General features: G+C 47.6%; 44 protein-coding genes and 1 pseudogene (1 of these 45 only partly in view). 11 read left to right on the top strand and 34 right to left on the bottom strand.

What is annotated here, in order from left to right; all coding sequences use genetic code 11:
* Nucleotides 1–1,915 carry the 5' portion of a DNA topoisomerase IV subunit B gene (gene parE, locus ACRYI5_RS02545; RefSeq protein ID WP_448224165.1) on the bottom strand. The gene continues 161 nt to the left of window position 1, outside the view, so only the first 1,915 of its 2,076 coding nucleotides appear in the window; it begins with the start codon at nucleotides 1,913–1,915; its stop codon lies beyond the left edge, outside the window.
* Between the two features lie 296 nt (nucleotides 1,916–2,211).
* Here parE and plsY point away from each other — a divergent pair.
* Nucleotides 2,212–2,814: pseudogene (gene plsY, locus ACRYI5_RS02550) on the top strand (glycerol-3-phosphate 1-O-acyltransferase PlsY); the annotation flags it as partial.
* 269 nt (nucleotides 2,815–3,083) lie between these two features.
* Here plsY and ACRYI5_RS02555 read toward each other — a convergent pair.
* The 7 genes from ACRYI5_RS02555 to ylqF all read right to left on the bottom strand — a co-directional run bounded on the left by ACRYI5_RS02555 (nucleotide 3,084) and on the right by ylqF (nucleotide 11,471).
* The gene (locus ACRYI5_RS02555) at nucleotides 3,084–3,962 is read right to left on the bottom strand and encodes an aldose 1-epimerase family protein (RefSeq protein ID WP_407880448.1); all 879 of its coding nucleotides are present in this window, start codon (nucleotides 3,960–3,962) and stop codon (nucleotides 3,084–3,086) included.
* Between the two features lie 20 nt (nucleotides 3,963–3,982).
* The gene (gene xerC / locus ACRYI5_RS02560; protein WP_448224166.1) at nucleotides 3,983–4,960 is read right to left on the bottom strand and encodes a tyrosine recombinase XerC; all 978 of its coding nucleotides are present in this window, start codon (nucleotides 4,958–4,960) and stop codon (nucleotides 3,983–3,985) included.
* A gap of 87 nt (nucleotides 4,961–5,047) precedes the next feature.
* Entirely contained in the window at nucleotides 5,048–6,409 is a 1,362-nt protein-coding gene (gene trmFO, locus ACRYI5_RS02565) for a methylenetetrahydrofolate--tRNA-(uracil(54)-C(5))-methyltransferase (FADH(2)-oxidizing) TrmFO (protein WP_448224167.1), read from the bottom strand.
* 147 nt (nucleotides 6,410–6,556) lie between these two features.
* Nucleotides 6,557–8,647, bottom strand: a complete 2,091-nt coding sequence (gene topA / locus ACRYI5_RS02570) for a type I DNA topoisomerase (RefSeq protein WP_448224168.1) — start codon at nucleotides 8,645–8,647, stop codon at nucleotides 6,557–6,559.
* A 171-nt stretch (nucleotides 8,648–8,818) separates the two neighbouring features.
* A complete protein-coding gene (gene dprA, locus ACRYI5_RS02575; protein ID WP_448224169.1) occupies nucleotides 8,819–9,712 on the bottom strand; it encodes a DNA-processing protein DprA in 894 nt (297 codons plus the stop codon).
* Between the two features lie 108 nt (nucleotides 9,713–9,820).
* A complete protein-coding gene (locus ACRYI5_RS02580; protein ID WP_448224170.1) occupies nucleotides 9,821–10,612 on the bottom strand; it encodes a ribonuclease HII in 792 nt (263 codons plus the stop codon).
* Nucleotides 10,605–11,471, bottom strand: a complete 867-nt coding sequence (gene ylqF, locus ACRYI5_RS02585; protein WP_448224171.1) for a ribosome biogenesis GTPase YlqF — start codon at nucleotides 11,469–11,471, stop codon at nucleotides 10,605–10,607. Before ylqF ends, ACRYI5_RS02580 begins: the two co-directional genes overlap by 8 nt.
* Nucleotides 11,472–11,934: 463 nt before the next feature.
* Between ylqF and ACRYI5_RS02590 the strand changes: the two genes are divergently transcribed.
* Nucleotides 11,935–12,276 (top strand): iron chaperone, encoded by a 342-nt coding sequence (locus ACRYI5_RS02590; RefSeq protein WP_407880435.1) that lies wholly within the window; start codon nucleotides 11,935–11,937, stop codon nucleotides 12,274–12,276.
* Between the two features lie 166 nt (nucleotides 12,277–12,442).
* Here ACRYI5_RS02590 and ACRYI5_RS02595 read toward each other — a convergent pair whose 3' ends face one another.
* From ACRYI5_RS02595 to ACRYI5_RS02605, 3 genes are read right to left on the bottom strand one after another with little or no spacing between them, the layout of a single operon-like run.
* Nucleotides 12,443–12,784 carry a hypothetical protein gene (locus tag ACRYI5_RS02595; RefSeq protein WP_448224172.1) on the bottom strand — a complete coding sequence of 114 codons (342 nt, stop codon included), beginning with the start codon at nucleotides 12,782–12,784 and terminating at the stop codon, nucleotides 12,443–12,445.
* A 36-nt stretch (nucleotides 12,785–12,820) separates the two neighbouring features.
* Entirely contained in the window at nucleotides 12,821–13,027 is a 207-nt protein-coding gene (locus tag ACRYI5_RS02600; protein ID WP_448224173.1) for a TMEM175 family protein, read from the bottom strand.
* 30 nt (nucleotides 13,028–13,057) lie between these two features.
* Nucleotides 13,058–13,702, bottom strand: coding sequence for a TetR/AcrR family transcriptional regulator (locus ACRYI5_RS02605; protein WP_448224174.1), 645 nt, complete (start codon nucleotides 13,700–13,702; stop codon nucleotides 13,058–13,060).
* A gap of 101 nt (nucleotides 13,703–13,803) precedes the next feature.
* Here ACRYI5_RS02605 and ACRYI5_RS02610 point away from each other — a divergent pair, with 101 nt between their 5' ends.
* Together ACRYI5_RS02610 and ACRYI5_RS02615 are read left to right on the top strand one after the other, a co-directional pair.
* A complete protein-coding gene (locus tag ACRYI5_RS02610; protein ID WP_407880429.1) occupies nucleotides 13,804–14,808 on the top strand; it encodes an NAD-dependent epimerase/dehydratase family protein in 1,005 nt (334 codons plus the stop codon).
* A gap of 17 nt (nucleotides 14,809–14,825) precedes the next feature.
* Entirely contained in the window at nucleotides 14,826–15,446 is a 621-nt protein-coding gene (locus ACRYI5_RS02615; RefSeq protein ID WP_407880427.1) for an NAD(P)-dependent oxidoreductase, read from the top strand.
* 222 nt (nucleotides 15,447–15,668) lie between these two features.
* Here ACRYI5_RS02615 and ACRYI5_RS02620 read toward each other — a convergent pair whose 3' ends face one another.
* Nucleotides 15,669–16,532: an NAD(P)-dependent oxidoreductase gene (locus tag ACRYI5_RS02620; RefSeq protein WP_448224175.1), complete on the bottom strand. Its 864-nt coding sequence runs from the start codon at nucleotides 16,530–16,532 to the stop codon at nucleotides 15,669–15,671.
* A 253-nt stretch (nucleotides 16,533–16,785) separates the two neighbouring features.
* On the opposite strand from ACRYI5_RS02620, the gene ACRYI5_RS02625 reads away from it, so the two are divergent.
* A complete protein-coding gene (locus ACRYI5_RS02625; protein WP_448224176.1) occupies nucleotides 16,786–17,403 on the top strand; it encodes an isochorismatase family protein in 618 nt (205 codons plus the stop codon).
* Between the two features lie 102 nt (nucleotides 17,404–17,505).
* Here ACRYI5_RS02625 and ACRYI5_RS02630 read toward each other — a convergent pair whose 3' ends face one another.
* From ACRYI5_RS02630 to ACRYI5_RS02655, 6 genes are all read right to left on the bottom strand, one after another.
* Nucleotides 17,506–18,327 carry an SDR family NAD(P)-dependent oxidoreductase gene (locus ACRYI5_RS02630; RefSeq protein ID WP_448224303.1) on the bottom strand — a complete coding sequence of 274 codons (822 nt, stop codon included), beginning with the start codon at nucleotides 18,325–18,327 and terminating at the stop codon, nucleotides 17,506–17,508.
* Between the two features lie 26 nt (nucleotides 18,328–18,353).
* A complete protein-coding gene (locus ACRYI5_RS02635; protein ID WP_448224177.1) occupies nucleotides 18,354–18,761 on the bottom strand; it encodes an ester cyclase in 408 nt (135 codons plus the stop codon).
* 12 nt (nucleotides 18,762–18,773) lie between these two features.
* A complete protein-coding gene (locus ACRYI5_RS02640; protein WP_448224178.1) occupies nucleotides 18,774–19,379 on the bottom strand; it encodes an NAD(P)-dependent oxidoreductase in 606 nt (201 codons plus the stop codon).
* A 61-nt stretch (nucleotides 19,380–19,440) separates the two neighbouring features.
* Nucleotides 19,441–20,019, bottom strand: a complete 579-nt coding sequence (locus ACRYI5_RS02645; RefSeq protein WP_448224179.1) for a TetR/AcrR family transcriptional regulator — start codon at nucleotides 20,017–20,019, stop codon at nucleotides 19,441–19,443.
* Between the two features lie 170 nt (nucleotides 20,020–20,189).
* Nucleotides 20,190–20,792 (bottom strand): NADPH-dependent FMN reductase, encoded by a 603-nt coding sequence (locus ACRYI5_RS02650; protein ID WP_448224180.1) that lies wholly within the window; start codon nucleotides 20,790–20,792, stop codon nucleotides 20,190–20,192.
* 3 nt (nucleotides 20,793–20,795) lie between these two features.
* On the bottom strand, nucleotides 20,796–22,208 hold the full coding sequence (locus ACRYI5_RS02655) for an MFS transporter (protein WP_448224181.1): 1,413 nt from the start codon (nucleotides 22,206–22,208) through the stop codon (nucleotides 20,796–20,798).
* Nucleotides 22,209–22,311: 103 nt separating this feature from the next.
* Here ACRYI5_RS02655 and ACRYI5_RS02660 point away from each other — a divergent pair, with 103 nt between their 5' ends.
* Nucleotides 22,312–22,830: a MarR family winged helix-turn-helix transcriptional regulator gene (locus tag ACRYI5_RS02660; RefSeq protein WP_448224182.1), complete on the top strand. Its 519-nt coding sequence runs from the start codon at nucleotides 22,312–22,314 to the stop codon at nucleotides 22,828–22,830.
* A gap of 28 nt (nucleotides 22,831–22,858) precedes the next feature.
* Here the strand turns inward: ACRYI5_RS02660 and ACRYI5_RS02665 are convergent, their stop codons facing one another.
* The 4 genes from ACRYI5_RS02665 to ACRYI5_RS02680 form a co-directional block, all read right to left on the bottom strand.
* Nucleotides 22,859–23,080, bottom strand: a complete 222-nt coding sequence (locus tag ACRYI5_RS02665) for a YozE family protein (protein ID WP_407880414.1) — start codon at nucleotides 23,078–23,080, stop codon at nucleotides 22,859–22,861.
* A gap of 21 nt (nucleotides 23,081–23,101) precedes the next feature.
* Nucleotides 23,102–23,737: a YpmS family protein gene (locus ACRYI5_RS02670; RefSeq protein WP_407880413.1), complete on the bottom strand. Its 636-nt coding sequence runs from the start codon at nucleotides 23,735–23,737 to the stop codon at nucleotides 23,102–23,104.
* A gap of 24 nt (nucleotides 23,738–23,761) precedes the next feature.
* Entirely contained in the window at nucleotides 23,762–24,718 is a 957-nt protein-coding gene (locus ACRYI5_RS02675; protein ID WP_448224183.1) for an SGNH/GDSL hydrolase family protein, read from the bottom strand.
* A gap of 144 nt (nucleotides 24,719–24,862) precedes the next feature.
* Complete coding sequence (locus ACRYI5_RS02680) at nucleotides 24,863–25,705, bottom strand: DegV family protein (protein WP_407880411.1); 843 nt, start codon at nucleotides 25,703–25,705, stop codon at nucleotides 24,863–24,865.
* Nucleotides 25,706–25,886: 181 nt separating this feature from the next.
* Here ACRYI5_RS02680 and trhA point away from each other — a divergent pair, with 181 nt between their 5' ends.
* Nucleotides 25,887–26,528, top strand: coding sequence for a PAQR family membrane homeostasis protein TrhA (gene trhA, locus ACRYI5_RS02685; protein ID WP_448224184.1), 642 nt, complete (start codon nucleotides 25,887–25,889; stop codon nucleotides 26,526–26,528).
* Nucleotides 26,529–26,594: 66 nt separating this feature from the next.
* Here the strand turns inward: trhA and ACRYI5_RS02690 are convergent, their stop codons facing one another.
* The 4 genes from ACRYI5_RS02690 to ACRYI5_RS02705 are packed head-to-tail and all read right to left on the bottom strand — an operon-like array spanning nucleotide 26,595 to nucleotide 31,220.
* On the bottom strand, nucleotides 26,595–27,083 hold the full coding sequence (locus tag ACRYI5_RS02690; protein WP_448224185.1) for a dihydrofolate reductase: 489 nt from the start codon (nucleotides 27,081–27,083) through the stop codon (nucleotides 26,595–26,597).
* 14 nt (nucleotides 27,084–27,097) lie between these two features.
* Nucleotides 27,098–28,048, bottom strand: a complete 951-nt coding sequence (locus tag ACRYI5_RS02695) for a thymidylate synthase (RefSeq protein ID WP_448224186.1) — start codon at nucleotides 28,046–28,048, stop codon at nucleotides 27,098–27,100.
* A gap of 28 nt (nucleotides 28,049–28,076) precedes the next feature.
* A complete protein-coding gene (locus tag ACRYI5_RS02700; protein ID WP_448224187.1) occupies nucleotides 28,077–29,963 on the bottom strand; it encodes an ABC-F family ATP-binding cassette domain-containing protein in 1,887 nt (628 codons plus the stop codon).
* A gap of 27 nt (nucleotides 29,964–29,990) precedes the next feature.
* Nucleotides 29,991–31,220 (bottom strand): CCA tRNA nucleotidyltransferase, encoded by a 1,230-nt coding sequence (locus ACRYI5_RS02705; protein ID WP_448224188.1) that lies wholly within the window; start codon nucleotides 31,218–31,220, stop codon nucleotides 29,991–29,993.
* Nucleotides 31,221–31,358: 138 nt separating this feature from the next.
* On the opposite strand from ACRYI5_RS02705, the gene ACRYI5_RS02710 reads away from it, so the two are divergent.
* The 4 genes from ACRYI5_RS02710 to ACRYI5_RS02725 all read left to right on the top strand — a co-directional run bounded on the left by ACRYI5_RS02710 (nucleotide 31,359) and on the right by ACRYI5_RS02725 (nucleotide 35,065).
* Entirely contained in the window at nucleotides 31,359–32,234 is an 876-nt protein-coding gene (locus ACRYI5_RS02710; RefSeq protein WP_407880404.1) for a YitT family protein, read from the top strand.
* Nucleotides 32,235–32,261: 27 nt separating this feature from the next.
* A complete protein-coding gene (locus ACRYI5_RS02715; protein ID WP_407880402.1) occupies nucleotides 32,262–32,645 on the top strand; it encodes a hypothetical protein in 384 nt (127 codons plus the stop codon).
* A 325-nt stretch (nucleotides 32,646–32,970) separates the two neighbouring features.
* The gene (locus tag ACRYI5_RS02720; RefSeq protein ID WP_448224189.1) at nucleotides 32,971–33,885 is read left to right on the top strand and encodes an amidohydrolase family protein; all 915 of its coding nucleotides are present in this window, start codon (nucleotides 32,971–32,973) and stop codon (nucleotides 33,883–33,885) included.
* A gap of 16 nt (nucleotides 33,886–33,901) precedes the next feature.
* Entirely contained in the window at nucleotides 33,902–35,065 is a 1,164-nt protein-coding gene (locus ACRYI5_RS02725; protein WP_448224190.1) for a low temperature requirement protein A, read from the top strand.
* A gap of 103 nt (nucleotides 35,066–35,168) precedes the next feature.
* On the opposite strand, the gene ACRYI5_RS02730 is transcribed toward ACRYI5_RS02725, so the two are convergent.
* The 8 genes from ACRYI5_RS02730 to ACRYI5_RS02765 all read right to left on the bottom strand — a co-directional run.
* On the bottom strand, nucleotides 35,169–36,476 hold the full coding sequence (locus ACRYI5_RS02730) for a tetratricopeptide repeat protein (RefSeq protein WP_407880396.1): 1,308 nt from the start codon (nucleotides 36,474–36,476) through the stop codon (nucleotides 35,169–35,171).
* Between the two features lie 109 nt (nucleotides 36,477–36,585).
* Nucleotides 36,586–36,861: an HU family DNA-binding protein gene (locus ACRYI5_RS02735; RefSeq protein ID WP_407880394.1), complete on the bottom strand. Its 276-nt coding sequence runs from the start codon at nucleotides 36,859–36,861 to the stop codon at nucleotides 36,586–36,588.
* A gap of 235 nt (nucleotides 36,862–37,096) precedes the next feature.
* On the bottom strand, nucleotides 37,097–38,407 hold the full coding sequence (gene der, locus ACRYI5_RS02740; protein WP_407880393.1) for a ribosome biogenesis GTPase Der: 1,311 nt from the start codon (nucleotides 38,405–38,407) through the stop codon (nucleotides 37,097–37,099).
* A gap of 162 nt (nucleotides 38,408–38,569) precedes the next feature.
* Nucleotides 38,570–39,766: a 30S ribosomal protein S1 gene (rpsA, locus tag ACRYI5_RS02745; protein WP_407880391.1), complete on the bottom strand. Its 1,197-nt coding sequence runs from the start codon at nucleotides 39,764–39,766 to the stop codon at nucleotides 38,570–38,572.
* 74 nt (nucleotides 39,767–39,840) lie between these two features.
* On the bottom strand, nucleotides 39,841–40,536 hold the full coding sequence (cmk, locus tag ACRYI5_RS02750) for a (d)CMP kinase (protein WP_448224191.1): 696 nt from the start codon (nucleotides 40,534–40,536) through the stop codon (nucleotides 39,841–39,843).
* Between the two features lie 258 nt (nucleotides 40,537–40,794).
* Nucleotides 40,795–43,707 (bottom strand): type III restriction-modification system endonuclease, encoded by a 2,913-nt coding sequence (locus ACRYI5_RS02755; RefSeq protein WP_448224192.1) that lies wholly within the window; start codon nucleotides 43,705–43,707, stop codon nucleotides 40,795–40,797.
* 1 nt (nucleotide 43,708) lies between these two features.
* Nucleotides 43,709–45,637, bottom strand: a complete 1,929-nt coding sequence (locus ACRYI5_RS02760; protein ID WP_448224193.1) for a DNA methyltransferase — start codon at nucleotides 45,635–45,637, stop codon at nucleotides 43,709–43,711.
* Nucleotides 45,638–45,830 (bottom strand): hypothetical protein (locus ACRYI5_RS02765; protein WP_448224194.1); only part of this gene is annotated, 193 nt, incomplete at its 5' end.

Consider the following 45,830-nt stretch of genomic DNA (forward strand, 5'->3'; position numbering starts at 1 on the left):
AGTTAAAGGCGACGTTTTCTTCAATCCACTTACGTCGTGGTTCAACTTTATCGCCCATTAAGGTCGTCACCCGCCGTTCAGCTAAGGCCGCGTCATCGATCCGCACCCGGATCAATGTTCTTGTGTGTGGGTCCATGGTCGTTTCCCATAGTTGGTCCGCGTTCATTTCCCCGAGCCCTTTAAACCGTTGGAGTGAGTAGCCACGGCCAATCTTCTTTTCCTTGGTTCCAAGCTCGGCGTCCGTCCAGGCGTATTCAATCTGCGTCTTTTTCCCAACTCCACGCTGAAGCTTATACAGCGGTGGTAAGGCAATGTACACCCGGCCAGCGTCGATCATTGGCCGCATGTACTTGTAAAAGAACGTTAACAAGAGGATCTGGATGTGGGCACCATCATCATCGGCATCCGTCATGATGATGATTTTGTCGTAGTTGGCGTCCTTGATGTTAAAGTCAGCCCCAACACCGGCACCAATCGTGTAAATCATGGTGTTGATTTCTTCATTTTTGACGATGTCTTGTAACTTAGCCTTTTCGGTATTCAAGACCTTCCCCCGTAGTGGCAGAATGGCTTGGAACTTCCGATCACGCCCTTGTTTGGCTGAACCACCGGCAGAATCACCCTCGACTAAGAATAATTCATTGCGTGATGAGTTCTTCGACTGTGCGGGTGTTAGCTTTCCAGAGAGGAGTCGTTCTTGACGACCCTTCTTCTTCCCGTTACGGCTTTCGTCCCGGGCCTTTCTAGCAGCTTCGCGCGCTTGGCGTGCTTGCAAGGACTTTCTGATGAGCATTTGGGCAAACTCCCCGTTCTCCATCAGGTAAAAGCCCAGTTGCTCGTTAATTACGTTATCGACGATTGTCCGCGCTTCGTTAGTTCCGAGCTTGTCCTTCGTCTGACCTTCAAATTCCAAAATTGCTTCTGGAATCCGCATAGAGATAACCACGGACAGCCCTTCCCGAACGTCGGAACCCTCAAGGTTTTTATCCTTGTCCTTTAACAGACCAACCTTGCGCGCGTACTCATTGAACGCCTTGGTCCAGGCTGAGCGTAACCCAGCTTCATGGGTCCCACCACCAGGTGTCCGCACGTTATTAACAAACGAAAGGGTCGTTTCCGAGTACCCATCGTTATACTGAGCGGCCACTTCAACTTCGACACCCTCTTTGTTTCCGTCAAAGTACATGACGTCACCCAGGGTGTCCTTGTCTTCGTTTAAGTAAGCGACAAATTCCTTGATGCCATCAGGGAAGAGGAACGTCTCCGTCCGCTCTTGATCAGCCCGTTCGTCTGTTAACGTTATCTTGACGTTTGTCAGCAAAAATGCTGATTCACGGAGCCGTTCTTCTAACGTATTAAAGTTATAAACGGTGGTTGTAAAGACGCTTGGGTCTGGTTTGAAGGAAACCGTTGTTCCGTTAGCCTCTTTGGTCTTGCCTAACTTCACAAGGGTTCCCACTGGTTGGCCACCGTTTTTAAAGTCTTCCTGGTATTTTTGACCGTCTTTCACGATGGTCACCGTTAACCATTCAGATAATGCGTTAACAACGGAAGAACCAACCCCGTGAAGACCACCAGAGGTCTTGTAGCTCCCCTCGTTAAATTTACCACCGGCATGGAGCACGGTGAAAATAACTTCGGGCGTTGGGATACCAGATTCGTGCATTCCCACTGGCATCCCCCGGCCATGATCGCGAACCGTGATCGAGTTGTCTGCATGAATGGTCACGTTGATCTCTTGACCAAATCCTGCTAAAGCCTCGTCAACCGCGTTATCCACGATTTCATAAACCAAGTGATGAAGGCCCCGGCCGTCGGTTGATCCGATGTACATCCCCGGACGCTTCCGAACGGCTTCGAGACCGTGTAAAATTTGAATGCTTGATGCGTTGTAATCCTCGGCTGATGAAGCCATGTCAACATCCTCTCTCAATTAGACTATCTAAATTAAAATAACACACAAACCGCGTTGGGGCACACTTAATTTTGTTAACCATCATTATTTCGCCATTAATGCGCCAATCATTAACCGCATTAGCGTGATTCATTTTAGCATAATACGAACAAACGTTCTACAACAAAAAAGACCGCATTCCCCCCAATCTGTTCGCATCATGAGCAATTCAACCATGATTTGCGGTGGATTTGGCAGCGGAGTGGCTTCATGATAAAATGAAGGGCATTAACTACGCTAACGTAAGGAAGTTGCTCATGCTTAAACTACTCATCATGCTCGTGGTTGCCTATTTACTGGGGGCCATTCCGACCGGCGTTTGGATCGGTAAACTATTCTTTCATAAGGACATTCGTGAGGAAGGTTCTGGAAATATCGGCACCACCAATACCTACCGGGTCCTTGGTAAAACGGCTGGAACGACGGTGATGGTCATTGATATCTGTAAAGGCGCACTGTCCACGCTGCAACCAGTGATCTTTGGGGCACCAGTCGTCCATGGAATTGTCATCAATGGGTTACTCATCGGCTTAGCGGCCATTCTTGGGAACACGTTCTCCATTTTTGACGGGTTCAAAGGTGGTAAGGCCGTGGCAACCAGTGCCGGGATTCTTGCTGGTTATAATTTCCCCTTTTTCCTCATCGCCTGTGTCATCTTTGCATCACTGGTTTACATCACCAGCATGGTTTCCGTTGCTTCGATGGCCGCATTAACAATCATTACATTCATATCCCTGTTATATCAAGACGGGATTTTAACCACTGTCGCCTTTGTGCTCACGTTGTTTATTATTTACCGTCACCGAAGTAATTTGGACCGCATTAAAACTGGGACGGAGCGGATGGTGCCGTTTGGCTTATACCGGCGCTACCGCCTCACCCATCCCATTAAGGTGCACGAGAAAGACGCACCCGCTGATTCTGATAAAAACGCTGCACCATCTGCGGCGTCTGAAAACCAAGTACCCACAGATAAGGCTACTGATGAGTCGTCCTCAGCGGCTAATCAATCATGATTGATGGAACTCGTCTGGATTGCCCGGACGAGTTTTTTTGATGCCTTAATTTGCACCAGAATAACGCCCATCGACATGTGTCGGTAGGCGTTATTTTTGCTCCAAATGTTTAGTTAAAAGAACTCTAATGCGTAATCTGCATTAAAGGTGGCTTGTGACGCAAGGTGATGGATTCCCGCCTTTGTGGCTAAATCGCCAGTGGCATCAATGGCATCCGCGATCCCCCACCATGGTTCAATGCAAACAAACGGCGCTTTTTGTGGAAACGGTGACCAGATGCCGACGTAATCGGCGTTAGCAAGTGTCATGGCAACCCCGTGTTCATTCACATCGGACGTCAACGTCAGCGTTGTTTCACGTTGATCGAGCTTTAGGATCTTAGCGTCATGTTCAAACAATGCGTGATCGAGCGTCACTGGGTGCGTAAAATCGAGGGTTGTTGGATGATTTTGGTCACTAAACGGCCCCACCAACTGGACCGACGGATATGTTTGCGCTGGACTTGCAGCAATCGTATAATCCTCAAATTCGCCAGTCTTTTGACCCAACGGAACGTTAAAGCCCGGATGCCCCCCAATGGAGAAATACAGCGGTTCCTGCCCGGGGTTAGCAACCCGGTATTCGACGCTAAGGTGGCGGTCTAACAGACTAAACAAGATGTCTAGTTTGAAGGCAAACGGATACTGTTCACGACTGGTCGCATCGTCCATTAACGTAAACGTCACACTCGTTGCTGTTTGGGCGGTAACCGTAAAATCACGATCCCGGGCAAACCCGTGTTGGGTCATTGAATAGGCTGTTCCTGCTACTTTGTACGTATCATCATGGAGCCGCCCAACAATTGGGAATAAGACGGGTGCGTGCCGTCCCCAAATGGTCTTATCTGCTTGCCACATGTATTCGGTTGCTGTCGCTTGATCGACAACACTAGTCAATTCTGCCCCATGCTCATTAATAAGAACCGTTAAAACATCATTTTTAAGCGTAATCATGAAAAAAGTTCCTCCCAAAATTAACTGTCTGAATCGGTGGGTCCTTGGTGGCCATGATCCACTGCTCGTGGAAAGAAATCGCGGTAGCTTTCCTGGAGTTTTTCCTTTGTAACGTGCGTGTAAATCTGAGTGGTGGAGAGACTACTGTGCCCCAACAGTTCTTGAACCGTCCGCAAATCCGCACCACCATTCAATAGTTGTGTCGCAAACGAATGACGGAGCATGTGCGGATGAATTGAGCCGGTGAGTGAACTTTTCTTCATCACTTGATTTAGCGCATACTCGATCCCTGCACTGGTCAGTGGTGCCCCCATGCGGTTTATAAACACTGAATCATGGTTCTGATGGTACTTGGCCATTAGGGGCGTTCGGCACTGCTCCTCGTAGGCAAGCAGTGCGTCAGCAGCGTAGTGTCCATAAGGGACGTAACGTTCTTTATCACCCTTCCCATGGACGAGAATCATGTGGGTTTCGCGATCAATATCGTGATAGGTCAACCCGGCGCATTCAGATACCCGCATCCCGGTTGCATACAGCATCTCCAGCAGCGCACGATCACGATACTGAAGTGGTTTATGTCCATCGCCACTAGCCGTTGTTAAGAGTTCATCAATTTCCTTGTCATAAAAAAACCGTGGCAAGCGTTCCGCGTGTCGTTTTAAATTCACGTACACAAACGGATTATCAGTCACTAAATCATTTTTGACCAGGAAGTTATAAAACGACCGCAATGAGGACACCTTTCGGGCAGTGGAGGCCCGGGCATAGTGTGCGTCATACAAGTGACTGAGGTACACGCGCACATCTAAGTGATCAATGGCTTTAAACGACGTGAAGCCGCCATTCGCCACTAAAAATGCCACAAATTCTGCGAGATCTTCACGATACGCCGTAATGGTTTTATCGGAGTACCGCCGTTCAACCTGGAGATATTCCAAAAATAAACGGACCCATTTATCAGCATCTGGTGACGCGGTTAACTGTGGTTGTTCTGACATCATAAAAACCCCCGTTAACTGCTACGTTAGCAAATTAGCGGAGGCTTGACAAGCGTTGTTCAATTTTATTGAAACCGGTTGCCGGATTTATTCAGCTGGTGTTGGTGTCAGTACCGTGTCAGTTGCAACGGGCGTGATCGCTAACGTTGGCAAAAATTCATCCAGTGCCCCCAGTGCGCGAAGTGCAACGGCAGTATTACGTTCACGTTTATCACGAATCCGGTGGTCTAAACCAGGAACAATCCCAAAGTTTGCATTCATTGGTTGGAAATGGTCTGGATCAGCCGTCGTAATGTAATTTGCCATGGCACCAACCATGGTCGTCTTTGGAAAGACCGCTGGCTGTTCATTTAGCGCCACGCGGGCCGCATTGATCCCGGCAAGAATCCCGGAAGCGGCACTTTCAATGTACCCTTCGACCCCTGTCATCTGGCCAGCAAAGAACAAGGTTTTCCGGCTCTTTGTCTGGTACGTTGCGTCCAGTAACTTCGGTGATTTCAGGAATGAATTCCGGTGCATCACCCCGTAACGAACAAACGTCGCCTTTTCTAATCCGGGAATCATGCGGAACACGCGCTTTTGTTCGCCCCATTTTAAATGCGTTTGGAAACCAACGATGTTATACAGGTTCCCGGCCGCATTGTCCTGCCGTAACTGAACAACCGCAAATGGCCGTTTGCCAGTCCGGGGGTCATCTAAACCGACTGGCTTCAGTGGCCCGTATAAAAGTGTTTGTCGGCCCCGTTTGGCCATCACTTCCACTGGCATACACCCTTCAAAGACATCGCTATCTTCAAAATCGTGCACGTCCGCCGTTTCAGCATGAATTAAGGCGTCATAAAACGCGTTGTATTCGGTTTCGTTCATTGGTGCGTTGAGGTAGGAGGCCTCACCCTTGTCGTAACGTGACTTCAGGTAAACCTTCTCCATGTCCAGTGAATCCTTATTTAAAATTGGCGCAGCGGCGTCGAAGAAATGTAAATCATCTTCTGCGGTAAAGGCCTTAACAGCGTCAGCTAACGGTCCCGCGGTCAAGGGCCCCGTGGCGACCACCGTGATGCCATCAGGAATGGCAGTCACTTCACCTGAAATCACTTCAACGTTTGGCAAGGCGGTCAATTCAGCCGTGATTTGTTCGGCAAATGGTGTCCGATCAACGGCTAAGGCGCCGCCAGCTGGAACCGCGTTTGCGTCAGCGGAACGAATCACGATACTGTCCATGCGCCGCATTTCTTCCTTTAGCAAACCAGCAGCGTTGCTGATCTGATTGGCACGCAGTGAGTTTGTGCAGACAAGTTCTGCAAAATTACCGGTTTCATGAGCTGGTGTTAGTTTTGTGGGCCGCATTTCGTATAAACGAACGTTGACCCCCATTTTGGCGATGTGATAAGCCGCTTCACTCCCGGCTAACCCGGCGCCAATCACATTAACAGTGGGCGTAGATTCCATGCTGAATAACCTCGTTTTCTTTTGACTAAAAGTTTAATGATCATGTCTCATTGTAGGCCATCACAGGCAGGCTGTCAGCCTTATTTAAAGAAAACAGCCACCAATTCTGGTGTGCTCCCAGAAATGGTGACTGTATTTAAAGATAACTTACTTTTGAACGGCTTCTTCGTAATCACCGTTTGGACAAACGACCTGTTTGCCACCCTTGACCTTCTTTTCAACCAAGAAGTGACCATCCTTAGGACAATCACGGCCAATTGGCTTATCCCATGACACAAAGTCACAGTCAGGGAACCGGGAACAACCGTAGAATAACCGGTTGCGTTTTGACTTCCGTTCAATGATCTGCCCTTTATGACACTTCGGACAAACAACGCCAATTTCCTTCACGATGGCCTTCGTGTTCCGACAATCAGGGAACCGGGAACAAGCAAAGAACTTACCGTAGCGGCCCATTTTAACCACCATGGGTGCCCCACAGATATCACAATCAAAACCAGCTGGTTCGTCCTTGATCTTGATTTTCTCCATGTTCTCTTCGGCTTTTTTAACTTCCGTTGAGAAGGGCTTAAAGAACTCATCAACAACCTTTACCCAGGCTTCAGAGCCCTTTTCGATCCCGTCCAACCGTTTTTCTAAGTCAGCCGTGAACTCCACGTCTTCAATGTCTGGGAAAAAGTCGACGATAACGTTATTCACGATCTCACCGAGTTCCGTCGGGACAAACCGCCGGGCGTCTAACTTCACGTAGTTCCGTCGTTGAATGGTGTCTAACGTTGGCGCATACGTGGATGGACGACCGACACCATTTTCTTCCAGTGCATGAATCAAATTAGCTTCTGAATAACGTGCCGGTGGCTGTGTAAAGTGCTGTTGTGGGTCATTTTTGGTCATCTTAACCGCATCATCGACTGCTAAATCAGGCAACACGTTGTCCTTTTCAGCAGCCCCTTTATAAACCTTGGTGAATCCAGCAAACTTTGTTTTTGAACCATTTGCACGGAACTGAACATCATTTTGATCAATGGTCACCGTCATCGTATCAGACACTTCAGCCGTCATTTGTGAGGCCACAAACCGGTTCCAAATCAGCTGGTAGAGCCGGAATTGATCATTTGTCAAAAATTCCTTCATGTCAGCAGGCGTTCGGTTCACACTGGTTGGCCGAACTGCTTCATGGGCATCCTGGGCCCCTTCTGGTAGCTTGCCCTTAACCGGTTTAACCGCAGCGTATTCAGCCCCGTACTTTTCATGAATGAAGGCGGAGGCTTCTTGCTTAGCTACGTGGGCGATCCGGGTGGAGTCAGTCCGCATATAAGTAATCAGCCCAACACTACCACCCTTACCAATGTTGATTCCTTCATACAACTGTTGAGCAGCCATCATCGTCTTCCGTGTCCGGTAATTCAGCTGCCGGTTGGCAACCTGTTGCATCGTGGACGTTGTAAACGGTGGTTGCGGCATCCGCCGCCGTTCTTTCCGAACAACATCGGTAATCGTAAACGGCTTTTTTTGATCAATCTGCTTTAACACATCTTGAACTTCATCGACGTTTGCAAGGCCCATCTTTTTACCATGGGTGCCGTAGAAGCTCGCAGCAAATTTACTCCGTCCCTTGCTAAATTCTGAATCGATCGACCAGTATTCAACGGGTTTAAAGTCTTTAATTTCCTGCTCCCGCTTGATGATCAAGGCAAGCGCGATACTCTGAACCCGTCCGGCAGACAGGCCCTTTTTAACTTTCTTCCACAGGATCGGTGAGATAGAATACCCCACCAACCGGTCTAAAATTCGGCGGGCTTGTTGAGCATCCACCAGGTCCATGTCAATGTCCCGTGGTTGTTTAAACGCATTTTTAACCGTGTCCTTCGTGATTTCGTTAAAAACCACCCGGTTCTTTTCATCTGGATCGAGCTTTAATAAGTGGGATAAATGCCATGCAATGGCTTCCCCTTCACGATCCGGGTCAGATGCAAGGTACACGCGCTTAGCGTTTTTTGCATCCTTGCGAAGTTCTTTAATGGTATCCCCTTTACCACGAATGGAAATGTAGTGGGGTTCATAATTATTTTCAACGTCGACACCCATTTGTGACTTCGGTAAGTCACGAATATGTCCCTTGCTGGCAACCACTTTGTAGTTCCGGCCAAGGTACTTTTCAATGGTTTTCGCCTTTGATGGTGATTCGACAATGACCAAATTTTTTTTGATCTTTGATTTGGTTTTAGACGTCGCCATGAGGCCACTCCCTTGTTTCAAATGATTTAATGTTACGGAAACTTGATTACATTCAACTACCCATTATTAGCAGTTAAATCTAAATCACCATACTGCACGGGGCGGGGACCTGTCAACTAATTTGAAAGTTTTCTACTATATTATGTTAAAACGACCGGCTTTGACCGCTTGTTAAGGTTCATTTTGTAACGTCAAAAGAACGTCCGCTGCACACGTTACCGGAACTGCGCCGGCAGCGATAAGGGCGTTACACCCAGCAGACATTGGATCCGTGATTCGTCCCGGAACCGCAAGAATGGTTCGATTTTCTTGGAGGCCAATGTTGGCAGTAATGAGACTCCCTGACCGAGCGGCGGCCTCCACCACAAGAATTGCCTGCGAAAGCCCGGCAATGATGCGGTTTCGCTCAGGAAAGCGAAATCGTGCGGGTGGCGTCTTGAGCGGATATTCACTGATCACTAACTGTTCACGGGTCAACCGTTGTTGAAGTGACCGGTTGGCCGCCGGATATGCCACATCAAGGCCAGTCCCAATCACCGCAACTGTTGCACCATGGTTCATGAGCGCCTGTTGGTGGCTAAGCGCGTCAACACCAGCGGCCAGGCCGGAAATAATCGGCAATTGGCGGTTCACTAACGTTGGTAGCCACTGATTAAGCACCGTGTAGGCATACGGGCTGGCCTTCCGTGAACCAACAATCGCTAACCCGGGTGTTTGGGCCAACCGCCAGTTCCCCCGGCTAAACAACACCAGTGGTGCCGCGTAGAGTTCCCGTAAATAACGCGGGTAATCGTCATCCAGAATCGTGGTTACCTTGCAGGTTTGCAAATGGTGCTGAACCCGGTCTGCTAACGCCCGCCCCTGCCACTGATTCATAATTTGATCCTGTTGTTCCGCCGAGCTGGTTACGATCTCACACAAGCTTTGAAGCGTCAAGCACTCCTCATGGTGGGTCTGTAAATAGGCCCACACTTGTCGGCGGCCTGCCAGGCCAATGCCACTCTGCACCAGTAAACATAGCCGAATCAAGAACTGCCGGTTTTGTTCAATAACCGGTTCCCCCAAGGTAACACCCCCTGTTTCTTAGATTCTTACCTAAACCTACGGAAAACGGCGCTAAAATGTTTGTCATCATCAAAAAAAGCCGTCAAAAATTGACGACTTTTGGTTAATTTATGATTGAGCTAAGCGATTGGCCACCGGGCTAAACGACCGCCGATGAATCGGGGTCACGCCCTGGTCATCTAACGCCGTTAAATGAACCTTGGTGCCGTAACCGTCGTTTTGTTGGAATCCATACCCAGGATAAATCTGATCGTACATCGTCATCAAATGATCCCGGTACACTTTAGCGACGATACTAGCCGCCCCAATACTGATGGAGCGAGCGTCCCCTTTGATCAACTTTTGCTGGTCAATTGGTACATCAATTTGCATGGCATCGATCAATAGCAAGTCGGGTTGTTGTGGTAACGCCAACACCGCATCCCGCATGGCAACCCGGGTCGCTTGGTAAATATTGAGGGTATCAATCTGCTTTGGTGACGCGATCCCAATCCCCACGCCCACACACGCTGCCAGAATCTGTGGGTATAACCTTTCGCGATCCTGCGCTGTTAGTTGCTTCGAGTCATTGACTCCCAGCACATGGAAATCATGTGGTAATTCAATTGCACAGGTCACCACGGGACCAGCCAGCGGCCCACGGCCCACTTCATCAATCCCAACGACGTGCTCCTGTCCGCGCGCCCACGCGGCCTGTTCCAGTTGTAACCGTTCTGCAAAGGCCGCTTCACGCGCCGCCTCGTGTTCAAACGTACGTTTTGTACGTTCTAAGAGTGTCACGACCCCTTTTCGTGGATCATCTGCCAACGCCGTTAGCAATGGGTCATTGGCCTCTGTTACCGCCGCTAACTGGGCTTTGATCGCCGCAATCGTCGGCCGCTTTACCGTGGGTTCAGTCATCTTGATCACTTACTTCTAAGTCACTTGGTGAGTCAAACGTTAGCCGCCCAAGTTTGCCCTTTCGAAGGTCCAGCAGTAACCGTTCGCTCCCGCGTTCGTAGTCGTCCTTAAAGCCCAGTCGCTTGGTCAGCGCTAGCAATAAATCAACATCGCTGCCAGCTAGTTCATCTGCCGTTAAATGATACCGCTCCGCGAGATCACTTAACTGGTCGTGCTCACGTAAAAAGGTGATGGCAAAGAGGGCCACGTCATCTTTTGCAAACAAAGAATCCTTAATGGCTCCTGTAAGGGCCAACTTTTTACCAACCAGTGGGTCTTCAAACTTCGGCCATAGAACCCCAGGAGTGTCCAACAGTTGCAGGTCATTTCCGGCCTTTAACCACTGTTGCTTTTTTGTGACCCCAGGGCGATCGCCAGTCACCGCCACCTTCTTGTTCACCAAGCGGTTTAACAGCGTTGACTTCCCAACGTTTGGAATCCCAGCCACAACAGCGCGAATCGTTTGGGACTGAATGCCTTTATCTGCTGCCCGGGCCTGTTGTTCTTTTAAAACCTCACGGGCCGCTTTAGTAAGGTTCGGAATTAATTTCCGGTCGTTAACATCCACCGCAATGGCGGCCTGACCGTGTTCTCTGTAATACCGTAACCAGGCAGCCGTCATTTTTGGGTCAGCCAAATCGCTCTTTTCAAGAATCAGCAACTTGGGCTTTTGGGCCACGACGTCAGCTAATTCCGGATTCCGTGAGGCTTCTGGAATTCGGGCGTCAACCAGTTCAAACACAATGTCGATCACCTTTAAATTTTCGCGCAGTTGCCGGAGGGCTTTCGCCATGTGTCCGGGGAACCATTGAATTGTCATTTATAAACTCCTTTATTATCATTTAACTTGTGACTAACTTTTTTCAAAACTAGCTCTTTCTAGTGCTTAATGAAGACCTCACTATATAAAATAACATAATTAACTAACAGTTCTTTTTGATTCGAGGCGATTCTTTTAGCAACAGCGGCTTTTTAATGGTTCAACATGCGGATGGTGAACCTAAACTTCAGTAACCATACTGATCATAAAATTGCGTCTCACTACTCACTTTGCTATGATGCTGTCATCAAGGTGAATGCCATTTTTAGTTAAGTGTGATTTAACCGTCACGTCAGTAATCATTATTTTATGACACTACCTGGCCATACTAAGCACTCACACCGTAAAATTAACCAGCACTGGAACAAAGTCCCTTGGTCATTTTAAACGGGCCTACAGCATTATGCAAATGGGATTGTGCTCAATTTACCAAACCGCGTAATCAAGAATTGGAGGCGCTCAAATGACTGTTATTGACGACTATATCCGTGCTGCTGAACCGGATAAGCAACCACGTTTGCAAGCAATTAACGAAACCATCAAAACGGTGCTACCTGACGCGACGGAAAAAATAAGTTGGAACATGCCAACCTATTGGCAGGGGCATAACTTAATTCACTTCGCCGCGTTCAAACACCATATCGGCATTTACCCAACACCTGCCGCGCTAAACGCATTCTCAGACGCAGTCGCGGCTTATCCGCATACCAAAGGTGCCATGCAGATTCCAGATGGCACGCCGTTGCCATTAGCGTTAATCCGCCAATTAGCACATTTTCAACTCGAACAAGAATTAACCAAATAGAGGAACCGCAATTAGGTGAAGTCAACCAACCTAATTGCGGTTTTTATTCTGGAAAGCCCCCCTCGTTTAACCAACTGGTTTGGGCTGACACCTTTGCCATAACGCAACCCATCGAGTCGTGACATTTGTTAAGGAGATTTATATTTTCATCAGAAATCCTTTGGCGCTAAACCATGTTTCGGCGATTAGCAAGCTTGTTTGACACCACCTGAACCAACACCGTTACGATGGGGGTCAACACCCCAATTTCAGGAACCACGGTGAGCGCTGTGATGGCAATAACACACCAGCAAACGTTGGCAATCACCATGAAAGGCCCTGCCTGCCGTTCCTGAAAGCCAGCCACATCTGTTTCCGCCGGATTATCGCGCCGAATGAGATAAGACATTAGTTGGGCCGCCAACAACCACAATAAATTTTCGGCAATGTAAACAAGTTCTGCGCCCCAGTATTCTGGAAACCGGCCAACAAAGGACGTTGTTACTGGTAAAAATGACAGAACGAACAACCAAATCGAAATGCCGATAAAGCCCCCCAGCTTAATTTATTTGATTGAAATAAACATTTGGTGCTGAATGTACCAGCTAAACATAACTAAGATAAACGTCATTAAATACGAAAAGGCCATCCGCCATTCACTGAAAAGCAGTGTCAAACTCGCCTCTTCTGGCACCTTAATTTCTAAAATCAAAACGGTCAAAACGATGGCAATAATCGCGTCAATAAAGGCTTCCACCCGACTTTTATTCATAAGAATTCTCCTTGATCCACAACAATTGGTTTAAGAAATCAACGCATAGGTTGCTCGAAATTCAGCCAAGATCACGGCTTTAAACGGCTTAATGGTTGCAACATCCACTTGTGCTTGCGCCTCAGGCGTTAACAGCCCCTGTAACTGAAGTGATAACCCGTCTTCAAGATATCGTTCAGCCTGATCTAGTGATAGTTGGTGCAGTCTTACCTGCTGTAAAATTGTTTTAACCAATGCATCCGCCTGAAAAATAACAAAACCAGGGGAATACGTGGGCACAACAGCTCCTACCGTTTGACCTCGGGTAACGTAGGCCGCCAATTGTTCAAAGTAATCGCGGTAGGCCGCATTGAGTTGCTGCGCCAGCTCTGGATACCCCCGTTGCAGATCGGTCATAAACGAGTCGGTGGTTGAACCCATCAACAGGATCGAATTAAGCCAAACGGATAAAAAGGAGGCCGTTGTGAACTGCTTCGGCACCGGATTTTCCGTTAAAAACTGAAAATGGCGTGCCACGACGGCCTGAACGATGTCATCCTTGTTCTTAAAGTATAGATATAACGTGGCCCGGCTAACGTCCACAGCGGCCGCTAAACGGCTCATCGACAATTTTTGAAAGCCTTCAATCAAAATTACGTGATTCAATTTAATGGTTAGTTCTCGTTGATCAATCACTATTTTCCACCTCATCTTCAAAATAAATTTTACCATGGCTTTACATTTTAGACAATAAATTGTATTATCTGTCTAATTTAAAAAATCGAGGCTATTTAATCATGAAAAAAATTGTTGTTTCTGGCGGTTCAGGATTCGTTGCCACCTGGGTCGTTGCTGAATTACTGAATCATCACTACGCGGTGGCGGCCAGCCTGCGATCATTAACAAAGGCAGACGCCATCAAAACTGCAATCGGTCACTACGTTCAACCAGAAGATCTGACCCATTTGACCTTCTTTAAAGCTGACTTAACCAGCCCAGATGGGTGGCAGGCCGCGATGACTGGGGCCGACGGCGTTATCCATGTTGCGTCACCACTGGGAAACGGAACTGAATCAACGGAAGAACTCGTTCATGTTGCGACCAGTGGCGTTTTAAACGTTCTTCAGGCGGCCAATGATGCAGGCGTTAAGCGGGTTGTGATGACGAGTTCACAAGCCGCCGCTACACCAGATAGTCACGCGACGGGAACGTTTGATGAAACTTTTTGGACGGATTTGAATAATCCAGAACTTGACCCCTACCGAATTTCTAAGGTTAAGGCCGAACAAGCAGCATGGGCGTTTGCTGAGCAACACGGCTTGGCGTTAACAACCATTCTCCCCGGAGCCATTTTTGGTCCGGTCATCACAACTAATTTAAGTTCAAATCGCATCTTGCTCCAATTTCTCAAGGGTCAGCGGACACTGCCAAAAGTGCCTCTGGAAATCAGTGATGTTCGCGATTTAGCTCAGTTACACCGGCTGGCATTTGAAAATCCGCGAGCCGTTGGGAAACGTTACATCGCATCCTCGCAGACGTTGACGATGCTAGAAGTGGCCCGCCTCTACCAGGATGCCTTCCCTACCCGGCACCTTCATCCCCACCAGTTACCTAACTGGACAACCCGGTTACTGGCCCGCTTCATCCCAAGCCTCCGCTCCCTCGTTCCGATGTTGAATCGGCAGTATCACCACACAACCGCCGCAGCAGAAGCTGACCTTGACTGGTACCAGCACACCCCTGAGACAACGGTCCTTGATGCAGCTAATCGATTGATCGAGCTGGGTCTTGTAAAAAAATAAAGAGAAGGTTAATGAATATGAAAATTGGCATTATTGGCGCCACCGGCAAGACTGGTCAAGCCCTTTTAAAAGTTGCCCATGACCGCCAGCTGGCGGTCACGGCCATTATCCGCGACCCCACAAAACTTGCTGACAAGACCGTCCCCGTCATTGTTCGCGACGTCTTTGCGTTAACGTCGAGCGACGTTTCCGATTTTGATGTTTTGATTTGTGCGTTCGCGTCTGGGAAAAAATCATTGTATGCCCGCGTCAATCAACACTTAGCAACGCTTTTAGAAAACCGTTCGACAAGACTCATCGTGGTTGGTTCTGGGGCAACACTATTTACTGACAATCTCCGAACAAAAACGGTTGCCGATCAGCTTCCGTTACTCATGAAACCGGCTAGTGCAGCCCACTTCAAAGCGCTCACTGTTTTGAAGACTGCCCCAGGGCTTAACTGGACGTACGTCGCGCCCCCAATGAACTACTTACCAGCCGGCCCCGCTACTGGGCAATATCAGGTTGGTACCGATGTGTTATTGTATGACCACCAGCATAAATCACAAATTAGCTACGCCGATATGGCGGTTGCCCTCTTAGATGAGGCGGTCACGAATGCCCATCCAAATTCTGTTATGACCGTTGCCTGGCGCTAGGTGCACGCCATCAGTTTAAATCGTAAAAACAAACAGGGCCTCATGCTTTCAAGGTTCCCAGTTTTAAGTTTTCTGCATCAAACAGCGTGTTGATCGAATTTCCTACAAAAAATATCGTTGATTCCTACCGACAATTAAATCGGCAGGAATCAACGATATTTTTGTTCTGATAATGCTGTCGTCAATTCTTAAACGACCAGCATGGTCATGGCAACCCAAGCCCTAAAGTTCAGTTCTAAACTGTGGGAGCTTTGTTGCCTTTGTTGTGATATCAATAAAGCGCGCTTGCTGTGGATCATCGTTAACAGCGGCCCATAGCCGTTTTTGTGCTGCCTGTGTGATGTCAAGTGGCACGAGCGGTTCGCCAGCAGCCAATAATTCGTCCACATCGTGAACAGAGTCTTTCAACGGTCGTGGATCATCCACGTTTAACGCCCGGTTGACCACTGCGGCCATTGGCCCAACCTTTAATAGATCAATGACGGTTTGGTAATCGATCTCATAGGCATCGGCTAAATCTAGCGATTCACGAATCCCCGCTTCCGCAGCCATAATTAAAACATTGCTAACCAATTTTAACTTCGCACCAGTCCCTAGAGGGCCTTCAAACCGCGTTTTACCCATTCGGTTTAAGATAGGTGTAATTAATTTAATTGTACTAGCGTCACCGCCGGCCATAAACGTCAGCGTGCCGTCACGTGCGTAGCTAACGCCCCCGTTCATCGGTGCGTCAATAAGATATGTTTCGGCAGGCATTGCGGCGTTAATCGCCGTGATTTTATCCGGATTCAGCGTCGATGTAATCACCAAAATGCTGTTTGGTTGAAGAAACTTCACAATGCCAGGGTGAAGGTCATCACCGACATGCAGCGGTAGAACGTCATAAAACATAACGGCAGTAATAACGAGTTCAGCTTCACTGACGGCATCTTGCAAAGATGATGCAACGGTGACCCCGGACTGGTTGAGAAATGGGGTTCGTTTTGCCGGCTCCTTATCCCAAACGACCACGGTGTTATCATCACTGATCAAATGAGGCACCATTTGTGAACCCATATCGCCAAGACCAATAAATGCAATTTTCATGATAAAACCCCCTTGGTATTCTAGAAGTAAACATTTTAATTGTTCACACTTATTGTAAGAGGAATTCTTTCTAAAGAGAAGGATTCGTACTTTTGACACAAAAGCTCGTAAACACCCATATCCCAGTAGATTAAGCCATTTGTGAATCATAGCAATCGAATTAATTAACAAATAGTTGAATAATTAACGCGTTCGACTATACTGAACGTGGAACCGCTAACAAAAGGTAAAATCGAAAGAGGAGGCTTTTATTATGACCAGTAAACCAAAACGTAATTTCCATGACGATGAGTTACTTAATCCCGAGGACAGTGTCTTTTTATTAATCGATTACCAACCCACCCAAGTTAATTCAATCAACTCAATGAATCATGCAAAACTTGTTCAAAACATTGTGGCCGTTCAAAAAATCATCAATACGTTTAAAATTCCGACAATTCTATCAACGGTCAACGTTAAGACCGGACGAAACAAGGATACCATCCCACAACTAAAGGCATTACTTCCCGGCGTAAAATCTTACGATCGCACAACAATCAATGCGTGGGAGGATGCCGAAGTCTATGAAGCAATCCACGCAACCGGCCGCCATAAAATTATTATTGCAGCACTGTGGACGGAAGCCTGTTGCACCTTTCCAACGTTAGACGCGTTAAAGGAAGGTTATGATGTCTTCCCCGTCGCTGATTCAATCGGTGGAACAACGACCATTGCTCACGAAGCCGGTCTCCAACGAATGGTGAGTGCTGGTGCCCAGCTTACCAGCATTGCGCAATTGGGGTGTGAACTTCAACGTGACTGGAACCGGACAGAAACCGTCGACGGTTTCTTTGATGACATGGTGAATGCAGGCGCATTCTTAGAATTATAAGCCCTACCATTAACCTTTGGACCCACATGAGTTCACTTAATTAAAAATAATGCGGTCTCATTACCATCTGTCATGGTAGCGAGACCGCATTATTTTTTAGGCTTACTTCATGGACCGGCTGGTCATCCGCATCACAATGTTGTGGTACAGTCCGGGGTGAACACGGGCAACACGGGCCATCATCCGGTCACTAAAACTGTAGTAGTACCGGCGATGTGGACGTTCATCCGTGGCAGCCCGGTAAAAAACCTTAGCTAGATCAGCGGACGTCGCTGACGAATGGCTCCCGACACTTTCAACCATCGCTAACGTTCCGTTGATCAACGCCTGGTAGGGTGTGTTTGCTGAGACATTCTTTTTAATGGACCCCATGGCAATGTCTGCCCAAGCAGACTGTGTGCCGCCGGGTTCCACGATTACTGAACGGAGCCCAAACTGGCGAATTTCCATATCAAGGACATCGGACCAAACGTTTAGGGCATGCTTGGTGACGTGATACCAGCCACCAAGTGCCGAATACATGTCACCACCGATGGACGAAATGTTGACGATCCGGCCAAATTGCTGCTTTCTCATGGTTGGCAGGACAAGTTTCGTTAATTCAGCGGCACCAAAGAGATTGGTTTCAACCTGTTGGTGCGCCTTTTCTGAAGACACTTCTTCTAAGGGACCATACTCACCGTAACCGGCATTGTTGATTAACACGTCAAGCGTTGGCTGAGCCTGCGCGGCCCGGACAAATGATGCCCGTGAATCTGCGTCCGTTACATCAAGTGCAACCGGATGAATCCCCGCTCCTGTTGGAATTTTTTCAACCCGGCGCGCACCAGCGTAAACTTCCCATCCTTGATCTGCAAACAACAGGGTTGCCGCTTCTCCCATACCGCTTGAGGCACCTGTAATTAAAACTGTTTTCTTTGTCATCATGATAATCTCCCTTTCTTCATTAACTAAGCAATATGGCCTTGTTGTTTGAGCATCGCCAGAATGTCTTCTGAGAACCAGCCGTGGATGATTTTCCCACCTTTGACCGTGTATTTACCAAAGCCATTCCACTTGGCGTGCTTGTTAGTTGCTGGGTAGCCCATGAATTCGCCAACCTGAGTACCCTCATTTGTAAACTGAACCCAAACATCATCACCATGAACGGTAACGTCCAGAATCGTTAAGTGCATGTCACTAAACGCTTGAACACCACCACTCATAAAGGCTTTAAGTCCGTGAACAGTGCCAAGGGAGCCACCCTCCCACAGCAGATCTTCATCCCACACTTCGGCGATAACGTCACCGTTACCTTGGTTTAACCCCTCGTTGATAAACTTCATTACTGGTGCTAACGTTGCTTCTTCCTTTGTCATGTGAATGACCTCCTAGTCTTGAATGTACACTGAATCGTGACTGTACCGATGGTTCGTTAAGTTTGTGATCATAAATTCGGCTAAATCTGCTCGGGCAATGTGGCCAGTGAGTGACTTATTGTCGTAATCACCGAACCTGTATGCGTGAGTCGCCAGGCCATTCGTTAAGGTTGGTGGTTGAACGATCGTAAAGTCTAGACCAGCATGTCGGACAACGTGATCCTGCTTTTCCTTTGTCCGTAATATTGGGTGCATGGCCATCATAACGGCACGCATCCCAAGGCTCAGTTGCTTTCGACTTTCTGGGCTGGTCCCAAACCCTGTCAACAGTTCTACTCTGGTCATCCCCGTTTGTTTCATCGCCAGTGTAATGTTTTTGGTCGGCGTGACAATGTTGTCATCGCCCAGTGAAATGATCACAGCGTCACTGCCTGCCAATGCTGTGACCAGGCTCATAACATCCTCGTAATCAACGCGCTTCCATGAGACACCCTTACGAGATTCAGTCGGATGTTCATGACGGCTAACAGCCACGACCTCATGCCCTTGGCGTACCGACTCATCGATCAAATGGTGCCCAACGCTTCCCGTCGCTCCAAAAATGGCTACTTTCATCATTCAGCCTTCCTTTATTAAACAATCGTTTAGTTAAACAGCAAAAATGAAAGCCGTTACCGGCTTACTTTTTGATCAATCCATCAACGGATAGTTGAATGACCGCTTCCAATTCGTCAAGACCAACCGCCTGGTGCGCTGCCTGTCGTTCCTGAATTTGCATAATGAACGGACCAAACAATAAGACGGTGGCAGCCTCAATGTTATCTGTCACCAGACATTGCTGAGTAACAGCCTGCTGGAACAAGTCATTAAGCGGTTGTGCAGACGCATTTCCCTCTGCAAAGGCCGTCTTTGTGACTAACTCAGGGTTGGCACGAATTGCCGTTATGAAGATGGCCTCCAACGGGTAGTTCGTGTACATTCTGGCAAAATGGGTCACGGCTTGGTAAATTTTCTCCGGCATGGACTTCCCTTTTTCAATGTCAGCTTGGAGCCGATCATCAAAGAGGAGCTTGATTTTCAAGAACATCTGCGACAACATGTCGGTCTTATCCTTGAAGTACACATAGGGTGTCCCAGAACTGACGTGGGCGTACTTCGCAATTTTGCTAAACGATAGCCCTTGGATGCCCTCATCCTTAGTGATCACAAGGATCGCCTGTTCAATTAACTGCTTTTTTTGTTCATCAACTTTTCGCATAACTGCATATTAAACGATCGTTTAGTTATCGTCAACTATCACGCTAAACTTTTTAAAATAACGAGACAACAATAAAAACCATCATGTGCCCACGACTCAACCCGGCGGCCTGCCGGCTGAGTGATCAGCTTTACGATGGTTTTCTTATCTAAAGCACGGTTTCGTGCCCGTTAGTTTTCGTCAAACGGGTGTGTTGCAAAGAGTTCACTGTAAAAGGCAATCTTATGAATGGTCCGTTTAAGTTTGGCTTCGTAAAAATCTTTTGACGGTGCGTCAGGTAAAAACTGCCCGTCACTTGCAAAGTTTTTTTGCACATTTCCAATGGCAACCAGTGGTGGCAACGTGTATAACCCCAACCGGGTCAAAATTGGCACGATGTCCGCGCCACCAAACTGCCCACCACGAGCTGAATCTGAATAGGACATAACTAAGGCTGGTTTGTACTGGGCTTCATGGGCCAAGTAATCAAGGGCGTTTTTTAACACCGCTGGAAATGAGTGGTTATACTCTGGCGTTAACCAAATGTAGCCCTGTGCTGCCTTAACATCATCGATCCACGCCTGTTGATTTGCTGGCAACTGACGATCTTTATTATTCATTGGCGCTTCGTCTTCGTAGAAGAACGGAAGCTCATAGCTACCGACTTCCAAAAACTTCAACTGGACGCCGAATTCAGCCTCGTACGTTGCCTTTTGACTTTCTAAATAATGGAACAAATTTTTCCCAAGTGAACTTTGTCGGGAACTTCCTAAAATAATATCAATTGTAATCATTGGTTAATTTCCTTTCTTTTCTAACGTTTTGCGCCAGACAATCAGAGCGAAAACGACAACGAGTAACCCCGTGCCGAAACCATAAATTTGTCGTTGTCCGGTAATAAAAAAGTTAACATACCGCGGCTCAAAGTTAGTCACGGTGGCATGAGCTGACCGGCTCATGCTAATAAATAGTAATGATGTCGCTAACGCATTGCCTAACACCATCCCGAGATTTCGTGATAGTGAGTTGATGCTACCGGCGACCCCGAGAACAGTGGGTATAACAGCGCCCATAATCATCGAGTTGTTTGGTGATTGAAAGATGGCATTGCCTAGGCCAAGAAGCGCGACGATCGCGCCAATCATCGCTAAGCTCGTATGAAGGCCTAAGCAAATCAACCCAAGCTGAGCTAGTAAAATAATCATCGCAACCACTAAGGTGACCTGAATTGTTCCAAAGCGGTCAGCTAACCGCCCGGAAATTGGCGCAACGATCACCTGAACCACTGGTAACATCATCATGATCAGGCCACTAACACAAACTCCAATCAGTTTAGCATTCTCAAGGTAGAATGGCATTAAGACCATGTAAAAGTTATTCGCAATAAAAATCAAGATTGCGGTAATAATGCCAATGGTGAAATCCACTTGGTAAAATAGTGAAAAATCAAGGAGTGGCGCCGCCATGTGCTGCTCATGGTAAACAAATGCCACCGTCAAAATAATTGCGGCAAGAAGCATCACCACGAGCCAACCGTTTGTGGACCCCACTTGCTGGCCCGCATAAATGTACCCAAAAAAGCCGGTGAGACTCAACCCATTAAACAGAATTCCTTGCCAGTCAAGCTTCGTTTTATGGTGGGAACGTTCCACTGGAAGGATGATGAAGCCCCACATTGTCAGCACGATTCCAATGGGCACGTTGATCCAAAAAATGGCCTGCCAGGGAAAGAAGGTTAGTAACACCCCACCGATTCCCGGGCCTGTGATCATGCCCAGTGCTACAAAGGACCCGATCCACCCTAAGGCTTGGCCTCGTTCACTGGTTGGAAAAATTTCAGTAATAATGCCGTTGTTCGTGCTCATGGTCATGGCCGCGCCCACCGCTTGAACGAACCGGGCCACCAATAACCACGTGATGGTGGTGCTAAGACCACAAAAAAGTGACCCCAGTGTAAAAAGAATCATCCCAATTTTAAACAGATTGGCTTTTCCAAAGGTATCGCCTAACTTACCAAAGAACAATAAAAAAACACAAATTGTAATGAGGTAACTCGAGATAATCAGTTCTGAAATTTCCATGGTTGTTGCGAGCGCTTGATTGATTCGCGGTAACGCGACGTTGACAATACTGGCGTCTAGATCTGCCATAAACGTCGTTAACCCCATACAAACTAAAATTTGCCACCGCGGTAACGGTTTTTGAGTCATCACAGCCCTCCCTATTTCTATTTACGTGAATACATATTATAATATAATCCAGATATCTTCCGTTTGCAATATCTATTCACGAGAATTAAAAAAGGAGATTTCCATGACTAACCAAAACCAAGCACAACAAACAATGGCGCAAATCAACCGTCTGCTGACCCAGGATGGAAATGCCGATCTCGAAAAACAGTGGCTTGAGCAACAGGCAGAAGCACAACCTGAACTCCTGGCTGCCATTCGCCAATTAACAACGCAGGATTTTCGGGTCATTGCAGAAATTGATCGTGCCCAGGAGATTCATATCAAGGCCCTTCCCGCATTAACAGCCCTCTCCCAGCCCACCATTTCCCGCATTATCACCCGTTTTACAACGGCCACACTCCTAGAAAAATATCAGAAACCAGATAATAAAAAGGATTTTCTCGTTCGGCTGACGCCACTTGGCCAGCAGGTCGCTGATCTCCATCGGCACCTCGATCAACAGTTGTTGACGCAAGTTGCGAACATTCTTGACGCATTTTCTGACGATGAAGTGACGCATTTCAACCAAATGCTAACTAAAATCGGGCAAATTCAGCCGGAACTATACGGCTACCAAACAAAAAGAGTGGTTCACCGATAACAATCAGTGAACCACTCTTTATTTGGAATTAAGCTTCCGAGTCTAAATATAAATGCCATGCGTCATCAAAAACATCCATACTTGGTAAATAACGGGCGTTTAGTTCAAGGTAACTGGACACATCATCAAAATTCTCGGCCTGCTTTGGAAACGCCTGGTCCAGAAAGGCGTTATTGGCAAACTGCGCGACCGGGTCATAACTGTCGGAATTACGTTGGGTCATGAGGAATTGATAGAAACTCCGTCGCATGTGCTTCTCCTTATCTTTTCGTTACTTTACTTCTTTATCAAACTGCGCTTGTGGAATCCCCGCTTTAAAGACGTAGGTCCCGCTGTTAACATCCAGTGTTTCCGCCTGTAAATTAAGTGACCGTTTCGACCCAACCTTACTGAGGTCGATCAAAACCGTGTCTGTCTTTGCATCCGCACTGATTCCCTTTGGAAATTTGTAATTCTTTGCCACGAAGGTCATGACGAAGTGAACCGGAAGCTGTAGGCGGCCCACTGCCATTCGCGTGGCACGAAGCTTGATGTTGCCGTCCTTGGTAACGCTCGGTTCCATGATGAGTCCATACGTAATGTTCGCCCCTAAAAACTTAGTGGTGCCGTACAGCATCGCGTTTTTGTTGATCACAAATTTATAATTGTACTCATTATGCTTTGTTTGATTAATGTAGTAGTCAGCTAACGCGTTCACTTGCTTCGTATTAAGTTGAACCTGAAACGTTGCGTTAGAGGCTGCGGCCTTTTTGGTGGCCGCAACTGGTTGATCAACGGGCTGCGTCGCCTCAATTCCCACCCAAAGTCCCACTGCAACGAGCAGGCCAATGAGGCTCAATGCCACAATCTTCCAACCATTTTTCGGCCGCCGTGGTTTTGCCGTTGTTCGTGTTTGTGAATCTGCCATAATGATCTTCCCTCCGTGCACTAACTAGGATAACCAACCATCGTGTTGGCGCATTGTTTTATATAGAATATCCGTCATTTTTGTATACCCTGAATAATTTGGGTGAAAATGATCCGCCGGTGAGAGGTAATCATTTAATTCCCCCGTCGACCCACTGACCAGTGACTTTTCAATGGCCTTCCCGTCAAACGTGGTATTTTCATTGGCGGCCGCGTCCTTTGCCGCAAGTGCCGAGCGCTTTTTAACGGTGTTGTACTGCCCATATGACAAGGTTTCATTAATGTTCATAAAGTACAACTGTTTGTAACTGGCGGCCGCTGTCTGGGTGGTTTGGTTAAAGCTCTGAATGTACGTGTTCAGTTGCGTAATGTTTGCAAAGTAAACGTACACCGGATTATAGATCCCAAACAGAAAAATTGGTGCCTTGGGGTTTAGTTGGCGAACCTGCGTTAACAAGCTTTGCAATTTTGTTGCGTAGCCTTGTTGGGTCCGTTTCACAACCTGGTTCATTGCCGGAACGCTACTTTCACCGCTAATGGTTGCCGATTGCAGGCCTTGCATTAAATCATTACCGCCAACCGTCATTACGATCACGTTAGCATGCTTGATGCGGTTTTGCATCGTTGCCGACTTTGTTAACCGCGCCTGGATCTGATCAGACCGGTCGCCAGCCTTACCGTAATTATAGGTCGTGGCATCGACATCCGCCTTTTTGGTGAGCTGGGTCTTGATCTGACCAACATAGCCCCCCTGTTTGCGTTGGTCCCCGATTCCTTCCGTGAGGGAATCGCCCAACGCAACTAACGTAATTCTTTTACTGGTCTTAGGTTGCGTCTTTTTACTTGGTGCACTTTGCATCGGCTGCGGTTGTGACACTGCTGGTGCTTGAACAGCACTGGCTTGCTGATACAAGATGCCAAGCACCGTGAATAACACGATAACCGCCAGCCACGGCGCACCAATTCGTCGAAACAAATTCATTAATCCTCCCTCATCCCCGTCCATCTGAGGATGCCGTCAATCGTTACTTTCCCTACTAAAAAAGGTGAGACACGCTGTCCGCTAGGCCGTTATCCAGCACTACCGGGCTGCTGTCTCAACCCTGATGGTTCACGTATTCGTTAACTAATCTGTGTAGTACATGAGGGCAAAAGCCCCTTCACCAGCATGAGTGGCGATAATTGGAACCGTCTGAAGCACAACGACCTTGATGTCAGGGAATAACTCCTCAACGTGCGCGGCAATCTTTGCGGCCGTTTCTGGGGCACCCGCATGAGCAACCCCGACACTAACGATGTGACCGGCCTTTTGCATTTCTGCATAAGCGTTGTCCAAAAATTTACTAATGGTCTTCATGCCGCGACCCTTAGTGGTCACTTCAATCTCACCGTTAATCACTTCTAAACCGATCTTGATGTTCAGTAAGTTTGACACCAAGCCAACCGCACGGCTGATTCGGCCACCAGCCACAAGGTTATCTAACTTGATAACCCCCATGAACAGCCGTGAGTGGTCCCGAACCTTGATCGTCTCAGCAACGATCTCGTCCACAGACGCGCCCGTTTCGGCCAGTTTTGCCGCTGCAAGAACCTGAAATGCCAAGCCGCGATCTGTTGTTTGTGAATCAACAACGGTAACATCCGCACTACTCATTTGAGCTGCCTGCCGGGCCGCCTCAACCGTTCCGGAAATTGACTTCATCATGTTGATACTAACAACTTTTGAACCGTCTTTGCCAAGTTCGTCGAACAGATCAACAAACTTCCCAAGTGGCGGCTGACTCGTCTTGGGGAGCGATTCAGCAGCACTCATTTTCGTCATGAATTCTTCTTTGGTGATGGTTTCCCGCTCAACGTAGACGGTCCCGTCAATCATCACTGACAATGGGACAATGGCGATATTATGTTGCTTGATCTCATCCTCCGTTAGCCCAGCTGATGAATCAGTCACAATTTTTACATTAGGCATAACAAGTAATCCCACGCTTTCTAAGATGTGGCCCACGTCGTAAAACATCGTGCTACAATGTAGACCATGAACCAATTAGTGTTACAAGTATACCAAATTATAACGCTAATTTCACCGGGACACTGGTTCTTTACTAATTTTATCCCGGCAATTTAATACTTTATTTAGAGGAGTTGCTTTTATGGAACCAACCCGTTCACGAACGTACACCATTGTTAATGAGGTATTCAATGCCATCACTCACGGTATCGGTTTTGGCCTTGCTGTGGCCGGCCTGGTTATTTTAATTGTTCAGGCCGTTCACTCGGGCTCCGCATTACGTGTGGTGACGTTTAGCATTTATGGGAGTATTTTAATCCTATTTTATTTATCGTCAACCCTATTTCATGCGCTGGTCTTCACCCGGGCCAAACATGTCTTCCAAGTTTTCGACCATAGTGCCATTTACCTACTGATCGCCGGAACCTACACGCCGTACTGTCTCCTTGTCATTCAGGGGGGCCGTGGCTGGACCATTCTTGGCGTCATCTGGGCGATGGCGATTGCCGGGATCGTTTATAAATCAATCTGGCTTGGCCGCTTTAACATCGTTTCCACGGTTATTTATGTGATTATGGGGTGGATGTGCCTGTTTGCCTTTCCACAGTTGTATCACGGGCTTGGAACGACCGGCTTTTGGCTCCTTGTCTGGGGCGGAATTGCCTTTACGGTCGGTGCGGTTATCTACAGCTTCCGCCAGGTCCCGTTTGGCCACGTCATTTGGCACCTTTTCGTTATGCTAGGTTCCATTTTAATGTACTTTTCTGTTCTGTTATATGCCTAACGGTCGCAACAAAATAACGCCCGTTCATCAATGCAAAAATTGATGAACAGGCGTTATTTTTTATCACTAAATCCGGACATACGTTTCAAAGCGGTAGGCCCACGCATTTTTATCGTCAGCCTCATGGGGGGCCACGTGATCTAAGTGCCACTGATGAGGATCAACCGGCGGCATAATCGTGTCGCCAGCAAACTGACCCGCAATCCGTGTCACCAGGAGACAATCAGCCTGCGGCATTAACGCTGTATATAGACCAACACCACCGATGACAAATAGCGCCTCATTAGCATGTGCCCTAATGTAGTCCTGCAAGGCCGCTAACGTCGCAACGACCGTTACCCCGGGCGTATCAACAGGCAGCTGGCTAGAAAGCACCACATTTTTCCGGTGTGGCAACGGGCGCCCAATGGATTCAAACGTGGCCCGCCCCATCAGCACAGTGTGATCCGTGGTGGTTGCCTTAAAAAAAGCGGCATCGGCTGGCAGGTGCCAGGGCAATTGCCCGTGATCACCAATCACGTGGTTTTCCCCTTCCGCCCAAATCAACGTTAGCATGGTGCTGTCCCCCTTTAAACGGCAACCGGTGCCTTAATTGCTGGCAACGGGTTGTAATCCTTCAGCTTAATATCAGTCATTTCATAATCAAAAATACTGGTGGGTTCATCACTTAACCACAAAGTTGGTGCCGCTTGTGGTGTTCGACCCAGTTGTTCAGCAACCTGCGTTTGATGATTCAAGTAGATGTGGGCATCGCCTAATGTATGCACAAACTCACCAACTGCGAGGTCGCATTCCTTGGCCACCATGGACGTTAATAAGGCATAGCTCGCAATGTTAAACGGCACACCAAGGAAAATGTCACCAGAGCGTTGGTATAACTGACAAGACAGTTTTCCGTCCGCAACATAAAACTGGAACAGTGTGTGACACGGTGGCAACGCCATTGTGGGCACATCCTCAGGGTTCCAGGCTGAAACAATGAGGCGTCTAGAATCAGGCGTTTGTTTGATCATGTCGATCACGTTGGCCAGTTGATCGATGCTTTCTCCGGTGGACGTGTGCCAGTGTCGCCACTGGGCCCCGTACACCTGGCCCAGCTCACCAAAACGAGCGGCAAAGTCGTCATCCGTCAAAATTTGATCATCAAACCGGTTCATTTCAACCTGATAAACGTCATTAAACGCGGGGTCAACAAGGTGACGCCGACCAAAATCCGTCATGTCAGGGCCGGTGTATGCTGAACTGTTAACGTACCGTTGAAATGCCCATTCATCCCAAATGTGATTGCGGTGTTCCAGCAGGTAGCGAATGTTTGTGTCGCCATGTAAGAACCACAGCAATTCACTTTTGATTAGGCCAAACGGCACCTTTTTGGTGGTTAATAATGGGAACCCCTCACTGAGGTCAAACCGCATTTGGGCCCCAAATAATGACTTTGTTCCGGTTCCTGTCCGGTCAGTTTTAATGTTCCCGTGTTCATAAACGTCCCGTTCTAACTGGAGATATGCGTCTTCTAACATGCCCAAGCTTCCTTTCACGTCTCAGTGTTTAAACGTATTGCCCAAGATAGTCCCAGCGTTCCATTGCCTCGGTCAAAGATTGATCCGTGGTTTCCAGTTCACGCTGTAAGTCGGCTAACTTGCCGTAATCCGTCCCGCTTTCGTTCATTGCGGCAGCAATTTCTTCTTTATGTGCTTCAAGGGCATCAATTTTTGCTTCGATTCCGTCCCACTCTTTTTGCTCTGCATAAGTTAATTTATGTTTTGCTTGGGGTTCATCAGCGGGTTGCGCCGTAGTTGTCGGTGCTGATGGTGCCTTTTTGGGTGCTTTCGCGGCTGTTTGAATCCGGTCCAAATAATGACTGAACCGCCCATTAAACCGCTCGATTTTGCCATTACCATCAAAAATCAACAGTTGGTCCGCAACTTTATCCAAGAAGTACCGATCATGAGAAACGGTGATCACGGTGCCGGCAAACTGACTCAAATAGTCTTCCAACACCGTTAACGTCCCGATGTCTAAATCATTTGTTGGTTCATCCAGAAACAAAACGTTGGGCTGACCCATCAACAATTTCAATAGGTAAAGTCGCCGCTTTTCACCACCGGATAGTTTCCGAATTAAGGTGCCATGCATAAACCGTGGAAAGAGGAATTGTTCCAACAGGTTCGTTGTGCTAATTTCATTTCCGTTTTTATCCGTCACCGTTTCCGCCACTTCATTCAGGTAACTGATGACCCGTTTATCACCAGGAATAGGTTCCGTTTGTTGCGTATAGTACGCCAATTTAACGGTTTCACCCACTGTGATCGTGCCACTATCCACGGGAATCCGTTGGGCCAACACGTTTAGTAAACTTGATTTCCCGGCGCCATTGTCCCCCGTTATTCCGATCCGGTCATTGGCCTGAATCAGGAGATTGAAGTCGTCTAAAATCTTGTGGCCGCCAAGCGTTAAGTTCGCATGCTCTGCAATGATGACCTTTTTCCCTAAGCGCTGCTGCCCTAACGCGATGTCGACGTCGTGATCAACCTGGAGCGTGTTGAGGTTTTCCTTTAAGTCGTTAAAGTGGTTGACCCGCGCCTGCTGCTTAGTGCCCCGGGCGTGTGGCGACGTTCGCATCCAGGCCAGTTCCTTTTTATACAGCTGCGTTTGCTTCCGGTCTGCTTCCACTTCATGTTCGACAAGCACTGCCTTTTGCTCAACAAAGCTTTGGTAATTTCCTTGATATTCACGAAGTTCCCCAAATGAGAGTTCAAAAATTCGGGTCGCCACGGCATCTAAAAAGTATCGATCATGGGTTACGACGATCACCGCACCACGGTAACTGGCGAGGTACTTTTCTAACCACGTGATGGAATCAAAGTCGAGGTGGTTCGTGGGTTCATCCAGCAGGAGTAAATCTGGTGCTTGGATCAACACTTGGGCTAACCCCACCCGCTTTCGCTGGCCACCAGACAACGTTTTAACGGACTGCTCTAAATCTGTGATGTGCAGTTGTGTCAAAATCGTCTTGACGTTACTTTCGGCCAACCAGGCATCTTCCTGGTTCATTTTAGCTTCGGCGCGGGTGTAACGGTTCAATGCATTTTCGTCTTCTGGATGACCCCCGTAATTTGCTAATGCTTGTTCGTACTCCCGGATGGTTTTAAACACCGGTTGGGCGCCGGCGAAAACGGCTTCCAGAACGGAGAGCGTTTCATCTAGTTCGGGAAGTTGTTTGAGGTAGCTGATGCGATAATCATTAGGGGTGTCAATGACCCCGGAGTCTTGTGGGTCAATGCCTGCAAGTGTATTAAGAAGGGATGTTTTTCCACTTCCATTGGTCCCAATCAACCCGATCCGGTCCGTTTCCCCCACTAAAAAGGAGGTGTCATTAAACAGGGTTTTCTCACCATACGTTCGGGTTAAATTTTCTGCGCGTAACGTTTGCATATTGTCTCGTTTCTCTCAAAGAGTCATTTATTTCTGATCATTATCATCGGCCAAGATGGTTGTTTGAATGTAGTCCATCAACGCTTCATGGTCGTTAGTCACGGTTTCCATTAAAACAGCATCAAGGGCGGCATCAAGGGTTGTCCCAATTTCCGGACCTGGTGCAATGTTGAGGGTTTTAATGAGGTCGGCACCGGTCACAGCCAAGTCGTGCTTGTCGTGAATCGGTAGCGCTTCATACGCCGTCGTCCATTGCTGCTCATCTGCTGGGCCATACCCACTTTGCTGGGCCACATGTGTCCCGGAGACAATTGTCGGCGCCGTCATTGCAAACAAAAGCTGGCGAGTAACCCCGTTATACTGTTGGGCGTACACTAAATGTAACGCCAAATTAACACTGTGAATGATGTGATTAGCGGTCTTCCAGGCCTGTAAAAAGTCAATCAGGTCAGGATAGGATAGTCCCAAATGAAGGGCCACCATCGTCCAAACCTCCACTTCGTCAGCCATCGCTAACTGCGGTAAGGTCGCAATCGTTGATAGATCAATGGTGTGGCCGATTAATCCCGGACAGTAATCAGCCAGCTTGGTTTGGATCATCAAGCTTAGACCCTTATGAGCAGAACGGCCCGTCATCATCTTCACAAACTCTTCGTGGATGCGTTCCACAGCAATCTGGCTAAGTAAATGAGCGTGATCGGCAATGGCTTTTTGGGTGGCCGGTTCAATTGTGAAATCCAGTTGACTGGCAAACCGCACGGCGCGCATCATGCGAAGGGCATCCTCACCAAAACGTTCTTCAGGATCGCCAACAGCGCGGATAATCCCCGCCTTTAAATCAGCCAACCCGTCAAACAGGTCCACAACGGTCCCGTCCTGTTTCAATGCCAGGGCATTAATGGTGAAATCGCGGCGCTTTAAATCATCCTCTAAGTGACGAACAAACGTCACTTCATCCGGACGGCGGTAATCTTGGTAACCGGATTCTGTTCGAAACGTGGTCGTTTCATAGCCGGTGCCATGGTCTAAAATCATGACCGTCCCGTGATCAATTCCGGTATCCACGGTTCGGTTAAACAGCGATTTAACTTCTTCCGGGTAGGCACTCGTGGCAATGTCCACATCGTGAATGGGCTTGCCTAAAATGGTGTCCCGCACGGAGCCACCCACAAAGTAGGCTTCATAACCGGCTTCCTCTAACGTAGTTAAAATTGGCTGGGCGCCAACGAATTCCTCTGGTAATTGTGCCAAACGCATGCGGCTTCCTCCCGTAATCGATTTATTATTACCCATCATAGCAGAAATATCGCTAACTGACACTATGGCTAATTCCCTGTTGGTCTGCTATCTTTAATGATAAACAGACTAAATTAACACGAAAGACTGAGGAATATTATGCGACAAGACGAAGCTATGCGCGTTCGTGATTTTATCTTTATCACGTGTGGGGCAGCTTTATACGCCTTTGGGTTGATTTATGTCAACGTCATCAACCGATTAGCTGACGGTGGTGTGGCCGGGATTTCCCTTATTTTGCGGGCATTACTTCATTGGAACCCCGCCTACACCACGTTTGCGATCAACATCCCCTTACTTCTGATTGGTTGGCGCTTATTAGGCCGTCGTTCATTCATTTACACCGTGTTTGGAATCACCATGTTATCGGTCTGGTTGTGGATCTGGCAACACGTCCCCATCAGCATTGACATTCATCATGATCTGTTCATCGCCGGAGCACTGGCCGGTGTGACTGGTGGTTTTGGGTGCGGATTAGTGTATCGTTCTGGTGGGACCCTTGGTGGAACGGACATTATCGCCCGCATTTTTGAAAAGGAACGTGGCGTGCCGATGGGCCGAAGTTTGCTCGTCCAGGACGTCTTGGTTCTTGCAGCTTCATTGGTCTACATTGACGTTGTTCACATGATGTACACCCTGCTGTGCTCCTTTGTCTTCACCCAGATTGTTAACTTCACTCAGTCTGGTGCTTACGCAGCCCGCGCCATTATGATCAGTAGTCAAAAGAATGCTGATATTGCCGACGCCATCATTGCTGAGCTCCAACGGGGGGTAACCTACTTACATGCTGAGGGTGGGTTCACGAATCAACCACAAAAAATGTTGTACTGTGTCGTAAGCCCGCGCGAAGTTCAAACGCTTCGCCGCATTGTTGAACGGATCGACGACCATGCGTTTATGTCCATCATTCCAATTCAAGAAAACATTGGTGAGGGCTTCACCTACAAAGTCGTTAAACGACGGTCACTTTTTTAATCACATTCATTAATTTTTGGAGGCATTATGACAACACCCAAGCAACCTGAAACAGATTGGCTAGATGAACTTGGCGAGCTTGTCGAAGACGGTCAATTGCACTTTTATACGCGCCTCACCCTCCTCTTGATCAGTAAAGGGTACACACCAGCAGACTTTTTAGCGCCCGCCTTTGATCAAACAATGGCATTGATCACCTGGCGTCCGTTTGAAAAACAATTCATGCGGTCGTTTAAGCGGTTCATTGCGCCATTGCAAGCTAAGCAGTCCGGAACTTTTCTTCAAGAAACGGGGCAAACGGTCAGCCGCCTTACTCAAGCCGACCTTCAGCAAGTCCTCGATCATGATCAAGTACGCGTCACATTTTCACTAACACTCGCTGACTTAGAAGCCGACTACCAAGCAAATTAGCGAAATCAAAGAGAGCCTACCTTGTTTTCAATCACGAAAACAAAGCAGGCTCTTTTTAGTTGGTTATATCATTTTTCACCATCAGTCAGTGCCACGGCCGCTGCGTGGATGTGTTGCACGGCGTTGACCAATAACGCATTCCGATTCGAGACATTGTCTGCCCAGCCTGTTCCAGAATCGCCAAATGACTAATCTTGCCGGAAGAAGCCACCGTTTCTAAATTTTAGTTGTCACTCCCGTGTCATTATAAACAGTTATTCCTTGCATTAGTATGCTTATAAGCTGATATTATCTAGTTAACAAGACTGAAAGGATTTTGCTCATTATGACGCAACTACCGATTGACGTGTTTGCACACGTCCTCGCTCCCAATTTTTACCAGAAAATGTTAGCCATTGACCCCAGCATTCCCGAAAAGGCCCCCTACGTTAATGCACCGGCCTTAACGGACATGGAGTTTCGCCACGACCACATGCAAGTCCAAACGCAACAGATCATTAGCATGATGAACCTTAACCCGGAAGACTTTACTGATCCACAGACAGCGTTTGACCTGTGTACTTTTGGTAACGCGGAATTGGAAACACTCGTTACCACTCATCCCGATCAGTTTATTGGTGCAGTTGCCATGCTGCCCCTCAATAATCCTGATGGTGTCACAAGCATTATGCGGACAATTGCGACCCAGCCACATTTACTAGGCATCCAACTCTTCACCCGGGCTCTCGGTGAATCCATTGCTGACCCCGCCTACGATTACATCTTCAAACTGGCGAACAAATTGAGCTTACCCATTTGGCTCCACCCGGTGTTTGATGACCGGAAACCGGATAACAACATCGTCTTCAGCTGGGAATACGAGCTTTCCTTAGCCATGCAGCAACTAGTCAGTGCGGGGATTTTTGAACGGTACCCCGCCTTAAAAATCATCGTCCATCATGCCGGCGCCATGGTGCCCTTTTTTTCAGGCCGTATCAATGCCATTCTTCCCGCAGACCAGGCGGCAGCCTTCCATCAGTTTTACGTTGATACGGCCATTCTTGGGAATCCAACGGCACTCAAACTCACGGTTGAATTCTTTGGCGCAGACCACGTGTTCTTTGGAACTGACGCACCTCTAGGCCTACCACCGGTTGGGGCCAGTCAAGAAATCATTGAGGCCATTACAACCATGACCGCCGACGTAACGTTACAAAAGCAAATTCTGTTTAAAAACGCCCAGGCGCTTTCAAACCACTAGGAGGCCAGCAGACTTTATGGCTAAACAACACCTCTTTGGCGCACCACGGAAAATCACGCAACAGATTCAAGACCGGAAAATTTCCTGGCTCGAACTGTTTTCTGACTTAGTGTACGTCGTCATTATTCACAGCATTACCGTTGGCTTTGGGGAGCACCTCAACTGGCCGGGGCTGGCCACTTTTTTAATTCTCTTTTACTTAATTTTCAATAGCTGGAATAATCTGGTCATCTACTTTGACCTCCACGGGAACGACAGTATTCGGGTCATCGCCCTGACCATGGCGCAGATCGTCCTTGTCGCGCTGCTGGCTGGCAGTGTCACCACCGCCTTTGCTGGTCACTTTACGCCAACCGCCGTTGTCTATTGTTTAATTCAGCTGCTGTTCATGTACATGTGGTGGACGACTGCTCGGTATGATCCGGCCCACATGCTGACCACCGGGCCCTATCTCATCGCCTACGCCGTCGGCTTGGTCTTCTTTCTGCTAGTTCCACTAGCACCGACAGCGGGGCTTCAACAGGTCGCCATGGCCATTGCCATCTTCATCGATATGTTCGCCTTAACGTTTGAAAGTGCCAACTTTAACCGCGAATTTACAGAACGGAAAATTCCGTTTCAACTATCGTCTTCGCTGCTTGAGCGTTACGGGCAGTTCACAATGATTATTCTTGGTGAATCCCTGGCCAACCTCATTGAGCTATTCGATGAGGGATTATCCTTTCCCAAGATTGGCCTTTTTTTACTCCTCATCGTCAGTACAATTACCGTCTGGTGGCTGTACTACTCACTCATGAGTAACGTTGAGGTTCATGCCACTAATTATCAAGGCCTAGCGATTTTCCGCGGAATGCACATTAATTTCATTCTGTTTTTGACACTGGGCTGCTTTTTCCTGATGGAGTTGGCACACTCACAAGCGACAATCATCAAATCAGGTTATCTAATTAGCCTTGTCCTGACTTTAGGGACGCTGACCCTTATGGTTCTTCGGCACCAGCGGAATAGAACCTCAACCACCGAAATAATCATCAGCGGCGGCTTGGTCTTTCTCATTTGTGTTATCAGTTTCTTCTTGCCGAAGATCCTCATGCTCATTTTAATTGACCTTGCCTTAATTGGTGCGTGTGTTTACCGTGAATACAATGTTTTATCACGTCACACGCTAAAGGTGCCCTAAACTCACCAAACGTTTTATTCAAAGTTCGTTTAAAAAGACGCGCTCAGATTATCGGAAACCTATCCGACATCTGAGCGCGTTTACTTTTTCATTAACTTAATTTTTAGTAGCCTTGATCCTCGTAATCTTCAAGGGCCGCCGCCATTTCCTGATCATCAGGTGCTAATTGAAGGTACCGACGTAACAATGCCACAGCGGTCTCCACTTGGCCCTGTTCACGGTAAAAGTAGAAGGCAGGCTTCAAAAAGTCCACGTTGGTTTCAAAGTATGGCTGCGCCGCATCATAATACTGCGTGGCTAACTCCCACTCCTCTAAGCGCGTGTAAGACACGGCAAGGTTCCAGTACACCTGTGGGTCCACCTGGTTGTTTTGAACATACTGCGTGGCCAAATCAACATTTTCCACGTCCTTATGTGCCTGGACGTAGAGATTACTCAGTTGCAGCATTAACGTCTGGTTATCAGGATCTAAGGCGAGTCCCCGTTTGAAGTAATCTTCAGCGTCGGCTGGATCATTCAACCGTAACGCCAGACTCGCCGCTTGACCAAAGAGGTCCTGATTGTATTCGTCAACGCTTAACCCTTGTTGAGCAACCTTGTAGGCCTCTTCAAGCCGGTTTTCATCGGTTAGTGCGTGAGCAAGATACGGATAAACGGACGCATAGGAAGGGTCCTCCTCCAGGAGTGCTTCAAACGCCGCAATGGCCTTTTGATTATCCTTCAACTGCGTGTACACAAACCCCATTTGGAAGCGAACGTCTGGTGTCATGTCCGCCGTGTGAATCTGTTCCAGGTACGCCACTGCTTGTTCAAACTTACCCGCATTTGCGTAGGCAACTCCGATTCGTGAAACGAGGTCCACTTCTTCCATTTTAGGAATTCCCCGTTTGATGAGCGTTAGGTAATATTCAATCGCCTGCTGATAAGCACGCATCATGAAGTAAAATTCCCCCAGTGCAAAGAGCACAACCGGTTCATCTGGCGCAATCTTTGCAGCAGTCAGCAGCTTTTGTTCGCTGACTTCAAACAGTTCTTCAGATTGATATAAATCCGCTTGAACCAGGAGACTTTGCAAATAAGCTGGTGATGTTGGTTGAATGGCCTCTAAATAGGCCGTCGCAGCATCCAGATCATTTTCATCAATGGCAATATCGGCTAAACTGGTGCGCAACTCGTCTTCATCAGGATAGCTTTCCAGCAACCGTTCATAGATTCGTTGGGCCTTCTTATTAAATCCCAGTCCGTATAATTGTTCCGCCAAATTGTACAGTGTCTCGTCATCATCCTTGCGCAATGCCCACGCATACAACTTATTGGCTTCGTCCACCTGCCCACTTTGTAAAGCGTCTAACATCTGCTCCGCATAACTGGTTTCGTTCATTACCGTCACCTTCCCGTTCATTGTCGACATATTATTCTACGCCAATCAGCCACTAAGCGCTAGCAGATTGCTTTATTCCGAATTTAAGGTAAAGAAAAAGACCCGAACGAATTCGGGTCTTTACCAATTAAGTAATGAATTACTTAACGGCATCCTTCAAAGCTTTACCTGGCTTGAATGCAGGTACCTTGCTTGCTGGGATTTCGATTTCTTGCCCAGTTTGTGGGTTACGGCCCTTACGAGCAGCGCGTGAGCGTACTTCGAAGTTACCGAAACCGATCAATTGAACTTTGTCGCCATCAGCTAAGCTCTTTTGAACTGAAGCAAAAACTGCATCAACTGCAGCGGTTGCGTCCTTCTTGGTTAAACCAGTTGCAACTGCAACGTCGTTAACTAATTGTGCTTTGTTTGCCATGTGAGATTTCACCTCCGGATTTGGGCTTAGACGTTTTATTAAAACATCTAGTGGCCATCTCTGAGTGGTCCAGAAATGGCGAAACAATAACGGAAACCGCATCATTTCAACATTTAATTTACCACACGGGTTCGCTTTGAACAAGCTAAAACAGGCATTTTTCCCTGTTAAATCAATGTTTCAGAGCATTTTCATCGTTTTTTTTATAAAACGGCATTAAATTGAGCAAAAACGACTACTTTCGTTGCCGCGCAATAAGGTGGATCGGTGTCCCCGTAAAGTCGAAGGCCTTCCGGATTTGGTTTTCTAAGAACCGTGAATATGAGAAATGAAGCAATTCAGGGTCGTTAACAAACAGCACAAAGGTCGGTGGCTGGATGGCCACTTGCGTCACATAGTAAACACGTAACCGCCGACCATTTTGGGTTGGCGTTGGTGTTGTCGCAATTGCATCCGTGATGACATCGTTCAGTGTCGATGATTGGATCCGCTTGCGGTGGTTTTCGTTGACCTGCTTGATCAGATCTGGCAACTTGTTCAACCGTTGCCGTGTCTTCGCAGAAACGAACACGATCGGTGCGTAATCAAGGTACTGGAATTCTTCCCGAATCTGCGCCTCAAAGTTGGCCATCGTGTAGTCATCCTTTTCCAAGGTGTCCCACTTGTTAACCACGATAATGATTGCTCGTCCCGCTTCATGAGCGTAACCAGCAACGTGCTTATCCTGTTCGCGAATTCCTTCCTCGGCGTTTAACACGACCAGGACAACGTCACTCTTGTCGATGGCGCTCATGGCCCGCATCACTGAGTACCGTTCGGTGTTTTCATACACCTTTCCCCGTTTCCGGAGTCCGGCCGTGTCGACCATGGTAAAGACGTCACCGTCTGGATCAGTAAACTGCGTGTTAATGGCATCCCGCGTCGTCCCGGAAACATCTGAGACAATCACCCGGTCTTCACCAAGTAAGGCGTTAACAATGGATGATTTCCCAACGTTAGGCCGCCCAATAAGGCTGAAACGAATGGTATCGTCCTCTTCATTTTCAGCATCTGCTGGAAATTCCTTAACAACGGCGTCCAGTAAGTCACCCAGACCCGTTCCGTGAGCCCCAGAAATCGGGTGCGGATCGCCGAATCCGAGACTGTAAAAGTCATAAATTTCCTGACGTTGTTCCGGGTTATCAGCCTTGTTCACTGCCAATAAAACGGGTTTATCCGCGCGGTATAAAATTTTAGCAACCTGTTCATCTTCGTCCGTGACCCCTTCAGGTGCACTGGCTAAAAAGATGATGACATCTGCTTCATCAATCGCAATTTCAGCTTGTTCAGTAATTTGAACGCTAAATGGTTGATCTGAGAGGTCAATCCCCCCCGTATCGATCAAGTTAAAATGGCGGCCAAGCCATTCTGCAGAAGAATAGATCCGGTCACGTGTTACACCAGGTGTATCTTCCACGATGGAAATCCGATCGCCGACTAACCGGTTAAAGATGGTTGATTTTCCGACGTTTGGTCTGCCGACAATGGCAACTGTTGGATTTGGCATGGTGTCCTCCTTTTGATTAAGTCATTTTTATTTGTTAATGGAATCAATAAGCTCGTTTCAGTTTACGCAATCCATAAGCGAAGCGCAACTAAAATCCGCCAGTGGTTCCGACGAAAAAAGGTTCCCCCACATGATGGAGGAACCTTCAATCAGGTTTTAAGCTTACTTGTTCAGGTCGTCGCCAGTCAAGTCACCGATCGTAAAGCCGCTGTCATCATCGCTGGAGTAATTTTGAACATCAGAACGGGAAGCGTTCCGTTGGTCTTCTTCAGCATCGTTGTTGTCAGCTTGTGGCTTTTCTTCAAGAGCCTTAATTGACAAACCAAGCCGTTGTTGGGCAGGGTCAACGTTCAGAACCTTAACTTGAACTGCTTGGCCAACCTTCAAAACATCGTTAGGCGTTGCAATGTGTTCGTGTGAGATTTGAGAAATGTGAACCAAACCTTCAACACCAGGGAACACTTCAACAAAGGCACCAAAGTCTGTTAAACGGCGAACCGTTCCATCCAAGACAGCGCCAACTGGGGCCTTGTCTTCGATGTCATCCCAAGGACCAGGTTGTGTTTGCTTCAATGATAATGAAATCCGTTGACGATCTGCATCGACGTTCAGAACCTTCACGTTGATGGTTTCGCCAACCTTCAAGACATCGCTTGGCTTGTTGACGTGGTCGTATGAGATTTCGGAAACGTGAACTAAACCGTCCACACCACCAAGATCAACGAAGGCACCGAAGTCCGTCATGCGGGCAACTGTTCCTTCAATAACATCACCGGCAGCCAAGTTTTCGAATAATTCTGCCCGCTTAGCCTTGTTTTCTGATTCAACAATGGCACGGTGTGACAAGATCAAACGGTTTTCACTTGGTTCGATTTCAACGATCTTAAATGCTAATTCTTGACCCTTGAATTGGTTTAAGTCTTCAACATAATGGTCAGAAACCATTGATGCAGGAACAAATCCACGAACACCAGCGTCAACAACTAATCCACCCTTAACAACTTGTGTAACCGTTGCTTCTAAGGTGTCGCCACTCTTGTATTCTTTTTCGATGTTATCCCATGCTTTACGGGCTTCTAAACGACGTTGTGACAGTAAGTAGCTCCCGCCTTCTTTGTCGTTACCGATGCGTGAAATGACAACTAAGTCCAGTTCGTCACCAACGCTCAATGAATCTGCATCTGCAGTTAATTCTTTAACTGGTACGACACCTTCAACACCTGTGTCGCCGATTCCAACAATTGCTTGTCGGTCGTCATCAATGGCCAAAACTTCACCCTTAACGACGTCGCCAATGTTAACTTGGCCCGCGTTGTTTAACGCATCTAATAATTCTTTGTTGTCTTCGTTCTCGCTCATGAAAAAAATCCTCCTAGTGACAATATCTATTTAACATCATAATCGAAAGTCCACTGAATTACCAGCAAATACGACTAACCTTGACGATTTAAATATTTATTAACCATCTCGGCAATGGTCGTCACCACCTGATCGATGGATAACGATGTGGTATCAACCAACTGCGCGTCTTTCGCTTGCGTCAGTGGTGACGTCTTGCGGTGTGAATCTTTATAGTCACGCGCCGCGATTTCTTGCTCTAGCGTTGCAAGTGAAACGTCCATGCCTTTCGCTTGATTTTCCTTAAACCGCCGTTGGGCACGTTCGGCCACGCTGGCAACCAAGAAAATCTTCACTTGCGCATCTGGTAAAACGGTGGTGCCAATGTCACGACCATCCATGACAATGCCACCTGCTGCAGCAATGGTCTGCATTTGGGCAGTCAATGCTGCCCGAACCTTGGGCAATGCGGCAATCGTTGAGACATTGTTTGTGACGTCGTCTTCACGAATGGCACGGGTAACGTCCACATCCCCCGCAAAAACGAGTTGGTCTGGTTTGCCGGGTGCAAACCGAATTGGTGTTGCGGCAACAATTGCCATCACTGCCGCTTCATCCGTTAAGTCCACCTGTTGGTCCATTGCGGCCCAGGTAATGGCCCGGTACATGGCACCTGTGTCGAGGTACACATACCCATACTTAGCAGCAACTAACTTTGCTACTGTGCTTTTGCCTGCTGATGCAGGACCATCAATGGCAATTTGAATGCCCTTTGTGGTGGAATTCCCCATTACTTTCACTCCCAAACTTCTTTTTGAACCTAAGTTATTATACCGAATCACGGTTTAAAAAACGAGGCCTAAGCGCCGCTTTAACGCAATTCTAACGAATTAAACCGTTTCGACGATCTTATCGGGCCCTTTTAGCTGACGATTTTTATCATTCGGTGCACTCACGCGTTCTTTTTGGCGGCTGCTGAAGCAAATAAAAAAGTTGACCGCCCAACCGGACAGCCAACTTCGCTAAATGGGCAAGCAATGACGCATCTCTTACTGATCACTTTGTTCCAGACCCTTGATTTTGGCGTAAACCTCATTTGCAGTTACCGCCTCTTCATACGCAATGTGATGGTGCCGCAATTGCTCGAAGAATTGGCGGTGGGTGTTCACAATCTGCGCATCGCCCACCCGTTTATTTTCGGCCTTCGTCTCCACCAATAAATAGACTGCCTGTTTGTTCTCATCTTCAATCACGTACACAAAGTCTGGCGTTGTTGTTCCACCAGTATACTTTGGAACCTGAATGGCACGTCTTGGAAGTTTCCCAAAAGCTGTCACCTTGGCGTCATACTCATGGGTAAGCAACTCCTTTTCAGGATGAACTGAATCATACCGCATGGGCGGCATTTCATATAACTGCCGCGTTTGATCCCCCAAAACTTGGTCGTCTTCGTTAACACCAATGGCCTCGGCAGAAACGTCTGTTTTAAATGTGTCCGCCTTTGCGTCATACACCGAGGTGCTGGCTTGAAAAGCCAACGCCTGATATTCAAACGCTTGCGCATACTTCTCGGCAAAGCAAACTTTGAACTGTCGGGCCAAATTACTTAGCGTTAATTCATTTAAATAACGTGTATCTGAGTTATACACATTCTTTAAAACTGGCACTAACGCCCGGTGAAGGATTGCAACCGGTAGCTTAGTGCTGTCCGATAGCTTACGCAAAAATAACCCATAAGGCATTCCCGGTAGCGGTTGCCTTATGTTCTCCGCCACTGTTTGTTCCTTTGCCTGTAACAATTCATCTTCATCACTCGCATAAAGTTCACCCCGGGTAAACTCAGGGGATTGCAGAACAAATGCGTCGTGACCCTGCATTGTTTCGTTAACCATTGCTTGCAGGGCATCATCTGAAATTGGCCTAAACTTCAGCATAAACCGTTGTGAAAACGTCTGCCACAAAGCGCGCATTCGGTTCCAGTTGTCTTGATTTAATGCGACCCGTTGTTTTGACTGTGGCCCGTTCGTCGTGATTCTATCATGCTTAACGAGGCTGACTTCACGCAGCAACGGATACAACTCAAGTAACTTAGCAAATCCGCCAGGCTCAAAGTCACGATTCTGTTTGATAATTTCTGAAGCCCGCAGCGTTTTAAGCAGCGTCGCTTCATCTGGCGCCAACTGTTTTTCAACAATGAGGTCAATCATTTCAACCGTTAATTTGTCACTGAATCCGGTAAGCGCTGTGTCGCTATTGACTTCGTTTACCAATTTTTGGGCAAAATCCCGTTCGTCATAACCGATTAAAAAGCGTAACCGACTTCGCAACTCAGACTGCAAAAGGCGGTGGCCATTTTCATCAACGGGTAGCCGGAGCCCCCGACCCACTTCTTGCAGCTTTGACGTTTCGGACCCCGATGTTCGCAATTTAGCGATCATAAAAACATTCGGATTGTCCCAACCTTCACGTAGCGTCCATTTAGAAAACAGAAAGCGGCGGGTATTCCAATGGCCGTTGTCATCCTTGAAGGACAACAGTTTTTCTTTGTTTACCAAAATGTCATCGACTTCTTTTTGAATCCCTTCGTCACCGCTACCACGGTCTTCACCAAAGTAGCCGGCATGAACATCTGTCGTTAGATTGGCCAGCGTTGCCTGTAAAAATGACAGGTACTCACGCTCACGCGGCTGGGTTTTCGCTCGATACATTTGAATGAGGTCGGTCAGTTTTTGGTTAAGCAATTTTTCAAAAAGGTCTTTCAACCAGGCGTGTTCACCTGGTTCGCCACGATAGGACCGAATGGAATCAATGAAAAACAGTGAGAGCGTTTTAACCTTTGCTTGGTTGTCATTTTCACGCATGAAATTCGTGATTTCAGCAGCAAAGTGATGGTCGATTGCTTCACGAATGATCATCTCTTGGTAAGACGCCGTCATTGTTGCTGGTAAAAACGTCATCCCTTTTTCAAGTTCTAGGCCGTTCGATAAAACTTTGCCACCCTCATAGGTGATGTTCCCGTCAAAGCCAAGGTCGTCACCAACGCCCACCGTTCGTAGCGTTGGCCCCTGCTTCAAAACCAGCGTTTTTGCCTTCACAGAATCAACGACCCACTTATCCGCGGCCGCTGCTTTCGAAACGTTCGGATAGTAGATGTCAATGGCCTTGACCAGCCCGTGGTTAAAGGCATCCACAGCATTCAGGTTAAACTGCGGTTCGTTTCGGTAATAGTCCTTAAGCAACTGGGCGTTTTTCCCCCGGCCAACCTTAACCTCTGGAAACGTTGCGCCCAGCCGAATGATTGACTGTGGTTTCAGCAATTCAACGGCCTGATAGAACGCCTTCCCCCGCGGAAAACGGTGGGGTTCGTCCATAAGAACCACGGGGCGCGTGGCAACAATTGCGTCGATTGGGGTGGTCCATCCCGAAAGAAGCGTTTGATCATAGGCTTTCGTCAGCGACTTTGATGCCAGCATTCCCGCATTGATCAACAAAACCTCGATCGTATTTTGATTCAACCGCGAGCCTTCAACAAAATCGATCAATTGTGCCGGCATGTTGCTACGGCCTGATTTAGCCTTGAAATCGCCGGCATTGATGACGTTTAAATTAACGTTGACATTCTCATAAAATTGACCAAAATGCCGTTTTGCATAGTCAGCGGTGATGAAGTTTTTCCAACCCGCTTTGATGGCAGGACTCGGCACCACGACAACAAATTTAAACAGGCCAAAGCGGCGGTGCAATTCATACATCGTCCGAACGCCAACGTACGTTTTCCCGGTACCGGTTTCCATTTTTACATCGATGTTCGCTACGTCTTCGCCGGCATGCGTCACGATTGGGTTGGCGTAAACGTCAGCATCACGGGAACCGTTTGGCTGTTCATCCAGCCCCGGAAAACTGGCCATGATGGCTGCCAATGCTTTTTCTTGATGAGGTAATTCATCTAGCGTTATTTTCATGCTAGTACCTCACTTGTAAATTAACGCTAACGTCCAGTTGTTTCAGCGCTAATTCAAGCTCCCGGCGGTGTTCCATCGCCAGTTCGTAACCGTAAACAACAACACTTTGAACGGTTAATTGGTTTGTGCCAATTTCATTAACAAGCGCTTTCGTCGCGTCCGTATTCCAATCCTTATTGATGATGTAAATTCTGGAATCATTCACGTAAGCCACACTAGCATGCCCAAATTGACGTGTTTTGATTGGCGTATCAAAAGTGTACCCATCCGCCAAGAGCCACGTGTTCAAAATGGTCTCATTGCCCGCACTGCCCCCGGGCACCCCCAAGCGAGCACTTGAAAACGGGGTGATCATGTCGTCAAATAAATTCAATTCAATGTCATCGTGAAATTCGATTTCATCCAGTGAATCAACGTTGGGTTGTACCACATGGTAATGCTTAAAGCCAGTGGCATCGCCAATTGCGTCAGCGGCCTTTTCAATCCGAGCGCACGAGATCTCGTCAATGGTCTTGTAGCCAGCTTTTGCCGCAACACTGTCATCCTGTAATGGTTCCGGTAGCTGCGCCAAAATGTAGTGCCGCTGCCCACCATCGGCCTTGTTGAGTTGCATGACCGCATCCGCCGTCGTGGCTGAACCCGCAAAGAAGTCCAAAACAAGTGCATCCTTAGGCACAAAATGGAGCATCCGTTCAATTGGTGCGACCAATTTTGGCGTATCGAACGGCACAAAGCCAAACAACTTGCGCAGTTCACTGGAATTACCGATCAACAGATCCGTCCAGTTTGAATTTAGGAGCGTTTCATCGGTCGCCGGGATGTAATGCTCCGGCTTGCCTGTGCTTGATAACCGGAGTAAATCAACCGGTTGATCCTGCTTTTTTATCCAGGTATCGATTTGTTCATTGGTAATGTCACTGGTCGTTGCCCCCAAATCTTGCAGAAGCTGCTGATAATTCTCAGCACCCTTGTCACTTCGTTCTTTACTCCACCGCCATTGCCCGCGTTCCGGGGTGATGCCAAACAAGGCGTACCGCATGGTCGGCCGGTCCGTCCCACGCCAGTGATTATTCCACGTCCCCTCACGTTTATCCGTCAGTTTTTTAAATTGGGCGGGGAAACGACTATTACCATCCTTGGTATATAGCAAAACATACTCGTAATCCTGACCAAGTTTATCCCAGGTTTCAAACTGAGCCTGGACAGACTTTGCGCCACGCCGAACGGCTAACACATTTTTAAAGCTCCCCTCGCCAAAAATTTCGTCCATTAACAGCTTCAGGTTTGCTTGTTCATTATCATCAATGGAGATAAAAATCAGGCCGCTATCCTTCAAAAGTTTCTTTGCTAAATAAAGCCGTGGATACATAAATGCCAGCCACGCAGAATGAGTTGCCTTTCCCTGAATGCTTTTAAGGCGGCTAACCTCATCGTCGTTTAAGCCGAACATCTCCTGAAGTTTGGCATCATCATACTCAAAGTGATCAGGATAAACGAAGCCATCAGTCCCTGTATTGTACGGTGGATCAATGTAAATAAAGTCCACCGCGTTGGCGTACGCATTTTGCAAATGGCGTAAAACTTCTAAATTGTCACCCGTGAAAAAGAGGTTCTTGGAATCCTTATTCTCCGTCTTAGCATTATGCTCAGTGTCCGCAACGATCACCGTTTCAGGTCGTTCACCGGCCTGTTTTTTAGCATAATTTTTTCCGATAAAATCGAGTTGATAGCCTGATGAAAGTTCATTAACGTTACTTTCCTTGAGGCTCTGCTTAAATTTTTCAAGGTCGAAGCCGCCTGGAGCAGTCACATTGCCGTCATCATCCACTGTTTCAGGCACAAAATACGCCGGCAATTTTTCTTGAAGTTCTGCCATAAAGGCTGAGTTTGAATTGACGTGCTTATTAAAGTCCGCATTGTCCCTTAACATTTATGCCACCGCCCTTCTGGCAGCGACATCGTGCAAAATTCCGATGAAATTTTTCGGAATTTTAAGAAAAAGCATCTTGTAATTATAAGAAATATATGTCCAACGCAACTTGAGTTGAGTTGAGTTGAGTTGAGTTGAGTTGAGTTGAGTTGAGTTGAGTTGAGTTGAGTTGAGTTGAGTTGAGTTGAGTTGA

The sequence above is a fragment of the Furfurilactobacillus sp. WILCCON 0119 genome, assembly GCF_053471565.1.

What these genes read in the sequence shown, in the direction of transcription:
- ACRYI5_RS02755 (WP_448224192.1), bottom strand. Translation starts at nt 43,707, where the DNA reads ATGAAAATAACGCTAGATGAATTACCTCATCAAGAAAAAGCATTGGCA.
- ACRYI5_RS02720 (WP_448224189.1), top strand. Translation starts at nt 32,971, where the DNA reads ATGACGCAACTACCGATTGACGTGTTTGCACACGTCCTCGCTCCCAAT.
- der (WP_407880393.1), bottom strand. Translation starts at nt 38,407, where the DNA reads ATGCCAAATCCAACAGTTGCCATTGTCGGCAGACCAAACGTCGGAAAA.
- ACRYI5_RS02630 (WP_448224303.1), bottom strand. Translation starts at nt 18,327, where the DNA reads ATGACAAAGAAAACAGTTTTAATTACAGGTGCCTCAAGCGGTATGGGA.
- ACRYI5_RS02680 (WP_407880411.1), bottom strand. Translation starts at nt 25,705, where the DNA reads ATGCCTAATGTAAAAATTGTGACTGATTCATCAGCTGGGCTAACGGAG.
- ACRYI5_RS02725 (WP_448224190.1), top strand. Translation starts at nt 33,902, where the DNA reads ATGGCTAAACAACACCTCTTTGGCGCACCACGGAAAATCACGCAACAG.
- ACRYI5_RS02580 (WP_448224170.1), bottom strand. Translation starts at nt 10,612, where the DNA reads ATGACTGAACCCACGGTAAAGCGGCCGACGATTGCGGCGATCAAAGCC.
- ACRYI5_RS02710 (WP_407880404.1), top strand. Translation starts at nt 31,359, where the DNA reads ATGCGACAAGACGAAGCTATGCGCGTTCGTGATTTTATCTTTATCACG.
- ACRYI5_RS02555 (WP_407880448.1), bottom strand. Translation starts at nt 3,962, where the DNA reads ATGATTACGCTTAAAAATGATGTTTTAACGGTTCTTATTAATGAGCAT.
- ACRYI5_RS02695 (WP_448224186.1), bottom strand. Translation starts at nt 28,048, where the DNA reads ATGTTAGAAGACGCATATCTCCAGTTAGAACGGGACGTTTATGAACAC.
- ACRYI5_RS02660 (WP_448224182.1), top strand. Translation starts at nt 22,312, where the DNA reads ATGACTAACCAAAACCAAGCACAACAAACAATGGCGCAAATCAACCGT.
- ACRYI5_RS02600 (WP_448224173.1), bottom strand. Translation starts at nt 13,027, where the DNA reads ATGAATAAAAGTCGGGTGGAAGCCTTTATTGACGCGATTATTGCCATC.
- trhA (WP_448224184.1), top strand. Translation starts at nt 25,887, where the DNA reads ATGGAACCAACCCGTTCACGAACGTACACCATTGTTAATGAGGTATTC.
- ACRYI5_RS02665 (WP_407880414.1), bottom strand. Translation starts at nt 23,080, where the DNA reads ATGCGACGGAGTTTCTATCAATTCCTCATGACCCAACGTAATTCCGAC.
- ACRYI5_RS02735 (WP_407880394.1), bottom strand. Translation starts at nt 36,861, where the DNA reads ATGGCAAACAAAGCACAATTAGTTAACGACGTTGCAGTTGCAACTGGT.
- ACRYI5_RS02655 (WP_448224181.1), bottom strand. Translation starts at nt 22,208, where the DNA reads ATGACTCAAAAACCGTTACCGCGGTGGCAAATTTTAGTTTGTATGGGG.
- ACRYI5_RS02690 (WP_448224185.1), bottom strand. Translation starts at nt 27,083, where the DNA reads ATGCTAACGTTGATTTGGGCGGAAGGGGAAAACCACGTGATTGGTGAT.
- topA (WP_448224168.1), bottom strand. Translation starts at nt 8,647, where the DNA reads ATGGCGACGTCTAAAACCAAATCAAAGATCAAAAAAAATTTGGTCATT.
- ACRYI5_RS02670 (WP_407880413.1), bottom strand. Translation starts at nt 23,737, where the DNA reads ATGGCAGATTCACAAACACGAACAACGGCAAAACCACGGCGGCCGAAA.
- xerC (WP_448224166.1), bottom strand. Translation starts at nt 4,960, where the DNA reads ATGTCAGAACAACCACAGTTAACCGCGTCACCAGATGCTGATAAATGG.
- ACRYI5_RS02700 (WP_448224187.1), bottom strand. Translation starts at nt 29,963, where the DNA reads ATGCAAACGTTACGCGCAGAAAATTTAACCCGAACGTATGGTGAGAAA.
- ACRYI5_RS02635 (WP_448224177.1), bottom strand. Translation starts at nt 18,761, where the DNA reads ATGACAAAGGAAGAAGCAACGTTAGCACCAGTAATGAAGTTTATCAAC.
- ACRYI5_RS02645 (WP_448224179.1), bottom strand. Translation starts at nt 20,019, where the DNA reads ATGCGAAAAGTTGATGAACAAAAAAAGCAGTTAATTGAACAGGCGATC.
- ACRYI5_RS02625 (WP_448224176.1), top strand. Translation starts at nt 16,786, where the DNA reads ATGACCAGTAAACCAAAACGTAATTTCCATGACGATGAGTTACTTAAT.
- ACRYI5_RS02650 (WP_448224180.1), bottom strand. Translation starts at nt 20,792, where the DNA reads ATGATTACAATTGATATTATTTTAGGAAGTTCCCGACAAAGTTCACTT.
- trmFO (WP_448224167.1), bottom strand. Translation starts at nt 6,409, where the DNA reads ATGGAATCTACGCCCACTGTTAATGTGATTGGCGCCGGGTTAGCCGGG.
- ACRYI5_RS02760 (WP_448224193.1), bottom strand. Translation starts at nt 45,637, where the DNA reads ATGTTAAGGGACAATGCGGACTTTAATAAGCACGTCAATTCAAACTCA.
- ACRYI5_RS02590 (WP_407880435.1), top strand. Translation starts at nt 11,935, where the DNA reads ATGACTGTTATTGACGACTATATCCGTGCTGCTGAACCGGATAAGCAA.
- ACRYI5_RS02730 (WP_407880396.1), bottom strand. Translation starts at nt 36,476, where the DNA reads ATGTCGACAATGAACGGGAAGGTGACGGTAATGAACGAAACCAGTTAT.
- cmk (WP_448224191.1), bottom strand. Translation starts at nt 40,536, where the DNA reads ATGGGGAATTCCACCACAAAGGGCATTCAAATTGCCATTGATGGTCCT.
- ACRYI5_RS02715 (WP_407880402.1), top strand. Translation starts at nt 32,262, where the DNA reads ATGACAACACCCAAGCAACCTGAAACAGATTGGCTAGATGAACTTGGC.
- ACRYI5_RS02610 (WP_407880429.1), top strand. Translation starts at nt 13,804, where the DNA reads ATGAAAAAAATTGTTGTTTCTGGCGGTTCAGGATTCGTTGCCACCTGG.
- rpsA (WP_407880391.1), bottom strand. Translation starts at nt 39,766, where the DNA reads ATGAGCGAGAACGAAGACAACAAAGAATTATTAGATGCGTTAAACAAC.
- ACRYI5_RS02705 (WP_448224188.1), bottom strand. Translation starts at nt 31,220, where the DNA reads ATGCGTTTGGCACAATTACCAGAGGAATTCGTTGGCGCCCAGCCAATT.
- ACRYI5_RS02615 (WP_407880427.1), top strand. Translation starts at nt 14,826, where the DNA reads ATGAAAATTGGCATTATTGGCGCCACCGGCAAGACTGGTCAAGCCCTT.
- ACRYI5_RS02675 (WP_448224183.1), bottom strand. Translation starts at nt 24,718, where the DNA reads ATGAATTTGTTTCGACGAATTGGTGCGCCGTGGCTGGCGGTTATCGTG.
- ylqF (WP_448224171.1), bottom strand. Translation starts at nt 11,471, where the DNA reads ATGACAATTCAATGGTTCCCCGGACACATGGCGAAAGCCCTCCGGCAA.
- ACRYI5_RS02620 (WP_448224175.1), bottom strand. Translation starts at nt 16,532, where the DNA reads ATGAAAATTGCATTTATTGGTCTTGGCGATATGGGTTCACAAATGGTG.
- ACRYI5_RS02640 (WP_448224178.1), bottom strand. Translation starts at nt 19,379, where the DNA reads ATGATGAAAGTAGCCATTTTTGGAGCGACGGGAAGCGTTGGGCACCAT.